Genomic DNA, 57,671 nt, shown 5'->3' with positions numbered 1-57,671 from the left:
ATCCTGTGCTTTACACTGAAAAAGGGGTTGTTGATTTAATAAAAATAGCACAAAGAGAATCAGGAGGAATACCTGTTGGATGTAGTGGAACAGGGGGATATTTTAGTGAAATAATTGCTGAGGCTTCTGATATAATTTTAATTCATGGAAATGGACAAACAAGACAACAATACTATAATCTTATAAAAAAAGCGAAAGCTATTAAACCTATAAAACCAATTTTATGTAATGAAGATTCACAAGCAATAAGTCAACTTGAAGTTTCATTTAAAGCAGGAGTGTCTTGGGGATATTACAATAATATGACAAAGCAAGAGCCACCAACTTATTGGAGCGTTTTAAAAGGAGAAGATAATTTTTTTGCTCATAGAATGGCTATGGGAATAGGCATTAAATTAGAAGAGATACCTAAAGAAGAAGAATTTTATTTACAAGGATTAGAACCAAATATGATTTTTGAAAATAAAAGATGGGTAAGATTATCAAGTTTATATCCTGAAAAAATAAATTATGTGGAGTTTTACAGAAATGAAGAACTTATTGATATAGCGTATGACGATCCCTTTATGGTTAATTATAAACATAATTGGTTGCAAGAAGCAATTGAATCTACAGAAGGAATCGAAAAATGGCAGGCTATTATTTATCTATTAAATGGTGAAATTGTGAAAAAAGAGGTGTTGGTAAAATAACCAACTTTCCTAGAAGGGATTTACGAAAATGAATATTTTTATATTTATAATTACAAATAATATCGCACCAATTTTCTTTATAATTTTTTTGGGTTCTATTTTAGGGAAAACACAGAATATAGATATTAAAACTTTAAGCAAAATTAATTTTTACTTATTTGTTCCATCTTTTATATTCGTATCTTTATCAGAAACAAATATTGATTTAAAGTTAGTGAAAGTTCTTTTATTTGCATTTTTATTATTTCTTATATCATATTTACTTACCTTTGTGGTGGGGATATTTAGAAAGCAAAATAAATCTATAAATGCAAATTTTATGAATACAATGATTTTATACAATTCAGGTAATTTTGGAGTTCCATTAATTGCTTTAGTTTTTAAAGACTCACCTTATCTTGGATATGCAGCAGCTATTCAAATAATGGTATTGATGGTACAAAATATAATTACTTATACGGTAGGCTTTTTTAATGCTGGATTAGGACAATTAAGCATTAAGGAAACACTGAAAAAAATAATTTCTATGCCTTCCTTATATGCAATATTTTTAGTTATTGTTTTTAAGTATTTTCATATAAATATTTCATCCTTTTTTATATGGCCTGCATTAGTATATTTGAGGAATGGTTTAGTGCCAATTGCTTTGATAACATTAGGAATTCAACTTTCAATGACGAAATTTCATTTTTCTAATATTGATGTTTATCTTGCAACTTTTATGAGACTTTGTTGTGCACCAGTCATAGCCTTTATTCTAATAAAATTCATGAATATGGATGAGGTAATGGCTAAAACTCTTTTAATTTCAAGCTCTGTGCCAACAGCTATTAATGCAGTATTAATTGCAGTAGAATTTGATAATGAACCGGATTTTGCGGCGCAAGTGGTTATAACTACAACTTTGCTTTGTAGTGTAACTTTGACCATAGTAATATTTTTATCAAATATTATATTTTAAAAAAAAGCTAGTTAATGAAAGATTAACTAGCTTTTGAAGTTCACTTAAAGTGTATAATTATTTTTTTATAAGGGAATCATAAAAATTGTGAATGTTGTAAAGTCATGTACATTTATATAAATAGAATAAATTTCCAATATAATTACTAAACAATATATAAATGACAAAATATTAGCATAAAGTGAAATAAAATGATATAATGTACTTAAGTATTTTATATATTATTAAATTAAATTCAAGATTATATTTAATTTAACTCAACATGTGTATGCTTATTTATTTGGAAAAATATTTAAAAATAAAAGAAATAGGAGAGATGACTATGGAAAATGCAATGTTTTGTTATCAATGTGAACAAACAATGGGTGGAAAAGGTTGTACTAAAAGCGGGGTTTGTGGTAAAGTACCAGAAATTGCCAATCTTCAAGACTTATTGATTTTTCAATTAAAAGGAATAGCTTGTTATGCAAAACCTTTAATTGAAAAAGGTGAAATGATAGATAAAGAAATTGTTAAATTCGTAGAGGATTCATTATTTACTACATTAACAAATGTAAATTTTGACCCTGAAGTTCATGTTAAACTATTAAAGGAATCTCAAAAAATAAAGGAAGAATTAAGAGAAAAAGCACCAGATGCTAAATATCCTAATTATGCTACATATAATTTAAGTGAAACTAAAGAAACTATGTTAAAGGATTCAGAAATTGCGGGTATTATGTATGATAAAGAGCTTAATGAAGATATTCGTTCTTTAAGATGGACAATATTATATGGATTAAAAGGTATATCTGCTTATAGCCATCAAGCAAGATTTATCAATTATAATAGCGATCAAGTAGATCAATTTTACTTTTTAGCTCTTGAAGCTACTACTAATGATGAATTAACTCTTGAAGATTTAATTGGAATGACTATGAAAGCAGGAGAAATGAGTGTAGAAATAATGAAGGTACTTGATGAAGCTAATACTACAAAGTACAGCCATCCATCGCCTCAACAAGTAAATGTAAATGTTAAAAAAGGACCTTTTATAATTATTTCTGGTCACGATTTAAGAGACCTAGAAATGTTACTTGAGCAAACAGAGGGTAAAGGAATTAATATTTATACTCATGGAGAAATGTTACCAGCTCATGGATATCCATCATTGAATAAATATAAACATTTAGTAGGTAATTTCGGTTCTGCTTGGCAAAATCAACAAAAAGAGTTTGATAATATACCAGGTTGTATATTAATGACTACTAATTGTTTAATGAGACCAAGAGATAGTTATAAAGATAGAATATTTACAACTAATGTTGTGGGTTGGGAAGGTCTTATTAACATAAAAGTTAATGAAGATGGTACAAAAGATTTTAGTGAAATAATAGATAAAGCATTAGAATTAGGTGGATTTGAAGAAGATCAAGATAAAAAAGAAATTTTGGTTGGATTTGGACACAATGCTACTTTATCACATGCAGGAGCTATCGTTGATGCAGTAAAATCTGGTGAATTAAGACATTTCTTCTTGATTGGTGGATGTGATGGAGCAAAACCAGGAAGAAATTATTATACAGAATTTGCTGAAAAAGTTCCAAAAGATTGCGCCATACTTACTCTTGCTTGTGGAAAGTATAGATTTAACAAATTGGATTTTGGAACTGTAGCAGGGTTACCAAGATTATTAGATGTTGGTCAATGTAACGATGCTTATTCTGCAGTTAGAATAGCTTTAGCCTTGGCAGATGCATTTGATACAGATGTAAATTCATTACCTCTTACAATAGTACTTTCATGGTATGAACAAAAAGCTGTAGCAGATTTATTAGCTTTACTATCTCTAGGTATAAAAGGAATTTACTTAGGACCAAGTTTGCCAGCATTTATTTCTCCAAATGTTTTACAATATCTAGTAGATACTTTTGATATCAAACCAATAAGTACTGCTGATGAAGACTTAAAAAATTCTTTAAACCAAGCTAATTAATATAAAAAGTAAATACAGATTTACTAAAAGTTTTTAACAATATAATATAAATACAAAAAAAGTATGAATAAGTGGATTCATACTTTTTTTGTATTAATTAGTTTGAAGTATCCTTTTTATTAAAAAATTCAACCTTATTTCTACCTAAAGCTTTTGCACTATAAAGGGCTTTATCGGCTTGATAATAAAGCTCTTCGAATAATGAAAGTTTATTTTTATCAACAGATATATAAGAAACCCCTATGCTTGTTGTTATTTTTATTTGTTTATTCTTGTAAGTAACTTTTGTGTTTTCAAAAGAATACCTTATATCTTCAGCTAGAGTTCTTATGAAGTTTATACTTTTATTAACAATTAATATAGCAAACTCTTCACCACCAATTCTAGCGACTAAATCAACAGAATTCTCGTATTCACTTAAAAGCTTTCCAACTTTTTTTAAAACCAAATCACCAGCCATATGTCCATGGTTATCATTAATTAATTTGAAATGGTCTAAATCTAACATAATAAGTGAAACGCTATTTATTATTGAAAAATTATTACAAACTATTTTATCAAAGCCAGAAGTAAACCCACTACGGTTTTTTAAATTTGTAAGGGTATCAATAAGTGATAGATTTTTTAGTTTTTCAGCTTGATAAGCGTTTACTTGAGCAATAGCTATATAAGATGCTATAATTTTAAAAATTTCAAACTCTTCAGAGGAATAAGCATCTTTCTTGTAACTTTGGATTGTAAAAACACCAATTATTTCATTTTTTACAATTAAAGGAGCATACAACAAAGAGTGTGTAATATTACCCATAGCTGTGGAATTCACAATATTGGTTTCTTTTATATAAAGAGAATATTCTGATTCAATGTCATTTAACATAAGTTCTTTTTGGTGCTCAATTGACCATACTGCAAAACTGTTTTTATCAGTTAATGAATATTTTACAGGTGTCAAAAAATTTTCTTCTTCATAACAGTGATTAAATAATATAGAATCATTAACAATTTCGCCAATACCTATAAAATCAACATCCATTAGTTTCTTTAACTTTTGTGTTACTTCTATTAAAACATCATCAATTACATTCATTGTTGTTAATTCTCTTCCAATTTTAAAAATTGTTTCAAGTCTATCTCTTGTTTTATTTAATTGAGTTTTAAGTAAATTATTAGAAATATTCCTAGCGTTTTCGCTTTCTAATATTTTGGTCAATTCTTGACATTTTAAGCTACTATAGTAAGCTTCTTTAAAATTCTCTAATTTTTCAGCAATTTTAGCTTTACGTTCATTGTAATGAAGGTCTACTAAACGATTATGGATTTCATCAACTAGTTTTTTGCTTTGCACAAGCAAAGACTCAGCTTTATTCAAATCTTCTTTGGAAATATATATATCTATTAGCTCAAAAATTGCATTTGTTTCAACCCTTACTACCTTATTATCTTTAGCGATTTGAATTGTTTTTTCTAAAAGTTTTATCGCTTTAGTAAAATCTCCATTTTTTGAGTAAATACGGGACAATCCAATGGAAGAATCCTCTATAATAACTATATCCTGTTCTTCAAGTGCTAATTTATAAGCTTTCTCATAGTATAGAATAGATTTATCAATTAAATTCAAATTATAATATGCTTCCCCTAGATTGTTATAGCAATACATACAAGAAAGGTGGTCATTTTTAGCTTCATAGTAGATTAAGGTACTATTTGTTAATTCAATTCCTTGTTCGTGATTCTGGAGTTTAAGATGTATTGCGCCTAAACATGCTTTTGAGCACATAAGCATAACTTTATTATCTAAGGTTTCTGATTTTTCTATTGATAGTTTGCAATAGTAAGCTGCTTTTTCTTGGTCACCAATTAGATCTGAATAATAAACTACATAAGCATTATATAAATGAGCATAATTAATTTCTTCTAAATTACAATTTTTTATATATTCTTCACATAATAGAAGGTATTTTAATGCTTTTTCTTCGCTGCCAATATTAGAATAATGTAAAGCAAGAACACGATATCCCGTACAAACGCCTTGATAGTAATTTATTTTTAAGGAATGAACAATTGTCTCATTTACATAAGATAGTATTTCAATGCCTTGTATTTTTGACGAACCATAATGTTTTTCGGCAATTTTGTTGCGTTGTGCTAGTATATTGATACTAGTATCAATTTGATGAAAAGAATCCATAAAATACCTCCAATGTTATTTAAACAACAATATATCTTTAATTATAACATTTTACACAATTTATTCAATAAAATGGTGAAAAGTTACCTTGGAGAGATATAAAATGTATTTTTCTTGAATATAATATTAAATTGAGTAAATTGAAAATAATGATACAAAAACTTATCCTCAGCATAAAATAATATAGGGAAAAATATTTTGTATTACAATAATAAACAAAGAAGGATGAATATATTATGAGTGAGAATATAAAGACAATAGATGCTACTGAATTTCAGAGTGAAGTTATTGAAAGTTTAAAACCAGTAGTTTTGGAGTTTTATTCAGAAGGATGTCCACCTTGTGAAGTTTTATCCCCTATATATACAAGATTAAATGAGAGGTATGGTAATCAAATAAAGTTTGTAAAAATATTAAGAACAGCTAATAAGGATTTTGGATTGAGTTTAAATGTTTTAAGTAGTCCTACTCTTTTATTTTTTAATAAAGGGAAAGAAGTTGGGACAAGGTTAACAGGATTTTTGAGTTTAGTAGAAGTAAGAAAAGTTTTCGAAGATGTGTTTAAACAAATGCTACCAACTATTGAAAGAAAAAAAGTTTATTGTGATTTGATAATTTTAGGTGCAGGTGTAGCAGGTCTCTCGGCAGCCATTTATGCTTCAAGAGCAGGATTAAAAACTATTTTAATAGATGAAAATGTAATAGGAGGTCAAACAGCTACATTGTATAATGTAGAAAATTATCCGGGGAGTAAAGGGTGTATAAAAGGTAAGATTTTAATTGAAAATATGAAAAACCAAGCTATTTCTTTTGGAACTTTAATTAAAGATTTAAAAGAGATTTTAAAGGTGGATTTGATATCTGAAATTAAATATGTTAGAACTGAAGATACTGACTTTTATGCAAAGTCTATAATCATTGCTTCAGGGGCAAAACCAAAACAATTACCAGCAAAGAATGCGCATACTTTTATGGGAAAAGGAATACATTATTGTGCAACTTGTGATGCACCTATGTATAAGGATAAAAAAATAGTAGTGATTGGAGGAGGAAATTCTGCACTTGAAGAAGCGGTATTGTTGTGTAAATATGCCTCTGAGGTGACTATAATTCATCAATTTGATAAATTTCAAGCAGGAAATAAAGCTATAAAGGAAGTTTTAAATAAGGATAAAATAAGCGTTATATTGAATTCAGAAGTGAGAGAGGTAAAAGGAAAAGATAAAAGACTACAGTTTATTGTGATTGAAAATTTGATTACAAAAAAAATCATGGAAATTTCAACAGAAGGAGTATTTGTATATATCGGATCAGAACCAAAATCAGAGTTATACAAAAATCAAATTAACTTAGATCAATTAGGTTATATAATAGCTAATGAAGATACAAAAACAAATTTAGAAGGGGTTTTTGCAGCAGGAGATATCAGGACAAAACAAGTTAGACAAATTATAACAGCAGCTTCTGATGGAGCAATTTCTGCGGTTATGGCTGAAAGGTTTATTAAGAATATTAAATAAAAATTATAAAAAAGTCGCTATTTTTATGAAGAAAATGATGGTGGCTTTTATTATTAATGAATTAACTATGAAACAATAAAAATATAAATAATCAGAAAATACTTGCATTTTTTTTTATATGATGTATACTTATATAGTACCTTGATTCAGAAGCAAATAACTTATTATAATAATATTTATCGATTTGTATATAGATAAGAATAACTTAGATACATAGATTTCGAAATTTTTATTTATTATTTGTTTTTTCAAGAATTAAAGGAATAAAAATTTCGGAGGTAAGAAAAATGACAGGAACAGTAAAATGGTTTAACAGCGAAAAAGGATTTGGATTTATTACTACAGATGAAGGTAATGACGTATTTGCTCACTTTTCACAAATACAAAAAGATGGATACAAAACTTTAGAAGAAGGCGAAAAAGTTTCTTTTGACGTTGTTTCAGGACCAAAAGGCCCTCAAGCAGAAAACATAGCTACAATCTAATTTAACTATTAAAACCTGGAGATTTTTCTTCAGGTTTTTTTTCATTAAGAAGTATATTATTTAAGAAGTATATTATTAATCATTGCTATTCTTTTTTTTTACTGGGATTGAAGAGAGTGAAGAGATTGAAGCAACATATAAATTATGCTATAATTTAGTTGATATTTAAGGCTATGTTGTATTTATATTAAATTACATTTATGTAGTTAGGTATATAGGTATCTCAGTTCAATAAGTTTCACAATGGGATCCTTATAAAATTAAGAAAAAGGAGAATTGAAATGAAAAAATACTTTGAAATTTCTACTAAAACAATTGTTGCCATTGGACTTGGAGCTGCTATTTTTACTCTTTTATTTATGTTTGTAAAAGTACCGTCACCAGTACCAGAAACTAGTTTTCAAACAGCATATGGTATAAGTGCTTTTTTTGCTACTTTATTTGGACCTATTGCAGGAGGATTAATTGCATTTATAGGACATGCTTTAAGTGATTCAATTCAATATGGTTCCCCTTGGTGGAGTTGGGTTATTGCTAGTGGTATGGCAAGTTTTATTTTTGGGTTTGCATTTAAAAGAACAAAAGTTGAAGATGGTGAATTTAAAACAAAAGATATTATTACTTTTAATGTAATACAATTATTAGGTAATGTTATTGCTTGGGTAATTGTGGCACCATCATTAGATATACTTATTTATGCAGAGCCTGCTAATTTAGTATTTACCCAAGGTGTAATAGCAGCTTTACTTAATACAATAAGCGTTGGGGTTATAGGCACTTTGTTATTAATTGCATATTCTGCAACAAGAACAGCAAAAGGAAGTTTAAGTAAAAAATAATATAACAAGTTAATTAGGAGCAGTATATGATGAGACAAAAACCAATTATTGAATTTATTAATTATAGTTTTCAATATTATAGTCAATCAGAGCCTACATTACACAATATAAATCTTGAAATAAATCCAGGTGAAAAAGTTTTAATAGTTGGTCCTAGTGGAAGTGGAAAAAGTACACTAGGACATTGTCTTAATGGTTTAATTCCATTTTCTTATAGGGGAGAGAATCAAGGTTCACTTAAGATTAAGGATCTTGTAACGAAAGAACAAGATATTTTTAAATTATCTAAGATTATTGGAACAGTACTTCAAGATTCAGATGCACAATTTGTAGGCCTTACCGTTGGTGAGGATATCGCTTTTGCCATGGAAAATGATAATATTGATACAAAAGAGATGCATGAAAGAGTAAATAAAGTGGCTGCAATGGTGGATATGGATACTTTACTGAAATTATCCCCATTTGAATTATCAGGAGGACAAAAGCAAAGAACATCCCTAGCAGGAGTTATGATTGATGATGTGGATGTATTACTATTTGATGAACCTTTAGCTAATTTAGACCCAGCAACTGGAAAAACAGCTATAGAAATTATTGATGATATTCATAAAAAATCAGGAAAAACTATCATTATCATTGAACATCGACTTGAGGATGTGCTACATAAAGATATTGATAGAGTAATTGTAATGGGAGAAGGGCGTATAATTTGTGATATGAATCCTCATGAATTGGTATGTTCTTCTATTTTGACAGAGAATGGAATACGTGAGCCTTTGTATATAACAGCATTGAAATATGCAGGAATATCTTTAAAAGAAGAAATGAAACCTGGACATATATGGAGTCTTAAATTTGATGATTTTAATGGGAAATTAAAATCATGGCATAAAGGAATCTCAAAACCTCATAAAGAAAAACAGAGTGAGAAAGTTTTAGAAATGAGTAATGTTTCTTTTTCCTATGATGGTAAAAAACAAATATTAAAAAAAGTGAATCTAAATGTGAATAAAGGCGAAATGATAGCTCTTGTAGGTAAAAATGGAGCAGGTAAATCCACAATATCAAAGCTGTTATGTGGTTTTGAAACACAGGATACCGGTGATATATATTTCTACGGTGAAAATATAAGTAAAAAAAGTATTAAAGAAAGAGCAGAGATTATTGGTTTAGTAATGCAAAATCCAAATCAAATGATATCTAAGTCATTAATTTATGATGAGGTAGCTCTTGGTTTAAGATTGAGAGAAGTTAATGAAGAGGAAATTAAAATCAGAGTAGAAAAAGTATTAAAAGTATGCGGGTTAGCTCCTTTTGAGGAATGGCCTATTTCAGCTCTTAGTTATGGACAAAAAAAGAGAGTAACTATTGCTTCAATACTTGTTCTTGAACCTCAAATTTTAATATTAGATGAACCAACAGCAGGGCAAGATTATAAACATTATAGTGAAATTATGGAGTTTTTAGTGGAAATCAATAAACTTGGAGTTACAACAATTATGATTACTCATGATATGCATTTAATGCTTGAGTATACTAATAGAACTATAGTACTTGCAGATGGGGAGATAATAGCCGATACTTCAGCCTCAGCTGTATTAACAGATAATAATGTAATTGAAAGAGCTAATCTTAAAGAAACTTCTTTATATAATTTAGCAAAGGATGCTGGAATAAAAGATGCTACTGATTTTGTGCAAGGGTTTATAGATTATGAGAAGGGGGTAAGAATTTTCAATGAAAATTAAACTATTCTCATATAATGTAGTAGATACCCCTATACATAGATTATCAGGTGTTACAAAACTAGGCTCATTTCTATTTTTATCTTTTGCAGTTATGTTTTCTTATGATATTAGAGTTGTACTAGCCATTATGTTATTTTCTTTAGGCGTATTCAAAGTATCAAAGATTAAGTTTTCTCAGGTTAAAGCTATGCTCATATATGTATTAATATTTTTAGTGACAAATGCTTTAATAACTTTTTTATTTGAACCGGAGTACGGAGTGAAAATATATGGTACAAGACATGAAATAATACATTTAGTTGGACGATATAGATTAACTTGGGAACAACTTTTTTATCAAAATACTAAAATATTTAAATATGTTGCTGTTATTCCGTTTGGAATAGTTTTTTTATTAACAACAAATCCTAGTGAATTTGGCGCTTCTTTGAATTCTATTGGAGTAAATTACAAAGTTGCTTATGCAGTAACACTTACTTTGAGATATTTTCCAGATGTACAAAGAGATTACCATAATATTAGTCAAGCACAACAAGCAAGAGGACTAGAAATGTCTAAAAAATCCAGTTTATTTAAGCGATTTAAAAATGCTTTGATAATAATTATTCCTCTTATTTTTTCAGCAATTGATAGAGTAGAGTCAATTAGTAATGCTATGGATTTAAGAGGTTTTGGAAAAGGTAAAAAAAGGTCTTGGTATAATAAAGGAAAGATGACATTGCAAGATTATACTGCTTTAACAATTTCAATTTTAATTTTGATTACCACAATATTAATTTCAGTTTTTGTGAACAAAAGTCGATTCTTCAATCCATTTATATAATAAAAAACATAATTTTGGAAAGTGGGGATAAAACATGGCTTTATTGCAGAAAAAAATACTAGTATTTCAAAGTGATTTCGGTTTATCAGATGGAGCAGTTTCGGCTATGTATGGGGTTGCCCATGAAGTTGACTTAAACCTGAAAATTTATAATCTAACTCATAATATTGTGCCTTATAACATTTGGGAAGCCTCTTATAGATTGTTTCAAGCTGTAGAATTCTGGCCAAAGAGCACTGTATTTGTTTCAGTTGTAGATCCAGGTGTTGGAACAAACCGTAAAAGTGTAGTTGCTTTAACAAAAAATGGACACTATATCGTAACTCCTGATAATGGTACATTAACACACTTAAAAAGATTTGTAGGAATTGTAGCTATAAGAGAAATTCAGGAATCAAAACACAGAAGAGACAATACACAGTATTCTTATACTTTTCATGGAAGAGATGTTTATGCCAATACGGGGGCAAAACTAGCTTCAGGAGAAATTACATTTGAAGAAGTAGGAGAAGAGCTTAGCGTTGAAAAAGTTGTGGAATTAGAAATAGGAAAAGTTATTATCGGTGAGAAAAGTATAAAAGGATGCATTGATATTCTTGATGTAAGATTTGGAAGTCTTTGGACAAATATTGAAAGAAGTCATTTTTCAAGCCTTGGATTTCAATTCGGAGATAAAATTGAAGTTGTTATACGTAATGGTCCAACACTTATTTATAATAACAGAGTATCCTATGGCAAATCCTTTGGGGATGTTTATGTAAGCGAACAAATTATTTACGTAAATTCATTGTATAGAATGGCTCTTGCAATAAATCAAGGAAATTTTGCAAAAGCATATAGTGTGGGTACTGGAATACATTGGACAATTGAATTTATAAAAATAGATTAGAATCTTCAAGAGTTTAAATAGAAATAAATATTTTAAATAGTATTGTTTGAGAAAGAAACCTATTGTAAAGTAGGATTCTTTTTGTTTTTCAAAAAATCACCATAATTATATTTAATTAAATAATAATAATGATTATTTGTTTTTAAAGCAGTTAATATTGTATAATGGTAGTATTATTTATTAAAGTAATTTAGATAGAGGGTGCTTAATGTATATCTTATCTATTGAAGATATAAAAGAATTTACAAATAACATCATTTTTGCAAGAGCATATAAAATATATAAAGGAAATAAAATAAAAAATTCTAAGATTAAAAAATCAAAAGATAATGATGGAATAATATATAAAGTATCAGCTGATATAATGGGTTCTTCAATTGATGAAGTACACCATACTGAATTTTTCTTAGGGGAAGAAAGCATTGTAAAATATTATTGTTCCTGTCCTTCTTTTTTTAATTATGATGGGCCTTGCAAACATATTGTGGCATTGCTAATAGCGTTTCACTATAATCCACACAAAGCACATGAAATGGAGAAAAGACAAATTCTTGATAAATTGATTAATAATATTCAAGGAAGCACTAAAATTTTAGCAAAAACAAAATATAAAATTTTAATGGACATTATTCTTTGTGTACAAAATGATTTGAATAATCCCAGTCATTCTTTAGAATTAAGAATAGGAGAAGAAAAAAAATACGTTGTAAAAAATATGAAGACTTTTATTCAATGTATTATTGAAAAAAAAGAATTAGAATTTGGATCGAATTTTACTTTTTCTAGTACAACTCATTATTTTTGTGAAGAAGATAATAAAATAATTAATATGATAAAAGAATTATATGAGTTCAATGAAATAAATGTACAGCTATTAAAAGACAATAATGAAAGTTTTTTATTCAAGGGAAAAAAAGTATATCTACCAGAAAGTCATATGAAAAGATTACTGAAAATCCTTAAAAACATAAAGTTCAAAATAAAATATGATAATGGAGAAGAAATTTTAGGGGAAATTTTAAATGAAGATTTACCCCTTGAGTTTAATATTGATTATATAGAAAAGTATATTGTTATTGAACAAATAAGTGATTTGCCTTTAAGTTTATCAAAAGATGGGAATTATTTTTTCTACAATAAAAAGATTTATCATCCATCAATGCCACAAATAGAACTTTATAAAGGGTTGTTTGAAACCCTTAAAGAAAATAAAAAAATTATGATTTATGATGATTATTTAAAGGATATTGAAAAATTCATAATCCCAGCAATTAAAAAGGTTTCTAAACAGGTGAACATTGATGATAAACTAAAAAAATATTTAATTTGAATATTTTTTTAATAAAGAGGGCTAATGTTGATTAGTTAGTATTTATAATGTAAAATTAAATTGTATTATAAGAGAATAAAGCTACTATTGCTTTATTCAAGAGTGGGAGAACAAAAATGAATGATTTGAAAGAATATAAGTTCATTATGGACATAAGTAAAATCATGATTCTTATAATTTTACTTTTTTATGGGGATAAAACAATATTTTTTTTGGTAGCTTGCTTTATTTTTTTGCTTATGATTTTTAGGGCCATAAAAATAAATTCAAGAAAAAGATTTAGAATGTATCTTGTTTTTATGTATGTTATTTTATTGATTGGGCAACTGACTTTTTTTGCTAGAAATCTGTTTTATTATGAATATATCAGCTTTTTTTATTTCATTAATAAAATTGTTGCAATATTTCTTTTGAGTCTACCTTATTTAATAGAACGATTTATTACAATTAGTAAGTATACAGAATTTTATTTTCCTTCTGTACAAGAAATAAATACTTTAAGTTTTAGTGAGTTGAAAAGCGCTATTAATTCAGTACAATATAAGCTTAAAGGTATTGATAAAATTAAAAATAGCATATCTGTAGACAAGTTGGAAGAAATTGCTAAAGATTTTCCAAGGCATAGTTCAATTAAATATATAAATAACGGGTCTTTAACTGAAGAGTATTTTAAAGTAGCTAACGATAGTTTAAAAGATCCTTATATTTATATTATAATTTCCAACACTGGAAGTGCAGCTAGCGAATTAATTTCAATTTTTACTAAAAAGCAATACAATCATGCATCTTTAGCTTTTGATTTAGATTTAGAAACTATCATAAGTTATAATGGTGGAGAAAAAATTTACCCACCAGGGTTAAATCGTGAAATGATAGAGTTTTTCAACAAAAAAAAGGATTCTTCCATTATTGTTTATAAACTTAAAGCTAGCCAGCAGCAGAAAAAACAACTTATTGCTAAAGTAAAAGAGATTAATGAAGAGGGTAGCGCGTATAATATGTTAGGGTTAGTTTTAAGATCATCATATAAGCCAAATATAATGTTTTGTTCTCAATTTGTTTATAAAATGCTGAAATATGTAGATCTTGAATATTTTTCAAAGAAAGACGGACAGGTTAAACCTACCGATTTAGTTGAACTAGATTATCATAGAAAGCTAGAATTTTGCTATGAAATTTTTCTTAATGAATAAATTCACAAGGCAGAAACTTAGTGGATAATATAATTATAAAATAGAGTTTAAAATAATTTTAAACTAATAAGGGAGGGTATTATCATTAAACTTAATAATTGGTTAAATAACGAATTACCACAAATATCAACAACATTAGAAAATATTAATGAAAAACACTTTTTTAGAGATAAAACTATAGGTTTTGCAGGAAAGGAAACAACTAAAAGGATTCTTTTCAATATACGATCTGCTCTTTTCCCCGGAGTATATGAGTCAGTTCCTATAAAAGAATCAAGTGCTAGCATTATTATTGGCAATAATATTAGAATGGCGTCACTAGAATTAAGTGATTTAATTGAATCAGCTTTAAAATATAGATGCAAAGATATGGAAAACCATGATCCAGGATGCACTAAATGTAGAGATAAAGCAAATGAAACTGTAATAAGTTTGATAAGTCAATTACCAACTATAAGAGAAACGCTTCATACTGATATAGAAGCTGCATTTGATGGAGATCCTGCAGCTCTTTCAAAAGAAGAAATACTTTTAAGTTATCCATCTATAGAAGCGGTTAGTGTGTATAGAATTGCTCATGTGCTATACGAATTAGAAATTCCATTAATACCGAGAATAATGGCTGAGTTTGCTCACAAAAAAACTGGTATTGATATACACCCAGGTGCAAAAATTGGGGAAAGTTTTTTCATTGATCATGGAACTGGAGTTGTAATTGGAGAGACATGTACTATAGGAAAGAAAGTGAAGATTTATCAAGGAGTTACTTTGGGAGCAAAAAGCTTTCCTTTAGATGAAAATGGGAATCCAATAAAAGGAATAAAAAGACATCCAAATATAGAAGATGGTGTAGTTATTTATGCAGGAGCTACAATATTAGGGGGAGATACAACAATTGGACACGATTCAGTTATTGGGGGTAATGTTTGGTTGACTCATTCTGTACCACCATTATCTACTGTTTATAATGCTCAACCTTCTCTTATAATAAAGTAGTTAATTTATTATAGGAATCCCATTTTTTGAGTTTTGAGGCATGTATAAATTAATAGTTGAACTGGTATAACTATAACTGGTATAAACCTCAATGGGATAATAATTTTCATTGAGGTTTAACTATTGTGTAGACAAATAATTGAGAATATAGTAATATAATACCATAACAATATATTTAGCCGGCTAAGCATATTATTATTAAATATTAAGTAAAGAAAGGAAAATAAAAAATGAATAAAAAGGAAAAACCAGGGGAATTATATCACTTTTTTTTGAGTGTTTGTAAACTTGCCTTTAATAAAACACATGTTGAACTTGAAAAAATAGGATTATATAGAGGGCAACCACCTGTATTATTTCTTTTATGGGAAAAGGATGGAAGAAGTAGGAAGGAGTTATGTGATAACATAGATATTCAACCTGCCACAATTACAAAGATGATCAAAAGACTCGAGAATACTGATTTTGTTCTTAGCAAACCAGATGATAATGATTTAAGAGTATCAAGAGTGTACTTAACTGAAAAAGGGAAGAACATAAAAAATGAAGTTGAAAAAATTTATTTTAAATTAGAAGAACAACTTTTAAAAGATTTTTCTGTGGAAGATAAACTTTTACTTAATAAACTATTGATTTCTATGAAAATAAATTTAAAAAATATTTAGTAAAGTATAAATTTAAGGAGAATCTTTATGATAAAAATATCGAAATATTTAAAACCATACTTACTTTTCGCAATTATAGCACCACTTTTAATGCTTTTGGAAGTTTCAATGGATTTATTACAACCATTGTTTATGCATAGGATTATTGATATAGGAATTCAAAATATGGATATGGATTATGTTATTAAAACCTTGATGCTTATGATAGGGGTTGCGCTTATAGGACTTATTGGTGGATTTGGGTGTAGTACATTTTCGGCCATAGCAGCTTTTAATGCTGGCACGGATATTAGAAATGATTTATTTGAAAAAGTTCAAAGTTTATCTTTTGGGAATATTGACAGATTGGAAACTGGAAATCTTATAACAAGATTAACAAATGATGTAGTTCAAGTTCAGCAAATTATGATGATGGGCATGAGAATGATGGTGAGAGCACCATTTCAAATTATAGGAAGTTTTATTATGGCTTTTATAATAAGTCCTAAGCTATCAATTATTCTTGTAGTAATAGTTCCTATTATAGTTCTATGTTTAGTGATGGTTATAAAAAAGGGATATCCACTATTTATTATAGTACAAGACAAGCTTGATAAATTAAATAGAGTGATGCAGGAAAACTTGGCTGGAATAAGAGTGGTAAAAGCATTTGTCAGAAAAGATTATGAAGAAGAAAGATTTGGTAATGCAAATGATGATTTAATGGATGTAACCATAAGAGTTTCAAGAGTAATGGCTTATATTATGCCAATTATGATGTTTTTACTTAATATAGGAGTAATAGCAGTAGTGTGGTTTGGGGGAATTGAGGTAAATGATGGTTCACTTCAAGTAGGAGAGGTTATGGCATTTATAAATTATCTTCTTCAATTGCTATCATCTTTAATAATGATAGCATCAATGTTGATGATGGTTTCAAAAGCTGAAGCTTCATCAAATAGAATTCTTGAAGTGTTGAATACAAATCCTGATATTATTGATGAAGAAAATGCTCATGAAATTGAACAAATGAAAGGTAAATTAGTATTTGATAATGTATCATTTAGTTATAGTGGAGATAAAGAAGAAGCTATTTTAAAAAACATAAGTTTTACTGCAATGCCAGGAGAATTTGTAGCTATACTTGGGGCAACAGGTTCAGGAAAAACAACTTTGGTAAGTCTTATTCCAAGATTATATGATGTTGATCAAGGGGAAATAACAATAGATGGCAAAAACATAAGAAAGATTAAAAGTAAAAATTTAAGAAAGCATATAGGAATGGTTATGCAACAAACTATACTTTTTTCTGGTACAATTTTAGATAATATAAAATATGGAAAACCACAGGCTTCTTTTGAGGAAGTAGTAGAAGCATCAGCTGCCGCTGAAGCAGATAAATTTATTAAAGAATTTCAGAATGGATATGAAACTAATTTGGGGCAAAGAGGAGTAAATTTATCAGGGGGACAAAAACAACGTATTGCCATTGCAAGAGCGTTGATTACAAAACCTTCTATTCTTATTTTAGATGATAGTACTAGTGCCGTTGATGTAACTACTGAAGCATTTATTCAAAATGCTTTAAAAGATAAGTTTATAAATACAACAGTTTTAATGGTGGCGCAAAGAATAAGTAGTGTTTTAGAGGCTGATAAAATAATTGTTCTAGAAGAAGGTAAAATTGTGGCTACAGGTAATCATAATGAGCTTATTAAAACTAGTGAAGTATATAAAGACATTTATAGATCTCAATTAAGTGAGGTGGTTTAGTTCTATGGAGAATAATAAAAATCAAAGCAAACAAGTTAATATGAGTATACTTCCAGGAAGAGGGCCAGGTCATGGGCCAGGCTCATTTATGAAAGAAAAAGTTAAAGTTAAAGATAGTAAAGGAACATTGAAACGTTTATGGCCATATATAGCAAAACAAAAATTCAAATTGGTTTTTATAGTTATTCTTGTAATTGCTACAACATTACTAGGCCTTTTAGGACCATATCTTATTGCAAAAGCAATTGATGATTATATTGTTCCAAAAATACTTAAGGGTTTGATAAATGTGACTTTAATAATGATAGGAGTTCAAGCAACTTCAGCATTATTAACATGGGTTCAAACTTATATTATGGCAGAGGTTTCTCAATTAGTAGTAAGAGATTTAAGAAAGGACTTATTCTCAAATCTTCAAACTTTATCTTTGAGATATTTTGATGAAAAATCTAATGGAGAAATTATGAGTAGGCTTACAAATGATATTGAAAATATAAATAGTACTTTATCACAAAGTATCACACAGCTTATTTCAAGTATTTTATCAGTGGTTGCAGTAACGATAATGATGTTACTTTTAAGTTGGCAATTAGCTTTTGTAAGTATGCTTACTATACCTCTTATATTTATTATGACAAAAGGAATAGCAAAATATACAAGAGATAAGTTTAGGCAGCAACAAATGAATTTAGGTAGCTTAAATGGTATGATTGAAGAAACATTAACGGCTCAAAGAGTTGTAAAAGTATATTGCAAAGAAGAGGAAACCATTAAAAATTTCAAAAAAATTAATGAAAAATTAAGAGAAGCCTCTGTGAAAGCACAAATTTTTTCGGGATTCATGGGTCCAAGCATGAATTTAATAAATAATTTAAGTTTTGCTATTATAGCTGGGGTAGGTGGCTATATGGCTGTTGAAGGTTTGGTTAGTGTAGGAATTATTGCAGCATTTTTAAACTATTCAAAACAGTTTGGAAGACCTTTAAATCAGATTGCAAACTTATATAATACTATACAGTCAGCAATAGCCGGAGCGGAAAGAGTATTTGAAACTATGGATGAAAAGCCTGACTTTATTGATAAAAAGAATGCTTTGGAATTAAAAGAAGTTAAAGGAAATATAGAGTTTAAAAATGTGGATTTTGGATATAACAAAAATGTAAAAGTATTAAAAAATGCAAATTTTACAGCTAAACAAGGAGATACCATTGCTTTAGTAGGTCCTACTGGAGCAGGAAAAACTACTATTATTAATCTTTTAACTCGTTTTTATGATATAGATAGTGGGGAAATTTTGATTGATAAAGTCAATATAAAAGATATTAAAAAAAACAGTTTAAGAAGTAAATTAGGAATTGTATTGCAAGATACTTATCTTTTTTCTGAATCTGTAAAAGAAAATATAAGATATGGTAGATTAAATGCAACCAATGAAGAAGTTGAAAAAGCTGCAAAGCTAGCCAATGCCCATCACTTTATAACACATCTTCCACAAGGTTATGATACAAAACTTTCGGAAGAGGGAAGTAATTTAAGTCAGGGACAAAGGCAACTACTAGCAATTGCGAGAGCGATTTTAGCAGACCCTTCAATATTGATTCTGGATGAAGCTACTAGCAGTGTAGATACAAGAACGGAAGTTCATATTCAACAAGCTATGCTTAATCTTATGAAAGATCGTACTAGTTTCGTAATTGCTCATAGACTTAGTACAATAAAAGAGGCAGATATGATTTTGGTTATTAATAATGGAGAAATTATTGAAAAAGGTACACATGAATCTTTGATTGATAATAAAGGATTTTATTACAAGTTATACAACAGCCAGTTTAGAAAAACAGCTTCATAATATTAGAATAAATAATAATATAAGAAAACCACTAAAAGCGTTTTTTACTTTTAGTGGTTTTTTTAAATTGCTTTTAATCCTAAAGTTTTTAACCATTCATTAGCTTGCTCAATTCTTTTAGAATCCTCATAATCATACCAAGCATCTAAAATTTGTGGATAATTACTTAAAGCATACTTAAAACTTTTTATTGGATTATCATCTTCAAGAGTTTTAAAAAGAGTGGCTGATAAATTTGAATCAGAAATGTTTTTTAATATAAAATATTTTATATCTTCATTTGAAAAAGTGGTTTCTAATTTAGGTATTAAAACATAACGATTTTCTATATCTGCGCCTATAATATAAGCATCCTCTAATAAATCCTTTTTCCAATCTGGCAGATTATCTTCACTTAACTCTCCTAAAACTACTTTCTCAATATCATCTGGAATATTTATAATATCACCATTATTTGTGTTTAAGTATTCTTTGCCTAAGCCTTCATCATCAAAGGTAAATGATTGAACAAGTAATTCTAAATCAATATGTATTTTTCTCATTTTATCTACATCCTTTACAAAAGAAATTCTTTTATAAGCATAATCAATTTAATGCTTTGTGTCAACTTAAGCTCAAAAAGAAAAAAGTATAATGTTTTTGTGGATACATAGTTTGTGATTCTATGATAAAATATAATAAGCAAATAAGGGAGTTGATTTTGTGCAAAAAATATATTATGAAAATCCATATGAAAAAGAATTTGTTGCTGAAATTATTAATGTAGTTGAAAAAAATAATGAGTATCATATTGAATTAGATAGAACTAATTTTTATCCAGGTTCTTTAGATAATCAAGGGGATACCGGATTTATAAATGAAGTATTAGTAACAAGAGTTTATGAAGAGGAAAATACAATTTATCATGTAATTAAAACAAAACCAAATAAAATTCATAGAGTTAAGTGTAGTATTGATTGGGAAAAAAGATATACTTATATGCAAAAACATTTGGCGTGGAATTTGCTTGTTACTTATTTTTCGGAGTTATTTAACATAAAAGCTAGTGATAATCCAGAAAAAAGTAATTATAATTATATAGACCTTAATGGTCAGGTGGATGAAACTCAAATAAAAAAAGTAGAAGAAATGGTGAATGAAATAATTTTTAAGAATATAGCTGTTGAAATGATTTATCCTAATAAGAAAGAACTAAAAAAGCTATCAATTCAAAAAAATACTAAAAATAAAAATGATGAAGTTAGAGTGGCAAAGATTAAAGATTTCACTGCTTTTATTAGTGAAGGTATTTTGCCTAAGTCAACAATTGAGATACAAATGGTAAAAGTAAATAAATATGAAAAGCAAGGTAAAGGAAGTAGAATTCATTTTATTTGTGGAAATTCAGCAGTTTTAGATTATGTTTCTAAATTTGAATTAATGGCTAAAATAACTAAAGCTTTTAAATGCGATGAAAGTGATATAATTACAAAGGTGGATTCCATATCTAATGAAATAAACAATGCTAGATCAGAAAATGCCCTTTTAAAAACTAAGGTTGCTGATTATGAAATACAAAATATGATAAATAATTGTGAAAGCGAAAATAACATTAAAATTTTAAAAATTGTATATGAGAATGAAGATTTAAAATACATCAATCTTTTAGCTAAGAAACTAGTGGAGTTTCCTGGTATTATAGTTTTATTTGCTATAAAAGATCAAGAGAAAGCAAACCTTTTATTTATGTGTTCTAAAGATATAAAATTTATAAGCATGAATAATCTTTTAAAGGATGCCATTACCTTAATTGATGGAAAAGGCGGCGGAAGTGATTTTGCAGCACAGGGTGGGGGCAAAAACAATAATAATTTAGAAGCAGCACTTGATTATGCTTATAATAAGGTTAGAACTGGAGTATAGACTTAATGGATGAAAAAGTTATTAGAATAAATAAATTTTTAAGCAATGCAGGTTTTTGTTCAAGGAAAGAAACCAATAGATTAATTGAAGAAAATAGAATTAAGGTTAATAAAGAGTATTGCAATATTGGACAATGGATAAAAGAAACAGATGAAATTCTAGTTGACGATAAGGTTGTTCCAGTAAAAAAAAAGGTTTATATAGTTTTAAATAAACCTGTAGGAGTTACTTGCACAGCTGCTAGGGAAGTTAAAAATAACATAATTGATTTTATAAATTATCCAGACTATATCTTTCCAGTAGGTAGATTAGACAAGGACTCCGAAGGGTTAATACTAATGACCAATGATGGAGAGCTGGCAAGTACTATTTCAGATGCGGCAAATGAGCATGAAAAAGAATATTTAGTTACTGTTGATAAACCCTTTGAGGATGAATTTATGATAAACATGTCTGCAGGGGTTGAAATTTTTGGGGTTAAGACAAGGCCTTGCAAAGTGATAAGAGTTGATAAAGATACTTTTCGAATTATTTTATCTCAAGGGCTTAACAGACAAATTCGTAAAATGACTAAAGCTTTTGGGTATAATGTCATTAGTTTGAAGAGAATTAGAATTCTTAATATTAAAATAGATGGATTAGAAACAGGCTCATGGCGAAATCTCACAGAAAACGAAATGTTACAACTAAGAAAACAAACATAACTAAGCTATGTTTGTTTCTTTATTATGGCAAAAATCAATAACAGCTTTAAAAGTTGTTTCTTTTTCATCTTCTATCATTATTAAATGACCACTAGTCTCAAGAAAAACAGGTTGTACAATTTTTGAAGAAACCTGGTTAGCAATTATTTCTACACTTTTATCGTCTACAATAGCATCATTTTTTGAATGAACAATTAGCACAGGAGAAGTTATTTTAGATAAACTTTTCTTTACAACTGCAGCCAACTTGTTAAGTTCATTTACGCTATTTATGGGAAATTTATCATAACCTAAAAGATATTCTAGCTGATGGGATGGAATATCTCTTTGGGACCACTTGCTGTATTTAACAAAATGTCTTATTATACCTGCATATTTTGTGGATTTATTTTTTTGAACAATAGGAGGAGATAATAATATTAATTTATCTACTTGGTAATTCTCAGCAATATACATGGAAATCAAAGAGCCCATGGAGTGACCGATCAAATAAACTTCTTTGTATTGTTTTTTTAATTTATGGTATTCTTTTAATGCTGAATTTACCCAGTCCATGAAAACATTATTAAGCATATCTTCAGCTTTTGTTCCATGACCGGCTAGGGTTATTCCACTTACAGTAAATCCTTTTTCGTGGATTTTTTCGCCCAACTCTCTAAGCTCAGCTGGTGTACCAGTAAAACCATGAATTAAAATGCAAGCAATATCATTTCCTTCAAGAAAATATTCTTTTTTTAAATCAGGGTACATATGTAATACCTCCCTATATTTTTGATATATGAAATATAGCAAATAGTTATATTTCTAACAAAATTCTATAAAAGTATATCATAATAGTAAAAATAATACAAAGTATTTTGATGGTTTCATTAATACTAATGGTTTTTATGAGTACTTGTATTGGGCATATAGATACATATATGTTATAATTACTGAATGATGTAATACAATAAAAATAGTTTAGGATGGTATATTATGATTGAAACAACACTTGTAGTAAAAAAAGAGTTTACAAATAAATATAAGAATGGGTATCCATTAATTCTTAAAGAAGCCGTAGAGAGTACAAAGGATTTAAAAAAAGAAGGCCAAATAGTAAAGCTTATAGATAAAAAGAATGTTTTTTTAGGAAGAGGTTATTATGGTAACCAAAATAAAGGATGCGGATGGGTTTTAAGTAATAGCAGTAAAAGCTCATTAGATTATAAATTTTTTTATGATAAACTTAGAAATGCTCTGTCTAAAAGAAAAGAATTTTATTATTCCAAAGACACAACTGCTTTTAGAGTTTTTAATGGTGAAGGAGATGGAATAGGTGGCCTTACCATAGATTACTTTGATGGTTTTTATCTTTTGACTTGGTATAGTTTGGGAATATATGCTTTTAAAGATAATATAATAAAAGCAATAAAAGCATTAGTACCTTTTCATGGAATGTATGAAAAAAAGAGATTTGATGAAAATGGTATGGTTTTAGATGAGGATAGTTATTTAACAGGAAGAAAAGCACCAGAACCTCTTATAGTTAAAGAAAATAATGTTAAGTTTGCAATATATCTTAATGATGGAGCTATGGTAGGAGTATTTTTGGATCAAAAGGAAGTAAGAAATTCTATTAAAAATAAATATTCAAATAATAAAAGTGTATTAAATACTTTCTCTTATACAGGAGCTTTTTCTATGTTTGCAGCAAAAGGGGGAGCAACTACTACAAGTATTGATTTAGCAAAAAGGAGTTTAGATAAAACTACAGAAAATTTTAATATCAATGATATAGACCCTAATAAACATAGTATAATTGTTGAAGATTTGTTTGTATACTTTAAGTATGCGAAAAAAAACAATATAAAATATGATGTGGTTATTCTGGACCCACCAAGTTTTGCTACATCAAGTGAGAGTAGCTTTAGTGCAGCTAGAGATTATAAAGATTTAGTTAAAAAAACAATTGAAATCACTAGTGATGAGGGAGTAATTGTGGCATCCACTAACTGTAGTACCTTTAATATGATTAAATTCAAAAAGTTTATTGATGAAGCTTTTATTGAATCAAAAAAACTTTATGAAATTGTAGAGGAATATCAATTACCTAAAGATTTTGCAGTAACAGATAAATTTCCAGAAGGTAACTATTTAAAAGTTTTATTTATAAAAATCATATCTAAATAAATGATATAAAAACACTCTTTCAAATTGAAAGAGTGTTTTTATATCATTTTGAATTAATAAACTAAGTTGTCTTTTTTTAATCTTACTTTTTCGTGAACCTTATCTGCATGTTGTTTCAATATAACTGATGCTGATACTGAAACTAGAAGAACAGCGGCTAAGATTAAAATATCTTTCATAATTACTGCATTATTAGATCCAGATATTATTTCTCTTAAAGCTGATACACAATAAGTAAATGGCATATAAGGATATAATACTTTGAAGAATTTAGGAACAACTTCTAAAGGAAAAGTTCCAGCACAAGATGTTAATTGGAAAATTAATAATACTATAGATAAAAGTCTTCCGGCTTCTCCTAAAAGGAACACTAAGCATTGAATTATACCAATGAACACCATAGACATAAATATGTTAAATACAAAATACATAACTATATTGTTTGGTCGTAATCCTAAAAATAAAACTACAACACTAGCTAAAACGGCTTGAAGTAAGCCAATAAAAGCATAAGATAAGAATTTACCAGTAACTAATGAAGCAGATCCAACATTTAAATCACCGGAAACTTTATCTGTAATGATAAAGAACATTAACATAACACCAACCCAAAGGGATAATGGTATGAAGTATGGAGCAAAACCTTCTCCATATTTTGTTACAGGGTTTATTGCATCATCTGTAATTATAACAGGTTCAGATACATATTCCCCCATAGCACTTGGAGTATTAACTAAGCTATCGCTAATATCAGTAGCACCTTCTTGTAATTTATCATTTAATTCTTGTGATCCATCAAACAATTTTTCCATGCCTTCATTAAGAGAAGTAGAACCATCATATAATTTTGTAACTCCATCTGCTAATTCAGGAACTGAAGAATTTAATGTTACTAAACCTTCTTGCAATTGTTTTGAACCATCGGCTAACTTATCGGCTCCAGATAAAAGACTATTACTTGCACTAGTTGCTGTAGAAATTCCTGATGACAATGCAGCAGTTCCATCTTTTAATGATGTCATAGCTAATATAAGGCTAGGATTACCATTATATCCAGTATTAACAGCGGCATTTAGCATAGCAACACCACTTGCAAGTCCATTCTTTGAATCTGTAACTGCAGAATATACTTTGCTTACTCCTGCCACTAAAGTTGGTTGGCCATTTAAAGGATTGATACCATCTACACCATTAACTGAAGCATTTAACATACTAATACCAGGAGCTAATTGTTTAGATACAGCCTTATTAATAGATTGTACACCATCTAAATAAGTTGGTTTCAAAGGATCTGTAGAATTTGTAGTTGTTTCATTAACTAAAACTGCTACTATACCCTTTGCTTGTGCAATGCTAGTTGCGTCTCCACTATTTAGAAGAGCTTGTACTTGTGTAAGTGTAGCACCTATATTGTTTGTACCAGCTTCAATAGAACTCATACCATTAACTAAACTTGGTTGACTACTTGAACCAGTGTTAACAGCTACATTTAATTGAGTTACTGCTGAACCAAGTCCTGCACTAGTATTTGTAACTCCAGAGTATATGGACTCTAATGCAGAAGTTAAACTTGGAGTTGTATCACTACCAACACTCACAGCATTATTTAAACTATCTAGTCCAGCACCAACAGTTTCTACGCCTTGTAATATTTGACTTGCACCTGAATTCAAGTCATTTGCCCCAGTTTTAGCTGAGTTTAAACCAGTTGATAGCATTGAAATACCATTTTTTAAGCCTAAAGGTGAACCAGAAGCATCTACACTAGTGGTACTAATGCCTGTATATAAAGCAGAAGCCCCATTTGATAAATCTGATACCCCTTCTTCTAAACTAGGTATTTTTTCTTTTAATAAACTTAATCCATCATTTAGTTCATAGGAGCCATCCTTTGCTTCATTTAAACCCTCTGTAAGTTGTCCACTTCCGTCAGCTGCAGCAATTAATCCATCTTTTAAATCGTATAAACTCTCAAAAGTAACTTTTGTATATTCCTTAGTAATGTTTTTTACTATGTTCTCTTTTAATTTTAGAACAACACTACTATTGATTTGAGAAGTTATAAAATTCTTTTTATTATTGGAACTATATATGATTTTAGGTTGAATAGGTGAAGAGTCTTTTGCACTTAAAATATTCTCTGAAAAATTTTCAGGAATAATGAAAACTCCATAATAACCTCCCTCAGCCTTATTTAAACCATCCATAGCTTCATCATAGTCTACAAATTCCCAACCCATTTGATCGTCGGTTTTTAAGTTTTCTATAATGTCGTTCCCATAGTTAACATCATCATTATCAACCACCGTACCTATATCTTGATTTACAATGGCAAAAGGTAATTCTGATAATTGACTATAGGGATCCCAAAAGGCATAAAGATACAATAAGCTATACATAAGAGGCACTATTATGATGGCGATAATAGATATTCTTATAAACCTATTTTTAAAAATGCCTTTGATATCACTTCCTGCAACTTTTAAAAAATCCATTTAATCACTCCTTCTAAAAAATACATGAGAAATAAATCCACATGCTTAACATTGAATAGTATTATTCAATATATCCGACATAAATTTTTATCGTTACGTATATTTATATAACAATTATGACTACCAGTCAATAATTAAATTATTAACATTTTGTATACATAAAGAAAAGATAGTTTATAGGGGGTAGGAGCTGATTTACAATAATGGAAAAGATTGATTGGATTATAAGCTTATTGTTGAATAATAAAAGCTTTATTTTTCATATGAAAACGAAAAAAACAGCATACAAAAACCACTGAATATATTAAAGTGGTTTTTGTATGCTGCTTTTCATGGACAAAGGAGTAAAAGAAAATTTTAGAATTGTTAATCAAATATTCATTTATTTTTTCAATTTCTCAAAAAATTCATTTCTTTTTTCTATAAAATCTTGTTTCTTTTCTTCAAACACACCATCTTTTTTCTTGAAGAATTCATTTTTCTTTTCTAAGATTTCTTTTTTTATTTCAGTAAGCTCTTCTTTCATATCTTCAAATTTTTCACTATTTTTTTCAAATAAGTCATCCTTTATTTTTAGTAAATCATTTTTCTTTTCAACAAGGCTATGAATTTCATTAATAAGTAAACCATCTTTTTTATTGCTTTTTTCAACAAAATACAAAGATATACCGCCAAGACCTACATGAGTTCCTACAGAAACACCCATTTGCATAATAAATATTTCACCAGAATAATCAGCTTCTTTTAGAATTTTATTCTTAAGATTCTCTGCTATTAATTTATCAGAGGTGTAGCCAATTATTAAAAAGTCTGAAATTTCTAAATTAATTCTAGTTATAAGATTATCAACATAATGCTTTAGAACTTTTTTTCTACCACGTTCTTTTGCAACAATTGCACCCTTTCCATTTTTCATGGACATTATTGGATTTATTTTTAATAATTTACCGATCATAGCACTGGCATTAGATAATCGTCCACTTTTAATTAGATTATCTAAATCATTAACAGCTAGATAATGTTTAACATTAGTTTTAAACATTTCAGCGAAATCTATTAGTTCTTCAAAGGTGGAACCTTTTTCTCTTAATCGAGCGGTTTTTAAAAGAAGCCATCCACTTCCGTGACTCATGCATTTAGAATCTACAATATAAATACGAACTTTTGAATCAGGATTAGATTCAAAAAAGTAATCTTTTGCAAGTTCTGCTGATTGGTAAGAACCACTTGTCCCACTGGACATAGATATACAAAGTATTTCATCGTAACCTTTTTCAATAGCTTCTTCAAAAATCTTTACATATTCAGGGGGACTAGGCATTGAAGTAGTGGGATTTTCATCAAGTTCATCTATAATACTATAAAACTCATCTGGTGAAATATCCAGCCTATCTTTATAGGTTTTACCTTCTATTAAAATACTTAAAGGAGCTAAACTTATATCGTATTTTTCTAGAATTTCATCAGATAAATCACAAGTCGAGTCTGCCATTAGTTTAATCATATTTACCTCCAAGAGTCAACAAAATATGTCAACGTTTATTTTTTTATATTAATTTAATAATAACACAGGTTTAAATCTATAGGAATTGTTTATTTCCTATTTAAAAAAGAATCTACAAATATAAAGGTGGATTAAAATACAAATATAGAAAACCAAAATAATCAAAACCGAAAAATGAACACTTAATACGAATTTCCACACATTAAAAAAACGTTATCAAAGAATTATAATGTATTTAGATGATAACAATATCTTTTGAAAGGAGATAAAAAATGCAAAATGATCTTCAAGTAAATTCTAAAATGACAAATGCTAAAAAAACTAAAGATTTTCGTCAAAAACTATATAGTCAAAGATATCTTCTTGCTATGGCTATCCCTGGAGTAATATGGATGCTTATATTTAACTACATACCCATGGCGGGGATTGTAATCGCATTCAAACAATATAATATTGTCAAACCAATCTCAGCAGCACCTTGGGTAGGATTTATGCATTTTACAGAGTTCTTTGCAGATGATAATTTTTGGCTTATTATGAAAAATACTATTGGAATTAGTTTTTTTAAATTAATTATAGGCTTTCCTTTACCAATAATGTTTGCACTTTTACTTAATGAGATTACTTCTGTAAGATTTAAAAAATCTGTACAAACTATATCTTATTTACCTCATTTTCTATCTTGGGTTGTTTTAGGCGGAATATTAATGAACTGGCTTTCGGATGTGGGAATTATAAATAACATTCTTATGGGTTTAGGATTAAGTTCTGAAAGAATTAACTATTTAGCAAAAGCAGAATATTTCTGGGGAATAGCAGTAGTCTCTGATATATGGAAAGAACTTGGCTGGTCTGCAATAATTTATTTGGCAGCTATTGCGGGGATAGATCCTGAAATGTATGAAGCAGCAACAATTGATGGAGCAGGAAGATTTAGAAGAATGTTTTCAATAACACTTCCATCAATAACTCCAACAATTTCAATTCTTTTTATACTAGCAATAAGCGGATTATTGAATGCAAACTTTGATCAAATTCTTGTTTTGAAAAATTCATTAAATATTAGTTCAAGTAATGTTGTTGATATTTATGTTTATACAATGGGTATTCAAAATGCTAGATTCTCTTATGCTACAGCAGTTGGTTTATTTAAATCAATCATAGCGTTTATACTATTATTTTCTGCAAATCTAGGAAGTAAAAAGTTAAATGGAACTGGAATTTTTTAGGGGGTGAGTTTATGAAGATAAATATGTTTAAAAGAAAAACAAAAGCAGACGGGATTTTTGATGTTATTAATGTATTGATTATGCTTAGTATATGTTTTGTGACTATTTATCCAATATGGTATGTAGTAGTGAATTCTTTTAATGATGGTATGGATGCAATGCAAGGTGGAATTTATTGGTTTCCTAGACAATTTAGCTTAGATAATTATAAAGCTGTTTTTGCTAATACGGGTATTATACAATCATTAGGGGTAACAGTAGCTAAAACATTAATTGGAACAATTGTACATGTATTTTTCACTGCCATGGTGGCATATGCTTTATCAAAAAAAGAACTTATTGGTAGAAAACTATATTTAACTTTGGGACTTATAACACTATTCTTCAGTGGCGGTTTAATCCCTTATTATCTATTACTTAGAGATTTAGGTTTATTAAATAATTTCTTGGTATATATTATACCAGCAGCTTTTAGTTTCTACGATTTAATTATTTTTACTGCTTTCTTTAGAGAAATGCCTATCAGTTTAGAAGAAGCAGCTATGATTGACGGAGCAAATGAGTTTAAAATCTTTCTTAAAGTTATTATACCTTTATCTATGCCAGTTTTTGCAACTATTGCACTTTTCCATGGGGTATACCAATGGAACGACTATTTTGCAGGTATAATTTTTGTGAATGATGCAAATTTACAACCTATACAAACATATCTTTTTAGAATTGTTGCTCAATCTAGTGGTAATCAAATGTCTAATTTGACAGCTACAGGAGTTGTGAAAACTACAACTTCATCATCAATTAAACTTGCTACTATGGTTGTTACAACAGCACCAATTGTTTGTGTTTATCCATTCCTTCAAAAGTATTTTGTTAAAGGAATGATGTTAGGCGGAGTAAAAGGTTAATAAGCACTTTATTAGCCAAAATTTAATTTTGGCTAATTTAAATAAATAATATATACTATTTTATACAAGGGGGAATTATCAATGAAAAGAAAGACATTATCAAAAATTATTACTTCTGCTTTAAGTGTTGTTTTATTGACTTCAGTATTAGCAGGTTGTGGTAGCAAAAATACTACAAATGACCAAGCTTCTTCTGGAGAAACTACAACAGTGTCAAATGCAGATGAACCTGGCTGGAAGGCTGATACAGACCCTATAACATTTGATTGGTATTTAAACTTTTCTTGGTTTGCAAACCAATGGGGAGTAGATACAACTTCTAAATATATTACTGAAAAAACAGGAGTAAACGTTAATTACATAGTTCCTGCTGGAAATGAAAATGAAAAACTTAATACTCTTATTGCATCTGGTGATCTTCCAGATATACTAACTTTAGGTTGGTGGGAAGATGGCGTAGATAAAATGATTGAAGGAGATTTAGTTTATGCACTTAATGAATTAGCTGATGAATATGACCCTTATTTCTTCAAAGTAGCTGATGATAAAAAATTAGGATGGTATACTGAAGAAAATGGTAACGTTTATCAATATCCAAATGCTTCATCATCACCAGAGGATTTTGAAAAATATAGTGACATTAAACCTTCAAATCAAACTTTTTTAGTTAGAAAAGATATGTATGAAGCTATTGGAAGTCCAGATATGAGTACACAAGAAGGTTTTTTAGCAGCTTTAGAAGCAGCTAAAGAAATGTTCCCAGAAGTAAACGGACAGCCAATAATACCATTAGGATTACACCAATTTACTGAAGCAGGAAACTATTCTTTAGAAGATTATTTACAAAACTTTTTAGCTATTCCTAGAGAAAAAGATGGAAAATTATATGATGTTACTACAGATCCAGAATATATATCTTGGTTAAAAACTTTTAGAGAAGCAAATGAACTAGGTCTTTTATCTCAAGATGTATTTATAGATCAAAGACCTCAAATGGAAGAAAAGATTGCACAAGGAAGATATTTTGCAATGCTTTATCAAAGAAGTGATATGGCAGCACCAGAACAAGCCCTTTATCAAAATGATCCTGAATCAGTTTATATTGCAGTTGATGGACCAGCTAACAGTGCTGGCGATGAAGCTAGACTTTCAGGAGATGGAATTTCAGGATGGACAGTAACATTGATTTCTAAATCTTGTGAAGATCCTGAAAGAGCTATTGAATTCTTAACTTATCTTATAAGTGAAGAAGGACAAAAGGATGTTTTCTTAGGACAAGAAGGAATTACATGGCAAAACATAGATGGAAAAGATCAATTTAAACCTGAAGTTTTAGAATTATTGAATTCTGATAGAACAGCATTTGATAAACAATATGGAGCATCTAATACTTTCTGGATGCTAATGGATACAAATATGATGCTACAATGGACACCAGAAACAGCAGAACCATTTAAACAAATGGAAGACTGGACAAAAGGTAAAACTGTAAGCTATGCTCAATTTGATAATATAAACCCAGCAGGTGATACAACAGAAGGTATCAATAGTACAAAAATCAGTAATCTTTGGGGCGAAACTCTTCCAAAACTATTATTAGCAGGTTCTGATGAAGAATTTGATGAAATATTCAGTGCTTTTATAGAAAAAAGAGAAAGTTATGATTTTGCTGGCTTACTTCAATATAAGCAAGGAAAATATGAAGAGAATTTAGCAAAATTAGGATTATAAAAATTAAGGTTAAGCCTATTATAAGTTTTTAATTGAAGTGGTTTGTCTATTGGCAAACCACTTCATATATAAATAATCAAAGAATAAATGAAAGATTCTTATAGGTTTACTTTTTTACATTATAAGTTATACTTAATTATAATGTGAGTGAAGGTGGATTACTAATATGAAGAAAATTAGAGATATGAATTTAGGAAAAAAGTTAATATTAGCTTATATTTGTGTTATCGCAGTTCCAATAATAATTATTTCTTTTTATATATTTAAGGAATTTGAGGATAATACTATTAAAGAATTAACTATACAAAATGAATATATAGTAAGTACAGAAAAAGCAAATATTAATTCAAATATAAGTGTTATAGAAAGAACCACTCAATTAGTTTTAGCAAACAAAAATTTCATCAATTTTGTTAATACCACTAGAGAGGTTACTAAAGAAGAATTTGTAGAATATAGTTTAAACACATATCTAGATATTCTTCAGTTACAATATAATAATCCTGAAATTAATAGAATTAAGTTTTACGTAAATGAATCTAGATATATTCCAGAAATTTGGCCTATTATATATCATGAAGAGAATATTAAAGAAGAAAGATGGTTTGATAAAGTAATCGATAATGGAGATAAAGGTTTATGGATACTTGATCAGAAACAACTAAAATATAACAATGTAAATTATAATCAATTACAAGACGTAGTTTCATTTTATAAGGTTTTGAATTTGCCCTATGATAATAGAATTGGCATAAGTGAAGTAAATATGTCTTTACAGGATTTTTTTGTTAGAATGTTTAATGAAGCAGACAAAGGTAAAAGACAATTTTTTGTTATAAAAGATAATAGTGTAATAACAAACGAAGATAATAATTTTTTGGAGAATGAGGATTTAGATTTCCAATTCATTATTAATACATTCAATGAAAATTTATCTGATGAAAAGAAAAGTTTTATTATAAATAATAAAGGTGTAGAACTTATATTTTCCTATGAGTATATTAATGCAATAGATGGCTATATTTTAAACGTGAATTCCACAGAAGAAATTCTATCAAATATTGTAGCAAAAAGAAATGCAATTGTAGGTATAACAGTTGTGCTAATTGGTATTCTTTCATTAATAACCTATTTAATTACATCTTTAATACTAAACGATTTAAAATTAATTACGGAAGAACTTAAAAAAATGAAAGAAGGAGATTTTAATATAAATCTTCCTATGAAAAATAAGGATGAAGTAGGAGAGCTTGCATATCATTTCCGACAATTATTTAGTAAGATTAATCAACTTGTGAGTGAAATTATAAACAAAGAATTAGTTGCAAAGGAATCTGAACTTAGAGCCCTTCAATCACAGATAGATTCTCATTTTTTATATAATAGCTTAGAAAATATAAAAATGATGGCAGAAATTGAGGGAATGTATAAAATTTCTGATTCCCTTACATCTTTAGGAGATATGTTTAGATACAATATAAAGTGGGAAAGCCAATTTTCTACACTAGACAAAGAGCTAGAGTATATAGATAATTATGTGGCTTTATTAAATGTTAGATTTAACAATAGAATAAATTTAATAAAGGAAATTCCAGAGGATTTATTGAATATTCAAGTTTTAAAAATGTCCATTCAGCCTTTAGTAGAAAATTCTATTAAGCATGGCTTAAAAGAAAAAATAAGCAACAATCTTGAAAAAGGAAATATTATAATTAGAGCTTTCAAGCAAAGTGAAGGTGTTGCTATTGAAGTGGAAGATGATGGAGTTGGAATTAGTCCTTATGAACTTCATAGAATCCAAGATAAGATAAAAAAAATGGATGGGTCTATTGAAAAAGTTGATATTGAAAAACATCTTAAAGATGAGGAAAAAGAGAATATAGATAAAAAAGCAAGTAATGGAATAGCCTTTGCTAATATCAACGGAAGAATGCAAATGTTTTACGGTAAAGAATATGGAATTAATATTTTCACTGAGTTAAGCAAATTCACAAAAGTGAGAATTATAATACCTTTTAAGGATCTATAGGGGGGATTATATGAGAAAAATATTAATTGTTGATGATGAAGAATTAATAAGAAATGGCTTAAAGGTAATGGTTGAAAGATACAAAGAAGATTACTATGACATTACAACATGTCATGACGGAACATCAGCTAAAGAACAAATAAAGGAAAATTATTTTGATATCATAATTACTGATATAAGGATGCCCAATTTAACAGGTATTGAACTAATAAAAGATATTAGAAATAAGGAACTAAATACCTATATAGTTATAATAAGTGGATATGATAGTTTTAATTATGCCTCTGAAGCTCTAAAATGTGGGGCAAAGGCATATTTGTTAAAACCAATTAAAAGAAATGAATTGTATGAAACTTTACAAAGTATTGAAGAAGATATAAAACTTGAACATAGTACAAATGTGGAAAAAATCAATTATATTTTATTTAACGAAAAAATCTCAAATAAGGATATAAATAAAATTTTAAATAATATTAGACAGGAATTTTTATATGACAAATTTACTTGTTTTGTTACTCGTATGAAAAATAAAGATTCAAAGGAGAAGTTATATTCTTATATTGATGATGATAAAACAATCTTATTTAATGATTACAAAGGAAATTTAGTTATTTTTTCTAACTCAGTAAAGAAAGTAAAGAAAATTATAAAAGATAGTAGTGAACTTTATGATTTATCAATAGGAATGAGTTCAGAAAAAGAAGGAATAGATGATATTAGAAAATCATATGAGGAAGCTTTAACATCCTATGAATATAGAGTATTTTATGAAGGAAAGCATATTATTAACTATCCTGAGCTTGAAATTAAATCTAGAAAAAATACTCTTGATGAAAATTTCATAGAAAATATAAAAAATTCTATTGGGTTAGACAGAATAGAGGATATTAATAATACTTTCAATTCTATTATAGATGTAAACAACTTAAGCAAATACAGTTTACAATATATTTTACAATTCCAAAAAAGTATCTTTGAGATTATTCTGGATATTGACGGAAGAATTAATATAGAGGAGAATTTATTGAAAGAACAAATTAATAAACTTAGTTCAATTTATAATTTTGAGAACATTGTTATATTTATTGACAGATTAAAAGAAACGTTGTATGAATTAAATAAGGAAATATTAGTAATTAATAGTAAAAGTTCCAGTAATAATTCTTTAATAAAAGCAGTTGAGTATATAAATAATAACTTCGATAAACAAATTAATCTTGCCGTAGTGGCTAATTATGTTTCAATGAATTATACCTACTTTTCTGAGATGTTTAAAGAATACACTGGAGATAGTTTTGTTAATTATTTGAAAAAGATAAGAATAGAAGAAGCTAAAAAATTATTGACTAATCCGGAATATAAAATATATGAAATTGCCACAGAAGTAGGATATGATGACTCTAAACATTTTTCTAAAATATTTAAAAAAATAACTGGAGTAACACCAAATGAGTATAGAAATAACGTTTTAAATAATTAGATTTTATAGAATTAAGAATAGAAGCTCAAATTTAAAGTGAAGCAGCAAAGTTTAAAATCCTTAAAAACTAAGGTATAATACACTAAAAAAATGGTAGCGCTAACATAAAAACAAATCAAGAGAGGTTGATATTATGAGAAATTTAAAAATTATTCAAACAGCTAAGAATTCAGAGGATAGATTAACTGAAAAGGAATCCTTAAAATTAGCAGATGAAAAAAAATATGACACAACAATAAGTATTAATGAGGAAAATAAATTTCAAAAGATTGTTGGTTTTGGAGGAGCTTTCACAGAAGCTGCAGCTTATACTTTAACGAAAATGGAAGAAGAAAAAAGGAAAGAAATAATCAAAAAATATTTTCATCCAGTAGAGGGAATAGGCTACTCTATAGGACGTGTTCATATTCATAGCTGTGACTTTGCACTAGGTAATTATACATACGTTGAAAAATATGATACTGAACTTAAAACTTTTGATATTTCTCATGAGAAAAAATGGGTTATTCCTTTTATCAAAGCTGCAGAAGAAGTGAGAAATGATAAAATTATGTTATTAGCTTCTCCTTGGAGTCCACCTGAATGGATGAAAACAAATGGAGAGATGAATAATGGTGGAAAATTAATTGAAGAATACGCAAGTGTATGGGCAAGGTATTATGCTAAATTTATAAAATCCATGAAAGAAGAAGAGCTAGATATTTGGGCAATTACAGTGCAAAATGAACCGGCTGCTACACAAGTATGGGATTCATGTATTTACTCCGATGAAGAAGAAAGAGATTTTATAAAAAATCATTTAGGACCTACTCTAGAAAAAGAAGGATTAGAAGATATTAAAGTTTATATATGGGATCATAACAGAGATATTATTGTAGAAAGAGCTGAAAAAGTTTTAGATGACCCTGAGGCAGCAAAATACGTTTATGGGGTAGCAAATCATTGGTATGTTTCTGAAGAATTCGAGAATCTTTCAAAAGTACATGATAAATATCCAAACAAACATATTTTATTTAGTGAAGGATGCCAAGAAGGTGGAGTTCACTTAGGCTCATGGCTAACTGGTGAAAGATATGGTAGAAATATGATTGGAGATTTTAATAACTGGCAAGAAGGTTGGTTAGATTGGAACCTTATTCTTGATGAAACAGGGGGACCAAACCATGTAGGAAATCTTTGTGATGCTCCAATAATTGCAGATACAAAAACACAAGAGATTCATTATAATAGCTCATATTACTATATCGGACATTTTAGTAAATATGTAAAACCAGGTGCAGTTAGAGTAGAAGTTAAAGTAGAAGGTAATACTAAGTTGCAAAACGTAGCCTTTTTAAATGAAGATGGCACTAGTGTAATGATATTAATGAATGAAACAGATAACAGTGAAAGTTTAAATCTAGAAATAAACAATAAATACGCATCTTACACTTTATTACCGCACTCAATTGTAACAGTTTTAATTTAGAAGCCTAATTTAATAAGTTAATTAAAACATAAATAAAAAGGAGAGTAAATTATGTCAGTAGAATATAGTTTTAACGATAAAAATCAATTTATGATAGAAGATTATGATAAAGCAAAAACTTTTGCAAGTTTTTTACCAGGTATTGCAGGTGTTGATGGTATACCAATGTGGTCTTTTTATGTAAATAGAGGGCAAGGAATGGGGAGTTTCGGTGTTAAAGATAAAGATAATACTATAATGGAATTTTTCCCTGCTAATTTAATGTATAAAAATATAGAACTACAAGGATTTAGAACTTTTATAAAATACCAAGGTAAAATTCATGAAATTTTTTCTTCTATGTCACAAGACCAAGTTGAAAGAAAAATGGCAATTGAGAAAAATATATTATCCATTGAAGAAGTGAATAAAACTTTAAACTTGAAAATTAAAGTAACATATTTTACAATGCCTAAAGAAGATTTTGCTGCAATTGTAAGAAAAGTAGAAATTGTTGATTTGAATAATAATGAAGTGGAAATTGAAGTGTTGGATGGGTTAACACAAATTCTGCCTTACGGAGTTAGTAATTCGGCTTATCAATCAATGGCCAATTTAAGTAGAGCTTGGTTTGATGTTTATAATCTAGAAAACAATATTCCATACTATAAGGTAAGAGCAACTACAAGTGATTCTTCAGAAGTAGGAGAAGTAACAAAAGGGAATTTTTACTTAGCTTTCGCTTCAAACAATGAAGGCTTGCTACCAACTATATTTGATGTAGATGTTATATTTGGAACAAATACATCTTTAACTTATCCAGCAGGATGGGATTGCTCAGTAGAAGAATTAAATAAGCGTATTCAAATTCCACAAAACAAGGTATCAGGAGGATTTACAGCTGTTAAAGCCTCAATAAAAGATAAATTTACTTTATGTTCAATTATTGGTCATATAGCGTCCCCAGAACTTATAAATGCTAAAAAGCATAATTTCACTATGGAATACATTAAAAATAAAGAGTTTGAAGCAAGAAAATTAGTGGATTCTTTAGTAGAGGACACTAAAACAAAAACATCAAATGCTTTATTTGATAAATATATTGATTCATGTTATTTGGATAATATCTTAAGAGGCGGATATCCTTTAGCTATAGAAGCGGGGGATAAAAATCATATTTATCATGTTTTTTCTAGAAAACATGGAGATACAGAAAGAGAATACAATTTCTTTTCTTTAGAACCGGCTTATTATTCTCAAGGAAATGGTAATTTTAGAGATGTAAATCAGAATAGAAGAAGTGATATATTATTTAACCCTAAGGTGAAAAATTTTAATGTAAAACAATTTATGAGTTTAATACAAGCGGATGGGTATAATCCTTTATCCGTTAAAGGCTCTACCTTTACTTTTGATAATTCATATATGGATGAAGTTTTAAATTATTTAGAAAAGGGGAAAGAGGGATTTAAGAGTATTTTAGAGGAGAACTTTACTCCTGGCGATATTATAACATATTTATGTGAGAATAATATTGATTTAAGTATATCAAATGATGAGTATTTAAATCTTATATTAAGTAAATCTACTCAAAATTATGAAGCGAACTTTGGAGAAGGTTATTGGACAGATCATTGGACTTATAACATGGATTTAGTAGATACTTATTTGAATATTTATCCAGACATGTTGGAAGACTTTTTGTTTGAAGAAATGGATTATAAATATTTTGATAGTCCAGTAAAAGTTTTAAAAAGAGAAGAAAAATATATAATTAAAAATGGTAAAGTTCGTCAATATGGTTCTATATTTGAGGATGAAAAGAAATGCCATGATTTAGGGATAGACATAAAGGGTACAAATTGGTTAAAAACAGAAGGCGGAAAAGGAAAAGTATATGAAACAAATCTTTATGCTAAGCTTATTTCTCTTGCTTTAAATAAATTTGTAACAATGGACCCTTATGGTATGGGTATTGAAATGGAAGGGGAAAAACCTGGTTGGAATGATGCAATGAATGGATTACCAGGATTATTCGGCTCTGGACTAAATGAAACTGCTGAACTTAAAAGAATTGTTGAATTTATAGTAGAAGTATCTTCTAAATTCAATAAAGATTTTATGTTTCCAGTAGAAATGACAGAATTACTGATGCACACAGAAAAAACTTTAAATAGATATTTAAATGAAGAATTTGAAGAGTTTGAGTACTGGAATAAAATAGCTACCTTAAGAGAAGAATATCGTGAAAAAATATACTACGGTATTGCTGGAGAAGAAGTAAAACTTTCTTCAAAAGAAATTCTTCAAGCCTTTACAAAGTTTAATCACAAAATAAATAAAGGTCTTGAGAAAGCGCTAGAGTACGGTAATGGTATATATCCAACTTACTTTACTTATGAAGCTAAAGAATATGAGATAATAGAAGGCAAAGTAAATCCGGTAAATGGATATCAAAATGTAAAAGTCAATGCCTTTGAATGTAAGCCTATGCCTTTATTTTTAGAAGGACCTGCTCGTACTTTAAAAAGTATGAAGGATATAAACAAATCCAGAACTCTTTATAAAGCTATAAAAGAAAGTGATATTTATGATAAAAAACTTAAGATGTATAAAACTTCTGTTCCATTAGATGAGTTAAGTAATGAAATTGGAAGAGCAAGAGCCTTTACTGCTGGATGGTTAGAAAGAGAAGCTGTATTCCTTCATATGGAATATAAATATTTGTTAGCTCTTTTAAAAGCCGGTTTATATAATGAATATTATGAAGACATGCAAACCACATTAACTGCTTTCCTTGATCCACAAGTTTACGGAAGAAGTACTTTAGAGAATTCATCCTTTATAGCTAGTTCTGTTAACCCAGATGATGCGGTTCATGGTAGAGGCTTTGTTGCAAGACTTAGTGGGTCTACAGCGGAAATGTTAAGTATTTGGTTTATAATGATGGCAGGGGAAAAAGTATTTACTTATGAAAATGATAAATTACAATTAGAATTAAGTCCAATTCTTCCAGCATGGTTATTTGATAATGAGGGCAAAGTATCTTTCACATTCTTGGGTAAAACAGAGGTAACATATCATAATCCTAAAAAATTAAATACTTATGGTGAAAATAAAGCTGTGGCAGATAAAATTATTATAACTGTAAATGAAAATGAAAAAATTGAATTAAAAGGAAACATAATTACAGAAGATTATGCTAAAGCTATAAGAGATGGAAAGATTAATAAAGTAGACATTTATTTCAAATAAGAATTTTGTGTAAAACAAATAAACAGTAGAGTATTTTCTACTGTTTATTTTCATATGAATAATAAGTAAATTTTATTAAAGAATCTTATAAAAAGCTTGTTAAGTAAACATATTAGAAGTAAAATGATAGAATCAAATGTGAATTTGATATGAGATTAATTTCAGTAAACAAATCATCTAAACACATTTATAATTTAACTATCATTTTACAAAGGAGAATATGAATGAAGAAAATATTAGTACTTTTATTATCATTGTTGTTAATGACCTCAGTAGTTGCTTATGGAGATAGTTTTAAAGTTGTAAGCTTAGGAAATGATCTATCAGAAAAACAAAAAGCAGATATGCTTAGTATATTTAATGTAAAAGAAAGTGAAGCAGAAATTATTTTAATTACCAATGAAGATGAGAAAAGCTATTTGAGCGGTATAGCATCATCATCTCAAATTGGTACAAGAGCAATATCAAGTGCATATATAGAACCATTACCAGAGGAAAGTGGATTAACAGTTTCTACTATTAATCTTACATGGGTTACTGAGACTATGATAGCTAATGCATTAACTACTGCAGGAGTAAAAGATGCAAAAGTGATTGCAGCAGCACCCTTTAATGTTTCAGGTACTGCGGCACTTACAGGTATAATTAAAGGCTTTGAAAAAGCCACTGACACAAAATTAGATGTGGATGCTACAAATGCAGCTAATATGGAAATAGTAACTACCGGAGAATTAGGTGAAGATATAGGGCAGGAAAAAGCTGCAGAATTTATGAGTGATTTAAAAGAAGACATAGTAAAAAATAAGCTCTCAAGCCCAGAAGAAATAACTGCTGCTATTGAACGACTTTCCAAGGACTACAATGTACAATTATCAAAGGAGCAAATAGATCAAATCATAGACGTTATGCAAAAGATAAGTAAATTAGATATAAATATAGATGATATTACTAGTCAGTTAAAGAACATTAGTGGTAAAATATCACAAGTACTTGAACAGGGAGAAGAAACTAAATCATTTTTAAGCGGGATTAGCGAAATCCTTAAGAATATTGGGGAATGGCTAAAAGGAATTGTTTCAAGAATTGCTTAAGTGTGTTTAAATAATAATTATCTTAGACAGCAGAAATATTCTGCTGTCTTTAATTTATAAAATGGTATTCGATCAGGGTTTACTAAAGTATTTATTTCTTACTTCAGCAGTAACCCATATAATAATAGGAAAAAACATTTGAAAGGGTAAGGCATAATAAGGAAATACTTGCGCTACCCATTCGTAAAAAGCCATGACACTAGTATGCAAGTAATAACAAATATTTACCATTAATATAGAAGTAGGAGTTACTATGAAACGATAATCACTACAGTTTGCTATTTTTGAAACACCTTTGCAACTACATAATACTAGTATGCTTATCTTAATGTACTGACCTATAATAAAAATAAGGGCTGATACTATTTCTAATCTTTGGTCAACAGTTAGGACATTTATTCTCTCGGAAGTTGCAAAAGAAGGAAAGTAAGATATGGAAACGGTAGAAACACCTAATACTAAGATATTGGTTAAAGATGTAATTAGTATTAATATTCCACCAAGTAACAAACCTAAAGTGTAAATTTTATAAGGAGATTTCTTGCTTTTAAATTTTGAAAAAAACATTGTGAATAATATAGTTTGACCAAAAGGAAAAGACCAAGATGTGAATGCTCCCTTTAACACAGGTCCCATGCCATTATATAACACTGGTAATAAATTATTTATATTCATATCAGGTATTAGAAATAGAGATCTAACCAATATTAAACCAACGGGGATAACTATAAAGGTCTCTGACCACCTACCCATAACATTGATACCTTTATTTACCATAAACGCAATTAAAATGCTAATGCAGATCATTGGTACAATTAAAGGTGTTTTAGAGAGATTTGATACAATAACAAATTGAGAAAAATTCCTTAAAACTTCAGCTGCTGAATGAAATACAAAAAAAGTATATAAAAAAACTATAAGCTTGCCAATAAATTTTCCAAAACAAGTTTCAATAATATCAAACAAATCTTTCTCAGGAAAGATAACATGAAGCCTTGATGAAATAATAACTAGTGGCATAGATATTAGTATGGATATAATAATTGCTAGCCATACATCTTTTTTAGCGTCTAATCCTGGAACTACAATTGAAGATGAACCAATTATAAACAATACTATAAGGCAAACACCTTGTTTATCAGTAACAAGTTTTTCATTCATTAAAACATCTCCTAACTATGATTAAATAAAAGAGAAAAATTTGCTATAAAAATTATTGCATTATAAATAAGTTTGCCCAAGTTATAGAAAAGATATGAAAAAAATCACCCCAATGAGGTGATTGAATGCAAAAGTAGTGTTTATATTATCTTTTAGCATCTATTGATTTTATTTTAGGGTCAAAATGAGTGTTAAGAGGAATTAACAAACACAATGCAATTAATGTGAAAAAGAAAAATAATAAGTAAATAAAGTTAATGGAGTGAGTCTTTAGGATGAAACCTCCAATAAAGCTACAAAACCAGTTTCCAAAACCAAAACCTATTGCACTGATTATTGTTATTGCAGTGGTAACTATAGTATTAGGTACAATCTCTTTAAGATAATGCATTATGCAAGGCTGCATTAATCCGAATCCTACTCCTTGCAACAAAGTAGCACCATATATTATAAAAATATTTGGTTCCAAGAAATAAAGAAACCATCTTAGTGAAGTAGCTAAAATTGAAATAAATAGAACATTTACTACTCCGACTTTTTCAATTATAGTTTTAGAAGCTAACATAAACGGAACTTCACTTATAGCAGACACAAAAAACAAGGTTCCGATAATTGTGAGGGTAGTACCATTATTTATCATGTAAAGACCTAAGTATGAATTGTTTGCTAAAAGAGTACTAAAACTAAACATGGAAATCAAAACAAGAAATATAAACTGTGGCATTGAAAGCATCTTAAATAAATCACTTTTAAAGCTACTTTTTTTTTCGGATTTTTTTGTGACTTTTCCTAAAGGGAACTTAGCCACAGTTAAACAACATAGTAGCATTATTATAGAATATAAATAAAAGATGATTCTTAAGCCGAAATAATCAGTAACATAACCAATTACTAATGTTGATACAGCAAATCCAATTGATCCCCATAATCTCATGGAACCATAATTTACGTTATGGGTATGGGCAAACTCTAGAGCAAAACGATCTGACAAAGGAACTATACCACAGTAAAAGAAAGAAAATATAAAAACCATGAATACAATAACAGGTACATAATTGATATTAGCTAATAGAATTGCCAAAAAAGCAGCAATAATCATAATAGAAAGCAATATTAATTTAAATTTTTGACTATAATCACTGATATAGCCCCAAATTGGTTGTCCTACTATACTTATTAAAGGGATAAACGACATAATAATACCAACGGATGGTTTACTAATCATTAACTCTTTATTTAGATAAACCGGCAATAGTGGTAAAATAATCCCTACTGCAAAGAAATAAGAAAAATAATAACTTTTAAAAATTTTTTTCACTAAATGTCCTCCTACTTGATTTAATTGTCTTTATTAAAAATTCACATAAGTTGATTATAGTATATAATTATTGATTTTTCTACATTTATCTTTAAATGTACTTGATTATAGGTTAAAATAAGCATAACATATGTTAACTGAATAAGCTGTAAGGGCAACAAATAGATAATATAAAGAGTTGACTAAGTATATTTTTATATGATATATTATAAATGTAGAGGTCACGAAGGCGTCTTAATAAACTTTTTTAGATATTTGAACTAAAACTTAAATTCAAAATTTAAACAGTAAATATAAACCATGAAGGTATGTCGTTATCGACCATCTATCATGGCTTTTGTTTTTTGTATTAAGGGGGTATTTTTATATGCATATGGCAGATGCATTAATTTCACCTGTAGTAGGTGGAACAATGCTGTTTTTATCAGCGGGAATTGGAATCTATTCAGTAAAAAAAGTAGAAAAAGATATTGAAGACAATAAAATTCCTTTGATGGGAGTAATGGGAGCTTTTGTTTTCGCAGCTCAAATGATAAATTTCTCTATTCCAGGTACAGGCTCTAGTGGACATATTGGAGGAGGACTATTATTAGCTATTTTATTAGGACCTTATGCAGGTTTCTTAACAATGGCGGCGGTACTTTTAATTCAAGCTTTTTTCTTTGCTGATGGAGGATTATTGGCTTATGGAGCAAATGTGTTTAATCTTGGGTTTTACACTTGTTTTATTACCTACCAATTAATATTTAAGAAAGTAACGCTAAAAGGTTTTTCAAGGAAAACAATATATATAGCCTGCATTTTGTCAGCTGCAATTGGGTTACAGATGGGGTCCTTAAGCGTTGTTTTGGAAACAGTATTATCAGGCAAAGCAGAATTGCCTTTTAAATCATTCCTTATATTAATGCAACCAATACATCTTGCAATAGGAATTACAGAAGGATTTATAACTGCCGCAGTAGTTTCTTTCGTTTGGAATACAAGACCAGAGTTAATAGAAAGAACTACTAAAGGGCTTTCCTTAGGAAATATATCAATAAAAAAAGTGTTAGTTACCTTATCTTTGGCAACTTTAATAATTATAGGTGGATTATCTTGGTTTGCTTCTTCTAACCCTGATGGATTAGAGTGGTCTATTGAAAAAATAACAGGAAGTGATGAACTTGAAACAGAAGGGGTAGTGTATTCTACTATGGGGAAAATACAATCCTTTACATCTATATTTCCAGATTATAGTTTTAAGTCTGAGAAAAAAGAAACTGAAGAAGAGTTAAAAGATATGATAAGAGAAGAAAAATTGGAAAGCAATTCTGAAACTGTTTTAGTAGCTGTAATTGGTGGAGGGATAACATTGTTTATTGCATTAATGACTGGGTTTAGTATAAATATATATAAACGTAAGAAAAATAAGAAACAAGATATTTAACTAAGGATATAGTTAACAGTGTTTTAATATACTGTGAAAATATTTTATTTAAGGATTGATTAATATATGGCAAAGATTATAGACTCAATTGGAAATATACGTTTTTTGGACGAATTGTCCTCTAAGAATACAACAATTCATAGGTTAAATCCTGTAGTCAAATTGATAGTAACACTAATGTATTCAATTTTAATAGTCTCTTTTGATAAATATGATATTATAAGATTAATACCATATATATTTTATCCCATCATTATCTTTAATTTAGCAGACATACCTTTTATTCCTATATTAAAGAGAGTACTTTTTGTTTTTCCAATTGTAATAGGAATAGGAATTTTTAATCCTATTTTGGATAAAGAAATTTATGTTATCTTGCTAGGAATGAGCGTTTTATCAGGATGGGTATCCTTTATTTCCTTGTTAATAAAATGTTTATTGACAGTTCTTGCCGCCTTATTATTAATAAGCACCACTAAAATTGAATCAATAGCTTACGCTCTTAGAAAATTATTGGTTCCTAAGATATTTATTATGCAATTGCTGTTTACCTATAGATATATTTACGTGCTTATAGAGGAAGTTTCTAGAGTATTAAGAGCCTATCACTTAAGGTCAGCTATGAAAAAGCGCGTTTCATTTAAAAACGCAGGTTCATTGTTAGGACAAATATTATTAAGGTCTTTTGATAAAGCAACTAGAATATATAATGCCATGAGATTAAGAGGTTTTGAGGGAGAATATATTTTTGAGGAAAAGAAAAGTATGAATATAGCATCTATTAGCTATTTACTATTATGGACGGTTTTCTTTGGATTTGCAAAAATTATTGATATACCTGAATTGTTTGGAAGTATACTAATGGGGGTGATTTCATGAGTCATCATTTTGTAGAATGTACCGATGTAAAATATATTTATCCGGATGGAAAAGAAGCAGTGAGTAACATATCTTTTAGAATAAACCATGGAGAGTCAGTTGGAATTATAGGGGCTAATGGAGCAGGAAAATCAACTTTATTAAATCTGTTACTAGGTATTATTCTACCAACTAATGGAGAAATAAATGTGGGGGGAACAAAAATCACAAAAAAAACATTGAGTTTCATTCGTGAGAGAATAGGGCTAGTTTTTCAAGATTCAGATGATCAACTTTTTATGCCTACGGTTTACGATGATGTTGCCTTTGGTCCACGGAATTATAAGTTAGAAGAAGTAGAAGTTGAAAGACGAGTTATGCAAGCTTTGAACACAGTTGGAATTGTTCATTTAAAAGATAGACCTCCATACAAATTATCAGGGGGAGAAAAACGTGCGGCTGCAATAGCTACAATATTATCTATGGAGCCTGATATACTAATTATGGACGAACCTTCCACAGCCTTAGATCCAAAATCAAGAAGAAGCTTGATAAACTTATTGAAAGAATTTAAACATACAAAAATTATAGCTACTCATGATATGGATATGGTTTTAGATGTGTGCGATAGAACGATTATTATAAATAATGGTTCTGTGGTGGCTGATGGACTTACAAAAGACATTCTATTAAACGAAGATTTATTAAAAGAATGTTCTCTTGAATTACCTTTGTGTGTTCAAGGATATAAATAATAAAAACGCTATTTATAAGCCAATTTTGAGTAGGTTCTATGAATAGCTTTTTGTTGTGTTATATTGTGTGTTGTTTGTTGTGTTGTACAAGGAAGAATTAGAAGTGCAATAAGAAAAAAATGTAAATAAAGGAGTTGTCTTAATATCAAATATATGGTATAATTACATGTATTTTCATAGAAATTACTTTGAATAGAATCTTGTAATTACAAGGTTTTTATTTTTATATTTATGTATAAGGGGGAAACATGAATTTAAATAATAATGATCAAAATAGTTTTATTAATATCTCCTTTAGTGAAAATTGTATAAGCAAAGTTAGCAGAGAATTTACTTATTATACTGGTTATTCACATGAAGATTTAAAAGGAAAAACAATTAGTGAGTTTTGCTTTTTAATGAAGATTTTAGATTTTGAAAAATTCAACAGTTCCTTAAATAGTTATAAATGCTATTTATTCTCAAAAAATTCCAAGCCATTAGAAGTATCAATTTTTTCATGCTTTTCATTTAATAAAAATGAAAGAGTTTGTTTTTTTTCCTTAATAAATGATTCAGAAGTGGAAGAAAAATTCCAGTTCGCAGAAGATGTTCTTGGTAATAATGAAATAGGTATAAGTATATACGATTTTCCTACTTTACAGCTTCTTAAGACAAATGAAGCTTATTTATCATATTTAAAATTTCCATACAATGAGTTAAAGAATGTAATAGGGATAAAAAAATCGGATATAGTAAATGATAAAGAATGCAATGATATTATGGATTTGTGGATGAGTGCAATAAAGAAAAATAAGCCTTTACACTTTAAGAATTATAAACATGAAGATAGTAATAAAGTAATTACATATTGGAATTATTCAATAATACCTGTAATAGTCGATGGTAAAATAAAATATATAATTGAAACACATTTGGACGTGACTGAGCATAATTTTAATAAGATAATTATGGAAAAACAAGCCGATGAAATTAGGGAACAAAAAGAACAACTGGAAACAATAATTGAAAACATAACTGATGCCTTATTTATTTTTAATAAAGAAGGAGAATATATAAAATTAAATAAAACAGCACGAGAATTTTATGATGAATCATTGTCAAATATTGAAGTAGTAGGAGATTGCAATAGGTTAACTCGCTTTTATGATACAGACAATAATCAGATTCCTTTTGAGCAAATTCCTGGTAATAGGGTTTTAAATGGTGAAACTCTAGTAGCTGAGAGAATAGGTTTAAAATATAAAGATGGAATCAAATATACTGATATCAATGGAACCCCTATTTTCAATGAAAATGGTGAGTTTACAACAGGTATATTATGTTGTAGAGATACTACAGAATTAGTCAAATATGAAGAGGTTTTGCAGGAACAAAATGATTGTTTGAATCATTTAATTGATACTATGAATTTATCGGTTATTAGATTGTCTGTTCCTGAAACAAAAGTCACTGCATTAAATAGAAAAGCTTTTTCAATAGTTAAAAGTATACATCCAGAGATAAAAGAGTTGTTTTCTATTAAAGGAGAAAAGTTTCAAGATATATTACCTTTTTTTGATGATAAAGAAATCATTAAGCGTTTTAACAAAAATAAAAGAGAAAAGGCTATAACTAGGGAACATACAATAACAATAAAAGGAGAAGAACAGTATTACAATTTAATATATCATCCTATCATAGGGTTGAACGGTAGTTTAAGTGAGATAGTTGTAATAATAATAGACTTAACTAAGGAAAAAAAAGCTAAATATTTAGTGGAAAAAAATCTAAAAATGCAAGAGGAATTTTTTGCAAATATGTCCCATGAATTAAAAACTCCATTAAATATAATTTTTAGTACAATTCAGTTATTGGATTTCTATAATAATTCAAATTCTTTAATAAATAAAAAAAATAATATAGATCATTATATAAAGATTATTAAACAGAATTGCTATAGACTTACAAAGTTAGTTAATAATATAGTTGATATATCTAAAATTGAATCTGGATATTTTGAAATTCATTTATCTAATGAAAACATTGTTAGTATAATAGAAGGAATTGTGCAATCCGTAGCTGGATTCGTTGAAAGTAAAGGATTATCAATTGTTTTTGATACCAATGTTGAAGATAAAATAATTGCTTGTGACCCTAACGGAATTGAAAGAGTTATGCTTAATCTTATTTCCAATGCTATTAAGTTTTCAAACAAAGGAGATACTATATTTATAGATTTATATGATAAAGGAGAAACTGTAGATATAATAGTTAAGGATACTGGTATAGGAATTAGTAAAGAAAATTTAGAAATTGTTTTTCAACGATTTAAACAAGATGATAAATCTTTATCTATAAATTCAGGAGGAACTGGTATAGGTTTATGTTTAGTAAAATCCATTGTTGAGATGCATAAAGGAAGTATATTGTTAGATAGTGAAGAAGGTAAAGGAAGTAAATTTACTATAAAGTTTCCAAGCAAAATCATAAATGAGAATAATAATGAATACTTGATAAAAAATGATTGTTATGAAAGTAACTATGAAAGTAAGGTAGAAAATATAAATATCGAATTTGCAGATATATATGGATAGCTAAAATTAAATTATAGTATTATAGGTATCCCAGTTCAACTATTAATTTATAAGTGTCCAAAACTCCTAGAAACATGGAGATTTTGTACAAGTTTAAATTAAGTTTCACAATGGGACCCCTATAGAATCAATTCTAAAATATTAATTTAGGATTGGTTTTTTTTTAGGTAAATAAAAAATAGTTGATATTTATTATTATATAATATATACTTATAAATAATAATAAATATAGGTCTGCAACTTAAATGTAATTTACAACTTAAATAAAATATAAATAGAAGGTGATTTTAATGTTTAAAGAAATTCAAAACGAAAATAATTATAAAAATTTAATAAATGGTAAGTGGGTAGATTCACAGAGTAAAGAAATTATATGCACATTTTCACCAGTTGATGGAAGTAACATAGCATGCATGCAAGCTATGACAAAAGAAGAAGTTGATGAAGCAATAAATGGAGTTAAAGAAGCTTATCCTAAGTGGGCTGCTTTTACTTCCACAGAAAGAGCTAATGTATTACTGAAAGCAGCAGATTTACTAGAAGAATCAGCAGAAGAATTAGCGGAAATAATGGTAAGAGAGATAGCAAAGAATAAGAAAAGTGCTTTATCGGAAGTAATACGTACCGTAGATTTTATTAGATATACTGCCGAAGAAGGAAAAAGGATTAAGGGAGAAACATTAGAAGGCGATACTTTTAATGGATACACTAAAAACAAAATGTCTTTTGTAAAAAGAGAGCCATTAGGTGTAGTTTTAGCAATTTCACCTTTTAATTATCCAGTTAATTTATCAGCATCAAAGATTGCACCAGCTTTAGCAGCAGGGAACGGTGTGATTTTCAAACCACCAACTCAAGGAGCAATAAGTGCCTTACATTTAGCACAAATTTTTCAAAAGGCAGGGTTGCCTGATGGAGTACTAAATACTGTTACAGGTAGAGGTTCAGTTATAGGAGATTATTTGGTAAATCATAAAGGAATAGATTTTATTAATTTTACTGGCAGTAGCAAAGTTGGAAAGCATATTGCTGAAATGTCAGGCATGATACCTATGATGATGGAATTAGGAGGCAAAGATGCAGCAATAGTTTTAAAGGATGCAGACTTAGATGATACTGCTAAAGCGATCGTTAGTGGGGCATTTAATTATTCAGGACAAAGATGTACAGCTGTAAAAAGAGTTTTAGTTTTAAACGAAGTAGCTGATGAATTAGTTGAGAAAATAAAAATGGAAGTTAAAAAGCTATCAGTAGGGTTACCAGAAAATGATGCAGATATTACTCCATTAATTGATTTGAAATCTGCAGATTTTGTTCAAAGTTTAATCGATGATGCTTTAAATAAAAATGCAACTTTAGTACTTGGAAACAAAAGAGAGGGTAATTTGATGTATCCTACTTTGCTAGATAATGTTACCGAAGAAATGCTTGTAGCGTGGGAAGAACCTTTTGGACCACTTCTACCAATTTTAAGAGTTGAATCAGTAGAAGAAGCCATCAGAATTGCAAATGCTTCAGAATACGGACTTCAGTCAGCCGTATTTACTAAAGATATTGATAGCGCTTTTTATATCGCTAACAAGTTAGAAGTGGGGACGGTTCAGATAAATAACAAAACTGAAAGAGGACCAGATCACTTCCCATTTTTAGGAGTAAAGGCTTCTGGCATGGGAACTCAAGGCATTCGTTACAGCATTGAATCTATGACTAGACCTAAAGCTATAGTATTAAATTTACACCTACAGAATTAATTCTGTAGGTGTTTTACCGATTTAAGAGAAAATAGTTTCAATAGTATGAAAACTTGACTTAAAGTACACTTTAAGGTGTAATATGAAAATAATAACTATAAGGAGTGTATTTTATGTTATATAGAAATTATGGGAAGACTAATGAAAAGATTTCGGTATTAGGATTTGGATGTATGAGACTACCTATTATAGACGGAGTTTCAAGTAATATTGATGAAAATCAAGCAATAGCTATGATTAGACATTCAATAGATGAGGGTATTAATTACATGGATACTGCATATCCTTATCATGGAACTGGAGCAGGAACAGGGGGGGCTAGCGAACCTTTTGTGGCAAAAGTACTTAAAGATGGCTATAGAGAAAAAGTGAAATTAGCTACAAAGTTACCAAGCTGGTTAATAAAAACTAAAGAAGATATGGATAAATATTTAAATGAACAATTAATGAGACTTGAAACAAATTACATAGATTTCTATTTAGTGCATGCACTTAACGCTAACACCTGGGCTAATTTAAAAGAACTTGGTATAAATGAGTTTCTAGATAAAGCGATTAAGGATGGTAGAATAAAGCATGCTGGATTTTCTTTTCATGATAAATTGCCTGTTTTCAAAGAAATTGTTGATTACTATGATTGGTCATTTTGCCAAATTCAATATAATTATCTAGACGAATATCATCAAGCGGGAAAAGAAGGCTTGGAATATGCCGCTGAAAAAGGCCTTGGAATTGCAGTAATGGAACCTTTAAGAGGTGGAAAAATTGCAAATAATCTTCCAAAAGAGATTATGAGTGTCTTTAATTCCTCTGAGGTAAAAAGAACACCCGTAGAGTGGGCATTGAGATGGATATGGGATAATCCCAAAGTATCAGTTATTTTAAGCGGAATGAGTAGTATGGAGCAAGTAGTTGAAAATATAAAAATTGCTAGTGAATCAGAAGCTAATACACTTAATGCATCGGAAATAGGAATAATTGATGAAGTAAAGGAAATATTTAAAAGTAGAATAAAAGTTAATTGCACTTCATGCGAGTATTGTATGCCTTGTCCTGTTGGAGTGAATATTCCACAGAATTTTAAATTTTATAATGACAGTTTCTTATTTGATAATCCAGATAGCAATATACATGATAAAGAAAAGCATAAAAAATCATATCTAGGAAAAATAAAAGAAGAAAATAGGGCATCAGCTTGTGTTGAATGTGGAAAATGTGAAGAACATTGCCCTCAGTTTATTAATATTAGAGATGAATTGAAAGTTGTAAAAAGTTTATTCGAATAAACGTAGAAAAAGAACAGTGGTTTCATTATTTTTTGAAAGAAGCATATACCATTGAATTAAGGTAGATCCTCCCATGTCTTTACTATGTAATTAATGTATATAGATATTGACATAAATCTGTAAATGTGGTATATAATTAATAGAACTGTTAGCACTCGAAGTTAACGAGTGCTAACAGAAGTATGATAAAAATTTATAATAAAGTACTATGAAGGGAGAGATTTAATTGGAAAAGAAACAATTTAAAGCAGAATCTAAAAGATTACTAGATTTAATGGTTAATTCTATTTATACTCATAAGGAGATATTTTTAAGAGAGCTGATTTCTAACTCTAGTGATGCTATTGATAAAATTTATTACAAAGCATTAACTGATGAGAGTTTAAGTTTTAATAAAGATGATTACTTCATAAAAATAGAGGCTCAGAAGGATAATAGAATTTTAAAAATATCTGATAAAGGTATTGGTATGAGTAAAGATGATTTAGAAGAAAATTTAGGGGTAATAGCTAATAGTGGTTCTTTTAAATTTAAAAAAGATACTGAATTAAAAGATGGCTATGACATCATTGGTCAATTTGGTGTTGGTTTCTATTCAGCATTTATGGTATCGGAAAAAATAACAGTTATTTCTAAAGCATTAGATAGCGAAACAGCTTATAAATGGGAATCAGATGGAGCAGAAGGATATAGTATAGAACCATGTGAAAAAGAGGAAGTAGGAACAGAAATTACTCTTACTATTAAAGAAAATACTGAAGATGATAATTATGATGAGTATTTAGATGAGTATAGATTAAAATCTATAATTAAAAAATATTCAGACTTTATAAGATACCCTATAAAAATGGATGTTTCAGAAAGTAAATTAAAAGAAGGCAGCGAAGACGAATACGAAGAATATGTAGAAGAAAAAGTTGTAAATAGCATGATTCCTATTTGGAAAAAGAATAAAAGTGAGCTTACAGATGAAGATTATAATAATTTTTATTCTGAAAAGCATTATGGTTACGACAAACCAATTAAACATATACACGTTAGTGCTGAAGGTATGGTTTCGTATAAAGCTTTACTTTACATTCCTGAAAAAACTCCTTATGATTTCTATACAAAGGACTATGAAAAAGGATTGGAATTATACTCTAATGGAGTATTAATAATGAGTAAATGTGCTGATTTAATACCAGACTATTTTAGTTTTGTAAAAGGTATTGTAGACTCAGAGGATTTATCTCTTAATATTTCAAGAGAACTATTGCAGCATGATAGACAATTAAAACTAATAGCTAAGAACATTAAAAGCAAAATAAAAAGTGAATTAGAAAGTGTTTTAAATAATGAAAGAGATAAGTATGACGAATTCTACAAATCATTTGGAAGACAATTAAAATTTGGTGTTTATAATGATTATGGAATGGAAAAAGATTTCTTACAAGATTTATTAATGTTCCATTCTTCAAAAGAGAAGAAACTTGTAACATTAAAAGAATATGTAGAAAGAATGCCTGAAGACCAAAAATACATCTATTATGCTTCTGGAGAATCAAATGAAAGAATAGAAAAACTTCCTCAAACAGAGCTTGTTGCTGATAAAGGATTTGAAATTCTATACTTAACAGATGATATCGATGAATTTGCTATTAAAATTTTGATGAGCTACAAGGAAAAAGAATTCAAATCAGTATCAAGTGGAGATTTGGGAATAGAGTCAGAAGAAACAAATTTAGCAGAAGATGATGCAGAAAATAAAGATCTTTTTGAACATATGAAGAGTGTTTTAGCTGATAAAGTTAAAGCAGTTAAAGTTTCAAAAAGATTGAAAAAACATCCTGTTTGTTTATCAAATGAAGGGGAAGTTTCTATAGAAATGGAAAAAATACTTAGTGCTATGCCAAATAGTGAAGGTGTAAAAGCGGATAAAGTATTAGAGATTAATGTTAACCATGAAGTATTTACATCTTTAAAAGATGCTTTTGAAAATGATAAAGATAAATTAGATTTGTACACAAACTTATTATACAATCAAGCTTTATTGATAGAAGGATTACCTATTAATGATCCAGTAGAGTTTACAAATAATATCTGTAAAATAATGAAATAGAGAGTTTAAAAGTCTAGCCAATAATTGCTAGGCTTTTAGTTTTTATAAATCAATATCTTATCAATTGACAAGAAAACCTAAAATAGTTTATTATATATGTATAAATTCAAGTTGTAATTTTAAAGATATTAAACAAATGAAAAGAATGGTTAAAAAAATAAGATTAATTTTGGATAATCTTAAAGAAAAATCAAAGTATTAAAAGACTAGGTAATTTGGGGAGGATAAAAAGTGAAAAAGTCGTTGCAAATGAAAAAATCTATGAAGGCAGAAAAACGTGGAAAAAAGCATAACTCACTACAGGGTAAAATATTACTTTTGGTTACTACTTTAATGATTACATCTATTTCCATTATCGGGGGAGTAAATTATTTTAAAACAGATGCAATTGTTAGAGAATCATTACAAGACCAAAGCTTTCAACTTATTAAAAATGTTGATTTTTCATTAGAAACTTTTATGGGTACAATGGAGAACAATATGAAAATGGTTGAAGGTAGTAGAATGTTAATCGGTAATCCTACAGAAGATGAAAAAAATAATATACGTGGTTTTTTTGATATGATGATTAATGATAATGCTGATATTGCAGCAATATATTTAGGAACTAAGGAAAAAGAAATGATTATAGCTCCTGCTCAGGAACTACCAGAGGGTTATGATCCAACTTCTAGAGGGTGGTACCAACAAGCTGTTGAAGCAAAAGATATTATATGGACTGAACCTTATGTTGATGCGATTACTGGCAAATTAGTAATAACAGTGGCAAAACCATTAATTGTTAATAATGAAATCTTGGGAGTTTATGCAATAGACGTATATTTAGATGTTATCGCATCGTATATATCAAATATTAAGCTAGGGAAAACAGGATATTTCACTATGTTAAATAAGGATAATATTATTGTAGTACATCCAGACAGTGAATTGATTGGTAAGGAATTACCTGTTGAGGAATTAAAGAATGCTATAACAAAAGAAAGTAAAGGAGCTCTTGATTACACTTATGATAGAAATTCAAAATATGCGGTATATGACACTTTAGAAAGCACTGGTTGGAAAATAATAGGTACAGTAGATCATAAAGAAAGCAAAGCAGCTTCTTATAAAATTCTTCTGAATACAATATTGACTGGTATCATAATTTTAATACTTGGTATGTTAGTTGGATACTTTGTTGTGGTAAAAATAGTTCGTAATATAAGAACTATCTTAGGAGATATTGAGAAAATTGGTGATGGTGATTTATCTATAGTCGGAAAAATTAATAGTAATGATGAGTCAGGTATGTTATCAAATAAGTTAAATCTGATGGTAGAAAAATTAAATGAGGCATTGTCTAACATCCACTCCTCATCCCAACAGGTAGCAGCAGGATCTGGACAAGTATCAATGTCTGCACAAACATTATCACAAGGAGCTACAGAGCAAGCAAGCTCTATTGAACAAATAACTTCGTCTATGACACAAGTCGCTGCACAAACAAAACAAAATGCTGCAAATGCTAATGAGGCAAATAAACTTTCAGAAATAGCTAGAATAAATGCTGTTTCTGGTAATGAACAAATGGAGGACATGTTAAAAGCAATGTCTGACATAAATGAATCTTCTTATAACATTTCTAAGATAATAAAAGTTATTGATGATATTGCATTTCAAACTAATATTCTATCACTGAATGCTGCTGTTGAAGCTGCCCGTGCTGGGCAACATGGAAAAGGTTTTGCTGTGGTTGCAGAAGAGGTAAGAAATCTAGCATCTAGAAGTGCAAATGCTGCCAAAGAAACTGAAATGATGATAAATGATTCAATTAAAAAAGTAGATTTAGGTTTAAAAATAGCTGAAGATACTGCTAATGAATTAGTTAAAATTGTAAAAGATATTACAAAGGCTACTACGCTTGTAGGTGATATTTCAGAAGCTTCTAGACAACAATCAGTTGGAATTGAACAAGTTAATCTAGCAATTGAACAGGTTGCTCAAGTAATACAAAGCAACTCCGCAACAGCAGAAGAAAGTGCTGCTGCAAGTGAAGAATTATCTGGACAAGCTGAATTCCTAAAACAAGAAGTAGCTAAATTTAAATTAAAAAACACAACGAGCCTCTCTGAGTCTAACATTGACGAATTTAATCCAGAAGTTACTAATATGCTTAAGAATATGAGTAAAAATAGTAATAGTTCACAACATGGAAAATTAAGGATTGATTTAAGTGGCGATGAATATAGTAAGTATTAATATGATTGATTAATTAAAATATTTAATGGAAGAATCCGATGGAAGTAATTATTCCATCGGGTTCTTATTTTATATATGGATTTGGCATTTTAGTATTTATTGAAGTTTCTTTAGATATATAATCAATATCATATATTGTTGAATATTATTAAAAACATTAATCAATTAAATTGTCAGCTTATTTAGCTATTTAAGTCTGTTAATATTGTATTATTTATGATATAATTTATTTAGTTAAAAAAATTAATCAATTATCTATATAATAGACTCTCGGAATAAATTGAAAATAACATTAAAAAAAGTAATAAATTAACTGGGAATTCTATTTGTGTTCTAAAAGTAGCTTAATTTAGTA

At 28.6% G+C, this 57,671-nt stretch carries 41 protein-coding genes (1 of these 41 running past the window's edge); 34 read left to right on the top strand and 7 right to left on the bottom strand.

Annotated features, from left to right (window positions below; all coding sequences use genetic code 11):
- The 3 genes from BUB83_RS12690 to hcp all read left to right on the top strand — a co-directional run.
- Nucleotides 1–692 carry the 3' portion of a glycoside hydrolase family protein gene (locus BUB83_RS12690; RefSeq protein ID WP_073338842.1) on the top strand. Its footprint begins 574 nt before the window's first position, so only the last 692 of its 1,266 coding nucleotides appear in the window; the start codon falls outside the window, past its left edge; it ends in the stop codon at nucleotides 690–692.
- Nucleotides 693–720: 28 nt separating this feature from the next.
- Nucleotides 721–1,653 carry an AEC family transporter gene (locus tag BUB83_RS12685; protein ID WP_073338841.1) on the top strand — a complete coding sequence of 311 codons (933 nt, stop codon included), beginning with the start codon at nucleotides 721–723 and terminating at the stop codon, nucleotides 1,651–1,653.
- A 322-nt stretch (nucleotides 1,654–1,975) separates the two neighbouring features.
- Complete coding sequence (gene hcp, locus BUB83_RS12680; RefSeq protein ID WP_073338840.1) at nucleotides 1,976–3,628, top strand: hydroxylamine reductase; 1,653 nt, start codon at nucleotides 1,976–1,978, stop codon at nucleotides 3,626–3,628.
- Nucleotides 3,629–3,725: 97 nt separating this feature from the next.
- Here the strand turns inward: hcp and BUB83_RS12675 are convergent, their stop codons facing one another.
- Complete coding sequence (locus BUB83_RS12675) at nucleotides 3,726–5,816, bottom strand: sensor domain-containing diguanylate cyclase (protein WP_073338839.1); 2,091 nt, start codon at nucleotides 5,814–5,816, stop codon at nucleotides 3,726–3,728.
- A 236-nt stretch (nucleotides 5,817–6,052) separates the two neighbouring features.
- Between BUB83_RS12675 and BUB83_RS12670 the strand changes: the two genes are divergently transcribed.
- The 12 genes from BUB83_RS12670 (at nucleotide 6,053) to BUB83_RS12615 (ending at nucleotide 19,905) form a co-directional block, all read left to right on the top strand.
- Nucleotides 6,053–7,336: an FAD-dependent oxidoreductase gene (locus BUB83_RS12670; protein WP_073338838.1), complete on the top strand. Its 1,284-nt coding sequence runs from the start codon at nucleotides 6,053–6,055 to the stop codon at nucleotides 7,334–7,336.
- A gap of 287 nt (nucleotides 7,337–7,623) precedes the next feature.
- On the top strand, nucleotides 7,624–7,821 hold the full coding sequence (locus BUB83_RS12665; protein WP_073338837.1) for a cold-shock protein: 198 nt from the start codon (nucleotides 7,624–7,626) through the stop codon (nucleotides 7,819–7,821).
- A gap of 281 nt (nucleotides 7,822–8,102) precedes the next feature.
- A complete protein-coding gene (locus BUB83_RS12660; protein WP_073338836.1) occupies nucleotides 8,103–8,660 on the top strand; it encodes an ECF-type riboflavin transporter substrate-binding protein in 558 nt (185 codons plus the stop codon).
- A 29-nt stretch (nucleotides 8,661–8,689) separates the two neighbouring features.
- Nucleotides 8,690–10,408, top strand: coding sequence for an ABC transporter ATP-binding protein (locus tag BUB83_RS12655; RefSeq protein WP_073338835.1), 1,719 nt, complete (start codon nucleotides 8,690–8,692; stop codon nucleotides 10,406–10,408).
- Nucleotides 10,398–11,231 (top strand): energy-coupling factor transporter transmembrane component T family protein, encoded by an 834-nt coding sequence (locus tag BUB83_RS12650; RefSeq protein WP_073338834.1) that lies wholly within the window; start codon nucleotides 10,398–10,400, stop codon nucleotides 11,229–11,231. Before BUB83_RS12655 ends, BUB83_RS12650 begins: the two co-directional genes overlap by 11 nt.
- 34 nt (nucleotides 11,232–11,265) lie before the next feature.
- Nucleotides 11,266–12,120, top strand: coding sequence for an SAM hydrolase/SAM-dependent halogenase family protein (locus tag BUB83_RS12645; protein ID WP_073338833.1), 855 nt, complete (start codon nucleotides 11,266–11,268; stop codon nucleotides 12,118–12,120).
- A gap of 208 nt (nucleotides 12,121–12,328) precedes the next feature.
- Nucleotides 12,329–13,450 carry an SNF2 helicase associated domain-containing protein gene (locus tag BUB83_RS12640; protein WP_073338832.1) on the top strand — a complete coding sequence of 374 codons (1,122 nt, stop codon included), beginning with the start codon at nucleotides 12,329–12,331 and terminating at the stop codon, nucleotides 13,448–13,450.
- 116 nt (nucleotides 13,451–13,566) lie between these two features.
- Nucleotides 13,567–14,643 (top strand): hypothetical protein, encoded by a 1,077-nt coding sequence (locus tag BUB83_RS12635; RefSeq protein WP_073338831.1) that lies wholly within the window; start codon nucleotides 13,567–13,569, stop codon nucleotides 14,641–14,643.
- A 309-nt stretch (nucleotides 14,644–14,952) separates the two neighbouring features.
- On the top strand, nucleotides 14,953–15,639 hold the full coding sequence (epsC, locus tag BUB83_RS12630) for a serine O-acetyltransferase EpsC (protein WP_242950680.1): 687 nt from the start codon (nucleotides 14,953–14,955) through the stop codon (nucleotides 15,637–15,639).
- A gap of 230 nt (nucleotides 15,640–15,869) precedes the next feature.
- Complete coding sequence (locus tag BUB83_RS12625; protein ID WP_073338829.1) at nucleotides 15,870–16,304, top strand: MarR family winged helix-turn-helix transcriptional regulator; 435 nt, start codon at nucleotides 15,870–15,872, stop codon at nucleotides 16,302–16,304.
- A gap of 27 nt (nucleotides 16,305–16,331) precedes the next feature.
- Nucleotides 16,332–18,056, top strand: coding sequence for an ABC transporter ATP-binding protein (locus tag BUB83_RS12620; protein WP_073338828.1), 1,725 nt, complete (start codon nucleotides 16,332–16,334; stop codon nucleotides 18,054–18,056).
- A gap of 4 nt (nucleotides 18,057–18,060) precedes the next feature.
- Nucleotides 18,061–19,905 (top strand): ABC transporter ATP-binding protein, encoded by a 1,845-nt coding sequence (locus tag BUB83_RS12615; RefSeq protein WP_084133554.1) that lies wholly within the window; start codon nucleotides 18,061–18,063, stop codon nucleotides 19,903–19,905.
- Nucleotides 19,906–19,967: 62 nt separating this feature from the next.
- Here BUB83_RS12615 and BUB83_RS12610 read toward each other — a convergent pair whose 3' ends face one another.
- Nucleotides 19,968–20,447, bottom strand: coding sequence for a UPF0158 family protein (locus BUB83_RS12610; protein ID WP_073338827.1), 480 nt, complete (start codon nucleotides 20,445–20,447; stop codon nucleotides 19,968–19,970).
- Nucleotides 20,448–20,607: 160 nt separating this feature from the next.
- On the opposite strand from BUB83_RS12610, the gene BUB83_RS12605 reads away from it, so the two are divergent.
- Together BUB83_RS12605 and BUB83_RS12600 are read left to right on the top strand one after the other, a co-directional pair.
- Entirely contained in the window at nucleotides 20,608–21,807 is a 1,200-nt protein-coding gene (locus BUB83_RS12605) for an alanyl-tRNA editing protein (protein ID WP_073338826.1), read from the top strand.
- A 20-nt stretch (nucleotides 21,808–21,827) separates the two neighbouring features.
- The gene (locus BUB83_RS12600) at nucleotides 21,828–22,511 is read left to right on the top strand and encodes a pseudouridine synthase (protein WP_073338895.1); all 684 of its coding nucleotides are present in this window, start codon (nucleotides 21,828–21,830) and stop codon (nucleotides 22,509–22,511) included.
- On the opposite strand, the gene BUB83_RS12595 is transcribed toward BUB83_RS12600, so the two are convergent.
- The gene (locus BUB83_RS12595; protein WP_073338825.1) at nucleotides 22,512–23,261 is read right to left on the bottom strand and encodes an alpha/beta hydrolase; all 750 of its coding nucleotides are present in this window, start codon (nucleotides 23,259–23,261) and stop codon (nucleotides 22,512–22,514) included.
- Nucleotides 23,262–23,486: 225 nt separating this feature from the next.
- On the opposite strand from BUB83_RS12595, the gene BUB83_RS12590 reads away from it, so the two are divergent.
- Complete coding sequence (locus BUB83_RS12590; RefSeq protein WP_073338824.1) at nucleotides 23,487–24,680, top strand: class I SAM-dependent rRNA methyltransferase; 1,194 nt, start codon at nucleotides 23,487–23,489, stop codon at nucleotides 24,678–24,680.
- A 53-nt stretch (nucleotides 24,681–24,733) separates the two neighbouring features.
- Here the strand turns inward: BUB83_RS12590 and BUB83_RS12585 are convergent, their stop codons facing one another.
- Nucleotides 24,734–27,175: a YhgE/Pip domain-containing protein gene (locus BUB83_RS12585; RefSeq protein ID WP_073338823.1), complete on the bottom strand. Its 2,442-nt coding sequence runs from the start codon at nucleotides 27,173–27,175 to the stop codon at nucleotides 24,734–24,736.
- A 382-nt stretch (nucleotides 27,176–27,557) separates the two neighbouring features.
- Nucleotides 27,558–28,679, bottom strand: a complete 1,122-nt coding sequence (locus tag BUB83_RS12580) for a DegV family protein (RefSeq protein ID WP_084133553.1) — start codon at nucleotides 28,677–28,679, stop codon at nucleotides 27,558–27,560.
- Between the two features lie 272 nt (nucleotides 28,680–28,951).
- On the opposite strand from BUB83_RS12580, the gene BUB83_RS12575 reads away from it, so the two are divergent.
- The 8 genes from BUB83_RS12575 (at nucleotide 28,952) to BUB83_RS12540 (ending at nucleotide 41,846) form a co-directional block, all read left to right on the top strand.
- The gene (locus BUB83_RS12575; protein WP_143160541.1) at nucleotides 28,952–29,908 is read left to right on the top strand and encodes an ABC transporter permease; all 957 of its coding nucleotides are present in this window, start codon (nucleotides 28,952–28,954) and stop codon (nucleotides 29,906–29,908) included.
- A gap of 11 nt (nucleotides 29,909–29,919) precedes the next feature.
- Complete coding sequence (locus BUB83_RS12570) at nucleotides 29,920–30,813, top strand: carbohydrate ABC transporter permease (protein ID WP_200801473.1); 894 nt, start codon at nucleotides 29,920–29,922, stop codon at nucleotides 30,811–30,813.
- Between the two features lie 81 nt (nucleotides 30,814–30,894).
- Nucleotides 30,895–32,544 carry an extracellular solute-binding protein gene (locus BUB83_RS12565; protein ID WP_073338822.1) on the top strand — a complete coding sequence of 550 codons (1,650 nt, stop codon included), beginning with the start codon at nucleotides 30,895–30,897 and terminating at the stop codon, nucleotides 32,542–32,544.
- A 166-nt stretch (nucleotides 32,545–32,710) separates the two neighbouring features.
- Nucleotides 32,711–34,573, top strand: coding sequence for a sensor histidine kinase (locus BUB83_RS12560; RefSeq protein WP_073338821.1), 1,863 nt, complete (start codon nucleotides 32,711–32,713; stop codon nucleotides 34,571–34,573).
- Between the two features lie 10 nt (nucleotides 34,574–34,583).
- Nucleotides 34,584–36,053, top strand: a complete 1,470-nt coding sequence (locus BUB83_RS12555) for a response regulator transcription factor (protein ID WP_073338820.1) — start codon at nucleotides 34,584–34,586, stop codon at nucleotides 36,051–36,053.
- 133 nt (nucleotides 36,054–36,186) lie between these two features.
- A complete protein-coding gene (locus BUB83_RS12550; RefSeq protein WP_073338819.1) occupies nucleotides 36,187–37,521 on the top strand; it encodes a glycoside hydrolase family 30 protein in 1,335 nt (444 codons plus the stop codon).
- A 51-nt stretch (nucleotides 37,522–37,572) separates the two neighbouring features.
- On the top strand, nucleotides 37,573–40,755 hold the full coding sequence (locus BUB83_RS12545) for a cellobiose phosphorylase (RefSeq protein WP_073338818.1): 3,183 nt from the start codon (nucleotides 37,573–37,575) through the stop codon (nucleotides 40,753–40,755).
- 224 nt (nucleotides 40,756–40,979) lie between these two features.
- The gene (locus BUB83_RS12540; RefSeq protein ID WP_073338817.1) at nucleotides 40,980–41,846 is read left to right on the top strand and encodes a DUF1002 domain-containing protein; all 867 of its coding nucleotides are present in this window, start codon (nucleotides 40,980–40,982) and stop codon (nucleotides 41,844–41,846) included.
- Between the two features lie 72 nt (nucleotides 41,847–41,918).
- Here the strand turns inward: BUB83_RS12540 and BUB83_RS12535 are convergent, their stop codons facing one another.
- Both BUB83_RS12535 and BUB83_RS12530 read right to left on the bottom strand, forming a co-directional pair.
- A complete protein-coding gene (locus BUB83_RS12535) occupies nucleotides 41,919–43,007 on the bottom strand; it encodes a GerAB/ArcD/ProY family transporter (RefSeq protein ID WP_073338816.1) in 1,089 nt (362 codons plus the stop codon).
- A gap of 145 nt (nucleotides 43,008–43,152) precedes the next feature.
- On the bottom strand, nucleotides 43,153–44,325 hold the full coding sequence (locus BUB83_RS12530) for an MFS transporter (RefSeq protein ID WP_073338815.1): 1,173 nt from the start codon (nucleotides 44,323–44,325) through the stop codon (nucleotides 43,153–43,155).
- Nucleotides 44,326–44,692: 367 nt separating this feature from the next.
- On the opposite strand from BUB83_RS12530, the gene BUB83_RS12525 reads away from it, so the two are divergent.
- From BUB83_RS12525 to BUB83_RS12490, 8 genes are all read left to right on the top strand, one after another.
- The gene (locus tag BUB83_RS12525; protein WP_073338814.1) at nucleotides 44,693–45,751 is read left to right on the top strand and encodes an energy-coupling factor ABC transporter permease; all 1,059 of its coding nucleotides are present in this window, start codon (nucleotides 44,693–44,695) and stop codon (nucleotides 45,749–45,751) included.
- Nucleotides 45,752–45,817: 66 nt separating this feature from the next.
- Nucleotides 45,818–46,630 (top strand): cobalt ECF transporter T component CbiQ, encoded by an 813-nt coding sequence (gene cbiQ, locus BUB83_RS12520; protein ID WP_073338813.1) that lies wholly within the window; start codon nucleotides 45,818–45,820, stop codon nucleotides 46,628–46,630.
- Nucleotides 46,627–47,364, top strand: coding sequence for an energy-coupling factor ABC transporter ATP-binding protein (locus tag BUB83_RS12515; protein ID WP_073338812.1), 738 nt, complete (start codon nucleotides 46,627–46,629; stop codon nucleotides 47,362–47,364). Before cbiQ ends, BUB83_RS12515 begins: the two co-directional genes overlap by 4 nt.
- Before the next feature lie 248 nt (nucleotides 47,365–47,612).
- Nucleotides 47,613–49,940 (top strand): PAS domain-containing sensor histidine kinase, encoded by a 2,328-nt coding sequence (locus BUB83_RS12510; protein ID WP_073338811.1) that lies wholly within the window; start codon nucleotides 47,613–47,615, stop codon nucleotides 49,938–49,940.
- 290 nt (nucleotides 49,941–50,230) lie between these two features.
- Entirely contained in the window at nucleotides 50,231–51,691 is a 1,461-nt protein-coding gene (locus BUB83_RS12505) for an NADP-dependent glyceraldehyde-3-phosphate dehydrogenase (RefSeq protein WP_073338810.1), read from the top strand.
- Nucleotides 51,692–51,804: 113 nt separating this feature from the next.
- Nucleotides 51,805–52,977, top strand: a complete 1,173-nt coding sequence (locus BUB83_RS12500) for an aldo/keto reductase (protein ID WP_073338809.1) — start codon at nucleotides 51,805–51,807, stop codon at nucleotides 52,975–52,977.
- A 226-nt stretch (nucleotides 52,978–53,203) separates the two neighbouring features.
- Entirely contained in the window at nucleotides 53,204–55,078 is a 1,875-nt protein-coding gene (gene htpG / locus BUB83_RS12495) for a molecular chaperone HtpG (protein ID WP_073338808.1), read from the top strand.
- A gap of 231 nt (nucleotides 55,079–55,309) precedes the next feature.
- Complete coding sequence (locus tag BUB83_RS12490) at nucleotides 55,310–57,316, top strand: methyl-accepting chemotaxis protein (protein ID WP_073338807.1); 2,007 nt, start codon at nucleotides 55,310–55,312, stop codon at nucleotides 57,314–57,316.
- The last annotated feature ends 355 nt before the right edge of the window (nucleotides 57,317–57,671 follow it).

This window comes from Clostridium grantii DSM 8605 (assembly GCF_900129965.1).
Classification (GTDB): domain Bacteria; phylum Bacillota; class Clostridia; order Clostridiales; family Clostridiaceae; genus Clostridium_AF; species Clostridium_AF grantii.
Note: the sequence above shows the minus strand (reverse complement) of the source record. Positions and strands in the feature narration are given on the sequence as shown.

Bases quoted from the DNA above. Each gene is read 5' to 3' on its own strand.
- BUB83_RS12685 (WP_073338841.1), top strand. From the start codon at position 721: ATGAATATTTTTATATTTATAATTACAAATAATATCGCACCAATTTTC.
- hcp (WP_073338840.1), top strand. From the start codon at position 1,976: ATGGAAAATGCAATGTTTTGTTATCAATGTGAACAAACAATGGGTGGA.
- BUB83_RS12675 (WP_073338839.1), bottom strand. From the start codon at position 5,816: ATGGATTCTTTTCATCAAATTGATACTAGTATCAATATACTAGCACAA.
- BUB83_RS12670 (WP_073338838.1), top strand. From the start codon at position 6,053: ATGAGTGAGAATATAAAGACAATAGATGCTACTGAATTTCAGAGTGAA.
- BUB83_RS12665 (WP_073338837.1), top strand. From the start codon at position 7,624: ATGACAGGAACAGTAAAATGGTTTAACAGCGAAAAAGGATTTGGATTT.
- BUB83_RS12660 (WP_073338836.1), top strand. From the start codon at position 8,103: ATGAAAAAATACTTTGAAATTTCTACTAAAACAATTGTTGCCATTGGA.
- BUB83_RS12655 (WP_073338835.1), top strand. From the start codon at position 8,690: ATGAGACAAAAACCAATTATTGAATTTATTAATTATAGTTTTCAATAT.
- BUB83_RS12650 (WP_073338834.1), top strand. From the start codon at position 10,398: ATGAAAATTAAACTATTCTCATATAATGTAGTAGATACCCCTATACAT.
- BUB83_RS12645 (WP_073338833.1), top strand. From the start codon at position 11,266: ATGGCTTTATTGCAGAAAAAAATACTAGTATTTCAAAGTGATTTCGGT.
- BUB83_RS12640 (WP_073338832.1), top strand. From the start codon at position 12,329: ATGTATATCTTATCTATTGAAGATATAAAAGAATTTACAAATAACATC.
- BUB83_RS12635 (WP_073338831.1), top strand. From the start codon at position 13,567: ATGAATGATTTGAAAGAATATAAGTTCATTATGGACATAAGTAAAATC.
- epsC (WP_242950680.1), top strand. From the start codon at position 14,953: ATGGCGTCACTAGAATTAAGTGATTTAATTGAATCAGCTTTAAAATAT.
- BUB83_RS12625 (WP_073338829.1), top strand. From the start codon at position 15,870: ATGAATAAAAAGGAAAAACCAGGGGAATTATATCACTTTTTTTTGAGT.
- BUB83_RS12620 (WP_073338828.1), top strand. From the start codon at position 16,332: ATGATAAAAATATCGAAATATTTAAAACCATACTTACTTTTCGCAATT.
- BUB83_RS12615 (WP_084133554.1), top strand. From the start codon at position 18,061: ATGGAGAATAATAAAAATCAAAGCAAACAAGTTAATATGAGTATACTT.
- BUB83_RS12610 (WP_073338827.1), bottom strand. From the start codon at position 20,447: ATGAGAAAAATACATATTGATTTAGAATTACTTGTTCAATCATTTACC.
- BUB83_RS12595 (WP_073338825.1), bottom strand. From the start codon at position 23,261: ATGTACCCTGATTTAAAAAAAGAATATTTTCTTGAAGGAAATGATATT.
- BUB83_RS12590 (WP_073338824.1), top strand. From the start codon at position 23,487: ATGATTGAAACAACACTTGTAGTAAAAAAAGAGTTTACAAATAAATAT.
- BUB83_RS12585 (WP_073338823.1), bottom strand. From the start codon at position 27,175: ATGGATTTTTTAAAAGTTGCAGGAAGTGATATCAAAGGCATTTTTAAA.
- BUB83_RS12580 (WP_084133553.1), bottom strand. From the start codon at position 28,679: ATGATTAAACTAATGGCAGACTCGACTTGTGATTTATCTGATGAAATT.
- BUB83_RS12575 (WP_143160541.1), top strand. From the start codon at position 28,952: ATGCAAAATGATCTTCAAGTAAATTCTAAAATGACAAATGCTAAAAAA.
- BUB83_RS12570 (WP_200801473.1), top strand. From the start codon at position 29,920: ATGAAGATAAATATGTTTAAAAGAAAAACAAAAGCAGACGGGATTTTT.
- BUB83_RS12565 (WP_073338822.1), top strand. From the start codon at position 30,895: ATGAAAAGAAAGACATTATCAAAAATTATTACTTCTGCTTTAAGTGTT.
- BUB83_RS12560 (WP_073338821.1), top strand. From the start codon at position 32,711: ATGAAGAAAATTAGAGATATGAATTTAGGAAAAAAGTTAATATTAGCT.
- BUB83_RS12555 (WP_073338820.1), top strand. From the start codon at position 34,584: ATGAGAAAAATATTAATTGTTGATGATGAAGAATTAATAAGAAATGGC.
- BUB83_RS12550 (WP_073338819.1), top strand. From the start codon at position 36,187: ATGAGAAATTTAAAAATTATTCAAACAGCTAAGAATTCAGAGGATAGA.
- BUB83_RS12545 (WP_073338818.1), top strand. From the start codon at position 37,573: ATGTCAGTAGAATATAGTTTTAACGATAAAAATCAATTTATGATAGAA.
- BUB83_RS12540 (WP_073338817.1), top strand. From the start codon at position 40,980: ATGAAGAAAATATTAGTACTTTTATTATCATTGTTGTTAATGACCTCA.
- BUB83_RS12535 (WP_073338816.1), bottom strand. From the start codon at position 43,007: ATGAATGAAAAACTTGTTACTGATAAACAAGGTGTTTGCCTTATAGTA.
- BUB83_RS12525 (WP_073338814.1), top strand. From the start codon at position 44,693: ATGCATATGGCAGATGCATTAATTTCACCTGTAGTAGGTGGAACAATG.
- cbiQ (WP_073338813.1), top strand. From the start codon at position 45,818: ATGGCAAAGATTATAGACTCAATTGGAAATATACGTTTTTTGGACGAA.
- BUB83_RS12515 (WP_073338812.1), top strand. From the start codon at position 46,627: ATGAGTCATCATTTTGTAGAATGTACCGATGTAAAATATATTTATCCG.
- BUB83_RS12510 (WP_073338811.1), top strand. From the start codon at position 47,613: ATGAATTTAAATAATAATGATCAAAATAGTTTTATTAATATCTCCTTT.
- BUB83_RS12505 (WP_073338810.1), top strand. From the start codon at position 50,231: ATGTTTAAAGAAATTCAAAACGAAAATAATTATAAAAATTTAATAAAT.
- BUB83_RS12500 (WP_073338809.1), top strand. From the start codon at position 51,805: ATGTTATATAGAAATTATGGGAAGACTAATGAAAAGATTTCGGTATTA.